The organism is Rhizobium sp. L51/94 (assembly GCF_019355555.1).
In the GTDB taxonomy this organism is placed as follows: Bacteria; Pseudomonadota; Alphaproteobacteria; order Rhizobiales; family Rhizobiaceae; genus Rhizobium; species Rhizobium rhododendri.
On record NZ_CP072141.1, the window covers coordinates 2,265,600 to 2,320,854 of the forward strand.

Annotated in this window: 58 protein-coding genes, 1 tRNA gene and 1 pseudogene (1 of these 60 running past the window's edge); 35 read left to right on the forward strand and 25 right to left on the reverse strand. The window is 60.9% G+C overall.

Features of this window, described 5'->3' with window-relative positions; all coding sequences use genetic code 11:
- Nucleotides 1-2,079, reverse strand: the 5' portion of a protein-coding gene (gene topA / locus J5274_RS11105) for a type I DNA topoisomerase (protein WP_142829014.1). 615 nt of this gene lie to the left of the window's left edge; only the first 2,079 of its 2,694 coding nucleotides appear in the window; its start codon is at nt 2,077-2,079; its stop codon lies beyond the left edge, outside the window.
- Between the two features lie 256 nt (nt 2,080-2,335).
- Between topA and J5274_RS11110 the strand changes: the two genes are divergently transcribed.
- The gene (locus J5274_RS11110; protein WP_111220607.1) at nt 2,336-2,548 is read left to right on the forward strand and encodes a hypothetical protein; all 213 of its coding nucleotides are present in this window, start codon (nt 2,336-2,338) and stop codon (nt 2,546-2,548) included.
- Here J5274_RS11110 and dprA read toward each other — a convergent pair.
- From dprA to J5274_RS11135, 5 genes are all read right to left on the reverse strand, one after another.
- Complete coding sequence (dprA, locus tag J5274_RS11115; RefSeq protein WP_142829012.1) at nt 2,522-3,673, reverse strand: DNA-processing protein DprA; 1,152 nt, start codon at nt 3,671-3,673, stop codon at nt 2,522-2,524. The genes J5274_RS11110 and dprA overlap by 27 nt on opposite strands.
- A 4-nt stretch (nt 3,674-3,677) precedes the next feature.
- On the reverse strand, nt 3,678-4,283 hold the full coding sequence (plsY, locus tag J5274_RS11120; RefSeq protein WP_142829064.1) for a glycerol-3-phosphate 1-O-acyltransferase PlsY: 606 nt from the start codon (nt 4,281-4,283) through the stop codon (nt 3,678-3,680).
- 47 nt (nt 4,284-4,330) lie between these two features.
- Nucleotides 4,331-5,620, reverse strand: coding sequence for a dihydroorotase (locus tag J5274_RS11125; protein WP_142829010.1), 1,290 nt, complete (start codon nt 5,618-5,620; stop codon nt 4,331-4,333).
- Nucleotides 5,617-6,558 carry an aspartate carbamoyltransferase catalytic subunit gene (locus J5274_RS11130; RefSeq protein ID WP_142829008.1) on the reverse strand — a complete coding sequence of 314 codons (942 nt, stop codon included), beginning with the start codon at nt 6,556-6,558 and terminating at the stop codon, nt 5,617-5,619. The genes J5274_RS11125 and J5274_RS11130 overlap by 4 nt, the downstream gene beginning before the upstream one ends.
- 221 nt (nt 6,559-6,779) lie before the next feature.
- Nucleotides 6,780-7,910: a hypothetical protein gene (locus tag J5274_RS11135; protein ID WP_142829007.1), complete on the reverse strand. Its 1,131-nt coding sequence runs from the start codon at nt 7,908-7,910 to the stop codon at nt 6,780-6,782.
- Between the two features lie 270 nt (nt 7,911-8,180).
- On the opposite strand from J5274_RS11135, the gene J5274_RS11140 reads away from it, so the two are divergent.
- The 6 genes from J5274_RS11140 (at nt 8,181) to J5274_RS11165 (ending at nt 13,676) form a co-directional block, all read left to right on the forward strand.
- Nucleotides 8,181-9,260, forward strand: coding sequence for an IS630 family transposase (locus tag J5274_RS11140; protein ID WP_111223089.1), 1,080 nt, complete (start codon nt 8,181-8,183; stop codon nt 9,258-9,260).
- A gap of 253 nt (nt 9,261-9,513) precedes the next feature.
- A complete protein-coding gene (locus J5274_RS11145) occupies nt 9,514-11,172 on the forward strand; it encodes an acyl-CoA dehydrogenase family protein (RefSeq protein WP_142829005.1) in 1,659 nt (552 codons plus the stop codon).
- Between the two features lie 39 nt (nt 11,173-11,211).
- A complete protein-coding gene (locus J5274_RS11150; RefSeq protein WP_143123314.1) occupies nt 11,212-11,829 on the forward strand; it encodes a GNAT family N-acetyltransferase in 618 nt (205 codons plus the stop codon).
- A gap of 580 nt (nt 11,830-12,409) precedes the next feature.
- Entirely contained in the window at nt 12,410-13,072 is a 663-nt protein-coding gene (locus J5274_RS11155; RefSeq protein WP_142829003.1) for a TetR/AcrR family transcriptional regulator, read from the forward strand.
- A gap of 104 nt (nt 13,073-13,176) precedes the next feature.
- Entirely contained in the window at nt 13,177-13,347 is a 171-nt protein-coding gene (locus J5274_RS11160; protein ID WP_202617107.1) for a hypothetical protein, read from the forward strand.
- Nucleotides 13,344-13,676, forward strand: a complete 333-nt coding sequence (locus J5274_RS11165) for a DUF6105 family protein (protein WP_142829001.1) — start codon at nt 13,344-13,346, stop codon at nt 13,674-13,676. The genes J5274_RS11160 and J5274_RS11165 overlap by 4 nt, the downstream gene beginning before the upstream one ends.
- On the opposite strand, the gene ruvX is transcribed toward J5274_RS11165, so the two are convergent.
- Nucleotides 13,613-14,107, reverse strand: a complete 495-nt coding sequence (gene ruvX, locus J5274_RS11170) for a Holliday junction resolvase RuvX (protein WP_142828999.1) — start codon at nt 14,105-14,107, stop codon at nt 13,613-13,615. The two genes, J5274_RS11165 and ruvX, sit on opposite strands and share 64 nt — an antisense overlap.
- A 127-nt stretch (nt 14,108-14,234) precedes the next feature.
- Between ruvX and J5274_RS11175 the strand changes: the two genes are divergently transcribed.
- From J5274_RS11175 to J5274_RS11200, 6 genes are all read left to right on the forward strand, one after another.
- Nucleotides 14,235-14,945: a metal-dependent hydrolase gene (locus J5274_RS11175; protein WP_142828997.1), complete on the forward strand. Its 711-nt coding sequence runs from the start codon at nt 14,235-14,237 to the stop codon at nt 14,943-14,945.
- Nucleotides 14,946-15,013: 68 nt separating this feature from the next.
- Complete coding sequence (locus J5274_RS11180) at nt 15,014-15,538, forward strand: hypothetical protein (protein ID WP_143123315.1); 525 nt, start codon at nt 15,014-15,016, stop codon at nt 15,536-15,538.
- Between the two features lie 142 nt (nt 15,539-15,680).
- Nucleotides 15,681-15,968 carry an Asp-tRNA(Asn)/Glu-tRNA(Gln) amidotransferase subunit GatC gene (gene gatC / locus J5274_RS11185; RefSeq protein WP_142828993.1) on the forward strand — a complete coding sequence of 96 codons (288 nt, stop codon included), beginning with the start codon at nt 15,681-15,683 and terminating at the stop codon, nt 15,966-15,968.
- 61 nt (nt 15,969-16,029) lie between these two features.
- Nucleotides 16,030-17,511: an Asp-tRNA(Asn)/Glu-tRNA(Gln) amidotransferase subunit GatA gene (gene gatA / locus J5274_RS11190; RefSeq protein WP_219274592.1), complete on the forward strand. Its 1,482-nt coding sequence runs from the start codon at nt 16,030-16,032 to the stop codon at nt 17,509-17,511.
- Between the two features lie 227 nt (nt 17,512-17,738).
- The gene (locus tag J5274_RS11195; protein ID WP_142828990.1) at nt 17,739-17,972 is read left to right on the forward strand and encodes a hypothetical protein; all 234 of its coding nucleotides are present in this window, start codon (nt 17,739-17,741) and stop codon (nt 17,970-17,972) included.
- A gap of 206 nt (nt 17,973-18,178) precedes the next feature.
- Nucleotides 18,179-18,688, forward strand: a complete 510-nt coding sequence (locus tag J5274_RS11200) for an N-acetyltransferase (protein ID WP_142828989.1) — start codon at nt 18,179-18,181, stop codon at nt 18,686-18,688.
- 14 nt (nt 18,689-18,702) lie between these two features.
- Here J5274_RS11200 and J5274_RS11205 read toward each other — a convergent pair whose 3' ends face one another.
- Entirely contained in the window at nt 18,703-19,152 is a 450-nt protein-coding gene (locus tag J5274_RS11205; protein WP_219274593.1) for a DUF1810 domain-containing protein, read from the reverse strand.
- Between the two features lie 180 nt (nt 19,153-19,332).
- Between J5274_RS11205 and gatB the strand changes: the two genes are divergently transcribed.
- The 5 genes from gatB (at nt 19,333) to J5274_RS11230 (ending at nt 23,190) form a co-directional block, all read left to right on the forward strand.
- Nucleotides 19,333-20,838, forward strand: a complete 1,506-nt coding sequence (gatB, locus tag J5274_RS11210; RefSeq protein ID WP_142828987.1) for an Asp-tRNA(Asn)/Glu-tRNA(Gln) amidotransferase subunit GatB — start codon at nt 19,333-19,335, stop codon at nt 20,836-20,838.
- 2 nt (nt 20,839-20,840) lie between these two features.
- Nucleotides 20,841-21,344, forward strand: coding sequence for a GNAT family N-acetyltransferase (locus tag J5274_RS11215; RefSeq protein WP_142828985.1), 504 nt, complete (start codon nt 20,841-20,843; stop codon nt 21,342-21,344).
- A gap of 330 nt (nt 21,345-21,674) precedes the next feature.
- Nucleotides 21,675-22,136: a GNAT family N-acetyltransferase gene (locus tag J5274_RS11220; RefSeq protein ID WP_142828983.1), complete on the forward strand. Its 462-nt coding sequence runs from the start codon at nt 21,675-21,677 to the stop codon at nt 22,134-22,136.
- 109 nt (nt 22,137-22,245) lie between these two features.
- Nucleotides 22,246-22,644 (forward strand): NADH:ubiquinone oxidoreductase subunit NDUFA12, encoded by a 399-nt coding sequence (locus tag J5274_RS11225; RefSeq protein WP_142828981.1) that lies wholly within the window; start codon nt 22,246-22,248, stop codon nt 22,642-22,644.
- A gap of 108 nt (nt 22,645-22,752) precedes the next feature.
- On the forward strand, nt 22,753-23,190 hold the full coding sequence (locus J5274_RS11230) for a DUF2155 domain-containing protein (RefSeq protein WP_142828979.1): 438 nt from the start codon (nt 22,753-22,755) through the stop codon (nt 23,188-23,190).
- 321 nt (nt 23,191-23,511) lie between these two features.
- On the opposite strand, the gene aat is transcribed toward J5274_RS11230, so the two are convergent.
- The 4 genes from aat to J5274_RS11250 form a co-directional block, all read right to left on the reverse strand.
- Nucleotides 23,512-24,126: a leucyl/phenylalanyl-tRNA--protein transferase gene (gene aat, locus J5274_RS11235; RefSeq protein WP_143123317.1), complete on the reverse strand. Its 615-nt coding sequence runs from the start codon at nt 24,124-24,126 to the stop codon at nt 23,512-23,514.
- Nucleotides 24,127-24,129: 3 nt separating this feature from the next.
- Entirely contained in the window at nt 24,130-25,482 is a 1,353-nt protein-coding gene (gene accC, locus J5274_RS11240; RefSeq protein WP_202617106.1) for an acetyl-CoA carboxylase biotin carboxylase subunit, read from the reverse strand.
- 7 nt (nt 25,483-25,489) lie between these two features.
- The gene (gene accB / locus J5274_RS11245; protein ID WP_142828932.1) at nt 25,490-25,957 is read right to left on the reverse strand and encodes an acetyl-CoA carboxylase biotin carboxyl carrier protein; all 468 of its coding nucleotides are present in this window, start codon (nt 25,955-25,957) and stop codon (nt 25,490-25,492) included.
- A 374-nt stretch (nt 25,958-26,331) separates the two neighbouring features.
- Complete coding sequence (locus J5274_RS11250; protein WP_142828930.1) at nt 26,332-27,099, reverse strand: DsbA family protein; 768 nt, start codon at nt 27,097-27,099, stop codon at nt 26,332-26,334.
- 209 nt (nt 27,100-27,308) lie between these two features.
- Between J5274_RS11250 and J5274_RS11255 the strand changes: the two genes are divergently transcribed.
- A complete protein-coding gene (locus J5274_RS11255) occupies nt 27,309-28,466 on the forward strand; it encodes a pyridoxal phosphate-dependent aminotransferase (RefSeq protein WP_142828928.1) in 1,158 nt (385 codons plus the stop codon).
- Nucleotides 28,467-28,933: 467 nt separating this feature from the next.
- A pseudogene (locus J5274_RS11260) lies at nt 28,934-29,706 on the forward strand (phosphotransferase enzyme family protein).
- 135 nt (nt 29,707-29,841) lie between these two features.
- Here J5274_RS11260 and J5274_RS11265 read toward each other — a convergent pair.
- Nucleotides 29,842-32,802 carry an Rne/Rng family ribonuclease gene (locus J5274_RS11265; protein ID WP_219274594.1) on the reverse strand — a complete coding sequence of 987 codons (2,961 nt, stop codon included), beginning with the start codon at nt 32,800-32,802 and terminating at the stop codon, nt 29,842-29,844.
- A 708-nt stretch (nt 32,803-33,510) separates the two neighbouring features.
- On the opposite strand from J5274_RS11265, the gene J5274_RS11270 reads away from it, so the two are divergent.
- Nucleotides 33,511-34,722 (forward strand): N-acetylmuramoyl-L-alanine amidase, encoded by a 1,212-nt coding sequence (locus J5274_RS11270; RefSeq protein WP_142829062.1) that lies wholly within the window; start codon nt 33,511-33,513, stop codon nt 34,720-34,722.
- Nucleotides 34,723-34,968: 246 nt separating this feature from the next.
- Nucleotides 34,969-37,437, forward strand: a complete 2,469-nt coding sequence (locus tag J5274_RS11275; protein ID WP_219274595.1) for a penicillin-binding protein 1A — start codon at nt 34,969-34,971, stop codon at nt 37,435-37,437.
- Nucleotides 37,438-37,495: 58 nt separating this feature from the next.
- On the opposite strand, the gene J5274_RS11280 is transcribed toward J5274_RS11275, so the two are convergent.
- The 3 genes from J5274_RS11280 to J5274_RS11290 all read right to left on the reverse strand — a co-directional run bounded on the left by J5274_RS11280 (nt 37,496) and on the right by J5274_RS11290 (nt 39,711).
- Nucleotides 37,496-38,068, reverse strand: a complete 573-nt coding sequence (locus J5274_RS11280) for a pyridoxamine 5'-phosphate oxidase family protein (protein ID WP_142828922.1) — start codon at nt 38,066-38,068, stop codon at nt 37,496-37,498.
- Nucleotides 38,069-38,163: 95 nt separating this feature from the next.
- Nucleotides 38,164-38,646, reverse strand: coding sequence for a transcription elongation factor GreA (greA, locus tag J5274_RS11285; RefSeq protein ID WP_142828920.1), 483 nt, complete (start codon nt 38,644-38,646; stop codon nt 38,164-38,166).
- A 108-nt stretch (nt 38,647-38,754) separates the two neighbouring features.
- On the reverse strand, nt 38,755-39,711 hold the full coding sequence (locus tag J5274_RS11290; RefSeq protein WP_142828918.1) for an MYG1 family protein: 957 nt from the start codon (nt 39,709-39,711) through the stop codon (nt 38,755-38,757).
- Between the two features lie 186 nt (nt 39,712-39,897).
- Between J5274_RS11290 and J5274_RS11295 the strand changes: the two genes are divergently transcribed.
- The 7 genes from J5274_RS11295 (at nt 39,898) to J5274_RS11325 (ending at nt 44,984) form a co-directional block, all read left to right on the forward strand.
- Nucleotides 39,898-40,248: a helix-turn-helix transcriptional regulator gene (locus J5274_RS11295; RefSeq protein WP_142828916.1), complete on the forward strand. Its 351-nt coding sequence runs from the start codon at nt 39,898-39,900 to the stop codon at nt 40,246-40,248.
- An 88-nt stretch (nt 40,249-40,336) separates the two neighbouring features.
- Nucleotides 40,337-41,395, forward strand: coding sequence for an ACR3 family arsenite efflux transporter (gene arsB, locus J5274_RS11300; RefSeq protein ID WP_142829061.1), 1,059 nt, complete (start codon nt 40,337-40,339; stop codon nt 41,393-41,395).
- The gene (arsC, locus tag J5274_RS11305; protein WP_142822248.1) at nt 41,392-41,820 is read left to right on the forward strand and encodes an arsenate reductase (glutaredoxin); all 429 of its coding nucleotides are present in this window, start codon (nt 41,392-41,394) and stop codon (nt 41,818-41,820) included. The genes arsB and arsC overlap by 4 nt, the downstream gene beginning before the upstream one ends.
- Nucleotides 41,813-42,520, forward strand: coding sequence for an arsenical resistance protein ArsH (arsH, locus tag J5274_RS11310; protein ID WP_142822249.1), 708 nt, complete (start codon nt 41,813-41,815; stop codon nt 42,518-42,520). Before arsC ends, arsH begins: the two co-directional genes overlap by 8 nt.
- Nucleotides 42,517-43,731, forward strand: coding sequence for an arsenite efflux MFS transporter ArsK (gene arsK / locus J5274_RS11315; protein WP_142822250.1), 1,215 nt, complete (start codon nt 42,517-42,519; stop codon nt 43,729-43,731). The genes arsH and arsK overlap by 4 nt, the downstream gene beginning before the upstream one ends.
- Before the next feature lie 138 nt (nt 43,732-43,869).
- The gene (locus J5274_RS11320) at nt 43,870-44,382 is read left to right on the forward strand and encodes a hypothetical protein (RefSeq protein WP_142828912.1); all 513 of its coding nucleotides are present in this window, start codon (nt 43,870-43,872) and stop codon (nt 44,380-44,382) included.
- Nucleotides 44,383-44,465: 83 nt separating this feature from the next.
- Nucleotides 44,466-44,984 carry a hypothetical protein gene (locus J5274_RS11325; protein ID WP_142822252.1) on the forward strand — a complete coding sequence of 173 codons (519 nt, stop codon included), beginning with the start codon at nt 44,466-44,468 and terminating at the stop codon, nt 44,982-44,984.
- A gap of 37 nt (nt 44,985-45,021) precedes the next feature.
- On the opposite strand, the gene J5274_RS11330 is transcribed toward J5274_RS11325, so the two are convergent.
- On the reverse strand, nt 45,022-45,747 hold the full coding sequence (locus J5274_RS11330) for an SDR family NAD(P)-dependent oxidoreductase (protein WP_142822253.1): 726 nt from the start codon (nt 45,745-45,747) through the stop codon (nt 45,022-45,024).
- A gap of 185 nt (nt 45,748-45,932) precedes the next feature.
- Here J5274_RS11330 and J5274_RS11335 point away from each other — a divergent pair, with 185 nt between their 5' ends.
- The 3 genes from J5274_RS11335 (at nt 45,933) to prfB (ending at nt 49,051) form a co-directional block, all read left to right on the forward strand.
- Nucleotides 45,933-46,889: a LysR family transcriptional regulator gene (locus J5274_RS11335; RefSeq protein ID WP_142822254.1), complete on the forward strand. Its 957-nt coding sequence runs from the start codon at nt 45,933-45,935 to the stop codon at nt 46,887-46,889.
- Nucleotides 46,890-47,004: 115 nt separating this feature from the next.
- The gene (locus J5274_RS11340) at nt 47,005-47,787 is read left to right on the forward strand and encodes a TIM barrel protein (RefSeq protein ID WP_219274596.1); all 783 of its coding nucleotides are present in this window, start codon (nt 47,005-47,007) and stop codon (nt 47,785-47,787) included.
- A 132-nt stretch (nt 47,788-47,919) separates the two neighbouring features.
- Nucleotides 47,920-49,051 (forward strand): peptide chain release factor 2 gene (prfB, locus tag J5274_RS11345; RefSeq protein ID WP_142822256.1). Its coding sequence is split into 2 segments (ribosomal slippage): nt 47,920-47,988 and nt 47,990-49,051, totalling 1,131 coding nucleotides; the frame shifts between segments, so codons are not numbered across the junction.
- A 78-nt stretch (nt 49,052-49,129) separates the two neighbouring features.
- On the opposite strand, the gene J5274_RS11350 is transcribed toward prfB, so the two are convergent.
- Both J5274_RS11350 and J5274_RS11355 read right to left on the reverse strand, forming a co-directional pair.
- Nucleotides 49,130-49,642, reverse strand: coding sequence for a hypothetical protein (locus tag J5274_RS11350; protein WP_224128255.1), 513 nt, complete (start codon nt 49,640-49,642; stop codon nt 49,130-49,132).
- A 41-nt stretch (nt 49,643-49,683) separates the two neighbouring features.
- Complete coding sequence (locus tag J5274_RS11355) at nt 49,684-50,457, reverse strand: NAD kinase (protein WP_142822257.1); 774 nt, start codon at nt 50,455-50,457, stop codon at nt 49,684-49,686.
- A 211-nt stretch (nt 50,458-50,668) separates the two neighbouring features.
- On the opposite strand from J5274_RS11355, the gene J5274_RS11360 reads away from it, so the two are divergent.
- A complete protein-coding gene (locus tag J5274_RS11360) occupies nt 50,669-51,292 on the forward strand; it encodes a YigZ family protein (protein WP_142823565.1) in 624 nt (207 codons plus the stop codon).
- Between the two features lie 131 nt (nt 51,293-51,423).
- Entirely contained in the window at nt 51,424-52,473 is a 1,050-nt protein-coding gene (locus J5274_RS11365) for a 3-deoxy-7-phosphoheptulonate synthase (RefSeq protein ID WP_142822258.1), read from the forward strand.
- 53 nt (nt 52,474-52,526) lie between these two features.
- Here the strand turns inward: J5274_RS11365 and J5274_RS11370 are convergent, their stop codons facing one another.
- The 4 genes from J5274_RS11370 to J5274_RS11385 form a co-directional block, all read right to left on the reverse strand.
- Complete coding sequence (locus tag J5274_RS11370; protein ID WP_153816477.1) at nt 52,527-52,694, reverse strand: hypothetical protein; 168 nt, start codon at nt 52,692-52,694, stop codon at nt 52,527-52,529.
- A gap of 93 nt (nt 52,695-52,787) precedes the next feature.
- A complete protein-coding gene (locus tag J5274_RS11375; protein WP_162556542.1) occupies nt 52,788-53,000 on the reverse strand; it encodes a hypothetical protein in 213 nt (70 codons plus the stop codon).
- A 221-nt stretch (nt 53,001-53,221) separates the two neighbouring features.
- Nucleotides 53,222-53,476, reverse strand: coding sequence for a hypothetical protein (locus tag J5274_RS11380; RefSeq protein WP_142822260.1), 255 nt, complete (start codon nt 53,474-53,476; stop codon nt 53,222-53,224).
- A 110-nt stretch (nt 53,477-53,586) separates the two neighbouring features.
- The gene (locus J5274_RS11385; protein ID WP_142822261.1) at nt 53,587-53,838 is read right to left on the reverse strand and encodes a hypothetical protein; all 252 of its coding nucleotides are present in this window, start codon (nt 53,836-53,838) and stop codon (nt 53,587-53,589) included.
- Between the two features lie 150 nt (nt 53,839-53,988).
- Between J5274_RS11385 and J5274_RS11390 the strand changes: the two genes are divergently transcribed.
- A complete protein-coding gene (locus J5274_RS11390; protein ID WP_153816508.1) occupies nt 53,989-54,141 on the forward strand; it encodes a hypothetical protein in 153 nt (50 codons plus the stop codon).
- 79 nt (nt 54,142-54,220) lie between these two features.
- On the opposite strand, the gene J5274_RS11395 is transcribed toward J5274_RS11390, so the two are convergent.
- Nucleotides 54,221-54,296: transfer RNA gene (locus J5274_RS11395), tRNA-Thr, on the reverse strand.
- Between the two features lie 246 nt (nt 54,297-54,542).
- A complete protein-coding gene (locus J5274_RS11400) occupies nt 54,543-55,235 on the reverse strand; it encodes an AprI/Inh family metalloprotease inhibitor (RefSeq protein ID WP_224128253.1) in 693 nt (230 codons plus the stop codon).
- Nucleotides 55,236-55,255 lie beyond the last annotated feature (20 nt).

Sequence of the window (55,255 nt, forward strand, 5' to 3'; positions counted from 1 at the left end):
CGACGAGCGCTTGGCTTCCTTGCCCTCTCCACGCTGGATGTAGGGGCCGAAGCGACCGGAGCGCAGTGTCAGCTCTTCCTCGGTCACCGGATCCTTGCCGAGCGCCTTCGGCTCGCTGAGGCCGGTCGATTCCGCATCCGTGCCGCCTTCCGACGAGAGCTGGCGGGTGAAATTGCAGTCCGGATAGTTCGAGCAGCCAACAAAGGCGCCGTACTTGCCGAGCTTCAGCGACAGGTTGCCGGTGCCGCAGACCTGGCAGATGCGCGGATCGCTGCCGTCTTCGCGGGTCGGAAACACCAGCGGCGCCAGCGCCTCGTTCAGCGCATCGAGGACGTTGGTGACGCGCAGTTCCTTGGTGTCGTTGATCTGGGCGAAGAAAGCCGTCCAGAATTCGCGCAACACGTCCTTCCAGTTCAGTTCGCCGGCCGAGATTCGGTCGAGCTTTTCCTCGAGGTCGGCGGTGAAGTCGTATTCGACGTAGCGGGTGAAGAAGTTTTCGAGAAAGGCGGTGACCAGCCGGCCCTTGGCCTGCGGCACCAGCTTGCGCTTGTCGATCGTCACATAGTCGCGGTCGCGCAAGGTTGCCAGCGTTGCGGCATAGGTGGAAGGCCGGCCGATGCCGAGCTCTTCCATCTTCTTGATAAGTGTTGCTTCCGAATAGCGCGGTGGCGGTTCGGTGAAATGCTGCGTCGAGTTGATCTTCTGCTTGGCGAGGTTCTCGCGGGCGTTGATCTCCGGCAGGCGGCCGTCCTCTTCGCCATCATCGCTCTGCTCGCCGTCTTCCTTCTGGTCGGTATAGGCGGCGATGAAGCCATCGAAGCGGATGACGGAGCCAACGGCCCGCAGGCCGGCTTTGTCGCCACCATTGGTCGCCAGGATCTCGACGGTCGTCCGCTCGATCTCGGCAGACGCCATCTGGCTGGCAATCGCCCGTTTCCAAATCAGGTCGTAGAGACGAAGCTGGTCGGCATCGAGGGCGCTGCGCAGGTGATCGGGAATGCGTTCGAAGTCAGTAGGACGCACGGCCTCGTGCGCTTCCTGTGCATTCTTCGCCTTGCTCGAATAGAAACGGGCCTTTTCCGGCAGGTAGCGATTGCCGAACTGGCTGCCGATGGCGCTGCGCGCCGCATCGATCGCCTCCGGCGCCATCTGCACGCCATCGGTACGCATATAAGTAATAAGACCCACGGTCTCGCCACCGATGTCGATACCTTCATACAGCCGCTGCGCGACCTGCATGGTACGCGATGCGGAGAAGCCGAGCTTGGAAGAAGCCGCCTGCTGCAGCGTCGAGGTGGTGAACGGCGGCGAAGGATTGCGCTTGACGGGCTTCGCCTCGACGGTGTCGACGACGTAGCTGGCGCCTTCGAGCAATGTCTTGAGATTGCCGGCCTGTTCGCCGTTGGCAATCGAGCGGGCCTGCAGCCGCTTGCCGTCGGCGACCGTCAGGCGGGCTTCGAATTCATCGCCGCGCGGCGTCTTCAGCAGCGCCGAGAGGTTCCAGTATTCTTCGGAGACAAAGCGCTCGATTTCGGATTCGCGGTCGCAAACCAGACGCAGGGAAACAGACTGCACGCGGCCGGCAGAGCGGGCGCCGGGCAGCTTGCGCCATAGCACCGGCGACAGGTTGAAGCCGACGAGATAGTCGAGGGCCCGGCGCGCCAGATAGGCATCGACCAGCGGTCCGTCGATATCGCGCGGGTTGGCCATGGCGTCGAGAACGGATTTCTTGGTGATGGCGTTGAAGACGACGCGCTGCACCTTCTTGGTGCCGATCACCTTCTTCTTGTTGAGAAGGTCGAGCACATGCCAGGAGATCGCTTCACCTTCGCGATCAGGGTCGGTCGCGAGGATCAGGCCATCGGCCGTCTTCATGGCGTCCGTGATATCCTTCATGCGCTTGGCCGAGGCCGCGTCGACTTCCCAGAGCATCTCGAAGTCCTGGTCGGGCAAAACCGAACCATCCTTGGCGGGCAGATCGCGCACGTGACCGAAAGACGCCAGGACCTTGTAGTTGGGTCCCAGATATTTGTTGATCGTCTTGGCCTTGGCAGGCGATTCTACCACTACAACATTCATGATCATTCTCTAATTAGGAGGTCGCGCTGAGGAGAAACAGGCGGGTGTCCGGGCAATCTTCACTTCCCGGCCCCTCGACATGGACAGTGAAATCGCTGCGGTCAAGAGGGACGGTGCATTTTTGCCGCCTGCAACGTGACGCAACTTTTACGAGATATTAAACGTATTGCAATTATAGATAAATGCTTTATCGTCTTTGATATGCAGAGATAACGACAGTCCATGCAGTGATACACCCTTGCGACGGGAAGACGAAATGACGTCCAAACCTGTGAAAAATAAGGGAGGGCAGACCTCCATGGAAAGCTTTGCATTCATCCGCCAGATGTTGGGCGAGTTGCGGCAGGTGGCAGAAAGGGAACGTGCCGATCTTCTGTGCTACCTTCTGGAGATGGCCTACGTCGAGGCCGGCGACCTCCAGGCCGGCCATCGACCCCTCGCATCAATCCAGCATGGCGAGCGACACTAGCCCGCCGGGGTGTCGATGCAACCGTCCGGCGAGATCGAGTTCGATCAGGACCAGGTAGACCGATGCCGCCGCCAGCACCGTGTGGCGGATGATGTCGTCGATCTCGACCGGCGTGGGCCCGAGCGAATCGACGATGCGGGCGCGGTCGTTGTCATCGGGCGGCAGGAGCATCGGCTTGCCGGGATCTTCGCCAGGCTCCTCCGCCATCGGCGTCGAGAACAGGTCGATCTCCGACAGCGGCGCCAGCGCCTCGATGATATCGCCGGGGCTGGTCGCGATCATTGCGCCATCCTTCAGCAAGCCGTTCGTTCCCTGACAGCGCGGATCGAGCGGCGAGCCGGGCACGGCAAACACCAGCCGCCCGAATTCCCCGGCAAGCCGCGCCGTGATCAACGAGCCGGAGCGTGTCGCCGCCTCGACGACCACCAGACCCAGCGCGGCCCCAGCGATAAGTCGATTGCGACGGGGGAAGTCGCGGGCCCTCGGCTCCCAGCCGAATGGCATCTCGCTCAGCGCCATGCCATCGCCGTTCCAGATTTCATTGAGCAATCCGACGTTTTCGGGCGGGTAGGGCTGGTCCAGTCCTCCGGCCAGTGCCGCGATGGTGCCGGTCTCGATACTGGCCCGATGGGCTGCCGTATCGATGCCGCGCGCCAGCCCAGAGATCACCGCATAGCCGGCACGACCGCAGTCCCGCGCGATCATTGCCGCGAACTTGGCGCCGCTGATCGAGGCATTGCGCGAGCCGACGACACCGACCACGGGCTTCGTGCCCGTGGCAAGATTGCCCTTGGCCGCCAGCAGCGGCGGAGCACCGTCGATCTGCCGCAGCGCCGGAGGATAGTCGGGTTCGCCGATGCCGATGAAGCGCGCTCCGAAGCGCTCGGCAATCTCCAGTTCGCGCAGGGCATCGCTTTCGCTGCAGATGCGGATAGCCCGCGTTGCGCCGCCGCGCTGCGACAATTCCGGCAGCATCGCGAGCGCGGTTTCGGCCGAGCCGAAGTGGTTGATGAGGTCGCGGAAGGTGGCAGGCCCGACATTGTCGGAGCGGATCAGCCTGAGCCAGGCAATCCGTTGTTTTTCCGTCAGCGCAATCCCAGACCGTCTTGCGCTGTCCGTGGCCATGAACCTACCCCTTGGATCCGATCTTGCTTTCCGTCCCTGCAGTCAGCCTGGCGATGTTGGCCTTGTGTTTCCACCAGCAGATGAGGCTCATCAGCGTCATCGCCGCAGCAATCTTGTCGGGTCCCACTATCCACAGCGCAACCGGAATAACAAGTGTTGCAACCAGTGCGGACAGCGACGAGTACCGGCTGAGGAAGGCGCAAGTGAGCCAGACGACCGCAAACAGCAGCACCATAACCGGCGCCAGCGCCAGCAGGATACCGATATAGGTTGCCACACCCTTGCCGCCCCTGAAGCCGATCCAGACCGGAAAGATATGGCCGATGAACGCAGCAAAGCCCGCCAGCAGACCGGCCTCTGCGCCAAAAAGCCGCGTGCAGACAAATGCGGCGAGGGTGCCTTTGAGGGCATCGAGCAGCATCGTTGCGACTGCGAGCTTTTTGCTGCCGGTGCGCAGCACATTGGTTGCCCCGATGCTGCCGGAGCCGATTGACCTGACATCGCCGAGCCCGGCCATGCGGGTCAACACCAGTCCAAAGGGGATGGAGCCCAGCAGATAGCCGATAGCAAGGGCTGCCAGCGCTAGCGGCACGGTGATCTGCCAGTTCATGATGTCGTTCAAATCGTCCCCCTATAGTCCGGCATTTCCATCCGTTTTCAGTTCAGCGAATAGACCAATGCGCCCCCCACATAGGTCGCTACCGCCCGGCCGCTGAACCGGGCATCCTCGAACGGTGTATTCTTCGAGCGCGACAGAAGCATGTCCTTGGCGACAAGCCAAGGCTCGTCGATATCGATCAGCGTGATATCGGCTTTCGCGCCCGGCTGGAGCGTGCCGGCATCGAGCCCGAAGATCTGGGCCGGTCGCGTCGAGAGAGCATCGATCAGCCGCATCAGGCTGACCTGGCCGCTGTGGTGGAGGCGCAGGGCCGCGGCCAGCATGGTTTCCAGCCCGATGGCGCCGTCCGCCGCCTCAGCGAAAGGCAGCCGCTTGGTGTCGACATCCTGCGGATCGTGCGAGGAGACGATGATGTCGATCGTGCCATCGGCGAGCGCTTCGATCATAGCCATCCGGTCGTCTTCGGGTCTGAGCGGCGGATAGAGCTTGAAGAACGTACGGTATTCGCCGATGTCGTTCTCGTTCAGCGCCAGATTGTTGATTGAGATGCCGCAGGTGACCTTGGCGCCGCGTTTCCGGGCGCTCCTGATCGCCTCGGCCGACTCAGGCACCGAAATCATCGCGGCGTGGTAGTTGCTGCGGGTCAGTGCCGCGATCCGGAGGTCGCGCTCGAGCGGGATGATCTCTGCTTCCTTCGGAATACCCGACAGGCCGAGCCAGCTGGCGAACAGGCCTTCGTTCATGACGCCCTCTGCGCCGAGATGTTCGTCGCGCGGCACGGAAGCAATGACGGCGCCGAACTCGCGGCCGTAGGTCATAACCCGGCGCAGCACCTGCGCGTCGTGGATGCTGGCATGGCCATCTGTAAAGGCCACGGCGCCGGCTTCCCTCAACAGGCCGATCTCGGTCATTTCAGTGCCGGCCAGCCCCTTGGTAAGGGCAGCGGCGGGATAGACATTCACGACCGCCTTGTCGCGCGCCGTTTTCTTGACGAATTCGACCAGCGCGATGTCGTCTATGACGGGATCGGTATCCGGCATCATGATAAAGGAGGTTATGCCGCCGGCTGCTGCAGCGCGGCTGGCCGAGGCAATCGTCTCGCGGTACTCGCTGCCGGGTTCGCCGACATGCACGCGGGCATCCACGAGGCCGGGCACCGCTATCAGCCCGGCGCAATCGCGCACGGTGGCGCCCGCCGGAAACGGCAGGCCATCGGCTTGCTTGCCGGATGCAACGATGACGCCGTTCTCGACGATAACGGTGCCGGTCTCGTCGAGCTGGCGTGAGGGGTCGATGATGCGGACGTTGGTGAGGACGATGGTGTTCATGCGCGCGGCCCCTGGTTCTGCGAGACAAGCAGCGTTTCCATCACGGCCATCCTGACGGCGACCCCCATTTCCACCTGTTCGGCAATGACGCTCTGCGGGCCGTCGGCCACCTCGGAGGCGATTTCGACGCCACGGTTCATCGGCCCCGGATGCATCACAAGCGCATCCTCCTTGGCGGCTTTCAGCGTCTCGGCATCGAGCCCGTAGAAATGGAAATACTCGCGCACCGAAGGCACGAAGGCGCCGGACATGCGCTCGCGCTGCAAGCGCAGCATCATCACCACGTCTGCATCCTTCAAGCCTTCCTTCATCGAGTGGCAGATTTCCACGCCCATCTCGGCCATCCCGGTCGGCAGCAGCGTCGCCGGCGCCACGACGCGCACCCGGGCGCCCATGGCGTTGAGCAGCAATATGTTGGAGCGGGCGACGCGCGAATGCAGGACGTCGCCGCAGATAGCAACGATGATCCGCGACAGCTTGCCCTTGGCACGGCGGATGGTCAGCGCGTCCAGCAGCGCCTGGGTCGGATGCTCGTGCTGGCCATCGCCGGCATTGACGACGGCGCAGGAGACTTTTTGAGCCAACAATGCGGCAGCGCCGGCGCTCGAATGGCGGATGATCAGCACGTCCGGCCGCATGGCATTCAGCGTCATCGCCGTGTCGATGAGGGTTTCGCCCTTCTTCACCGAGGAATTGCCGACCGACATGTTCATGACGTCGGCGCCAAGCCGCTTGCCGGCGAGTTCGAACGACGCCTGCGTCCGCGTCGAGGCTTCAAAGAAAAGGTTGATCTGCGTCAGCCCGCGCAGCGTCGACGTCTTCTTCTCGCGCTGCCGGCTGATCTTCACCGCCTCGTCCGCCTTGTCGAGCAGATAGGTGATATCCTGCTCTTTGAGACCTTTGATGCCGATAAGGTGGCGGTGGGGAAAAAAGACCATGCGGGCGCCCTCGGATGTCGTCAGGGGCTCTATAATGAGCGCGCGGCGAGGGGGCAAGGCGGTTCGGAGAGTTCAGGCCGGGCGGGGCGACTTCGGCAACATGTTTATGGTGTTCCTTGGCAACTCGGGATCTATGCGTACCCGCTTGGGTCGGGCGGAAGAGAATGGCTTGCGCAATATCCCCGTCCGCCAATGTCCAATGGCCGACGTATTGCTTCAGGCTAGATGAGTTTGGGAATGACTCGATAGGTCGGAGCGCGCTCAATCCGATTACAGATAGCGGCCATGCGCGGATTTGCACGTTTGGCCTGTCGAAAACTCTCAAATGTCCGTTTGTCGACCATTGTAACGTCGGCATAGGGCGCAAGGCACGCCAGATAGCCATCGTTGAGTTCGCTGCCTTTGCGTTCGTTAAGCGTGGCGGCATGTTTGCGCAAGTTTGACGAGATGATCCACGATGGCAACCGATCCATCTTGACCGAGCGTTTCAGTTCAGGGAACGGAATGCCCATCCCCTCAGTGCAAATCTTCATCTGTTTTAGAAACTGCCCATGGTCGAGCACCTCGCCAAGGGTAGCGGTAACGTCGACGTCTGAAGGCTCTATTTCAAAGTATGCGAGAGATTGCCACACAAGATCCGCAGCCTTCAATGGCAAATGCTCGATCTCATCCGCGACTTTTTCCATGAACCCGCCAGCAATATCGTTGGGATCGGAGATCCTTCCGTCACCATATTTTCTGATATCCATCGCCAGACTGCCTCGAATCACATCCAATTGGCGACTCATGGACACCTTCGAACGGATCCGGCCGCCCAGTAATTCCGACATGGGTTTTGATCTTAGATCGACCGCCGTCGAGTGTGTGATAGCGACGTGGCTGCGGGCCTTGTGAGAACGAGCAAGAAAAAGCTTCCGCAATGCGAGCCAAACGTCTGGGTCAGAGCCGAGCATGTCTTCGCCGGTGCCTACGCGAATGATGGAACTGGTGACACGCGAACGCAATGTGGCGAGGTCATCGCCTGGATTGTGGTAGGCGGACAGGGCCTCTGCACCTAATATCGAGGTTATGCCGCCAATATCACCCTGCACGGATGACGTCGCAATCCAGGCAACGAGAGGCAGTGCATGAAGGAAGCGCAGGCGCGATCGCACCAAAACTTCATCATCGATAGCGCAAAGCTCTTCTAGATGATGGAGCGTCACCATAGGGATCGTGCCGGAATCCTCTAGCCACGACGAAAATTCCTCCGAATGGCGGCGTGCTACTGCATCGGTCGAAGACTTGTCACGCTGCCATTGCGTTAAATGTGACGTGTCGAGCGCCAAGTAGGTTGGCTTCAGTAGGATCACCCGGCATCCCTTCATTAGTCAAAAAATTACATCTGGTTGTCGTCCCAACGCTGCGCACAAAACGGTGAGGGCTTGGCTGACTGTTGTCGATCCAAAGTAAAGTCGTATTTCAGAAACGGCTTCAGGAGGTGGTAGCACACGAAACTGGTTCAAATCCTCCAGCATATTGAACAAAGTATCATTAGAGCGTTTCGGGGCCTAGTGGTTACCGCCTGACATAAGAGTCCTGTATGGGATTCCATTTGCTGGGTTGGCATGCGAGTCTGGCGCATGCGCACAGGAATATCGTTCACCGTTTCGCCAACAGATCACCAACGCCTGATGGCCTTGACCAGGGATCGCAATGCGCCCCAAAAGCACGTCTGGCGGGCCGAGATCATCCTGCTGAGTGCCGATGGCGTCGGAACTGTCGAGATTATGCGCCAGACCGGCAAATCGAAGACCTGCGTATGGCGCTGGCAAGAGCGCTTCGCCACAGAAGGCGTCGAGGGTCTCCTGCGCGACAAGACGCGGCCGTCGCGTATTGTGCGGCTCGGACCCGATGTCGCCGAGCGTGTGGTGGCCCTGACGCTGGCTGATCCGCCGGGCGAGACGACGCACTGGACGGCCGACATGATGGCGACGGCCGCCGGCATCAGCGCCAGCGCAGTCAGGCGTATCTGGAAAGCGCATGGCCTCGCACCTCATCGGTGGCGGCAGTTCAAATTGTCCAACGACCCGAAATTCGTCGACAAGCTGCGAGACGTTGTCGGCCTCTATGTTGATCCGCCAGCCCACGCCGTCGTGTTGTCGGTCGATGAGAAAAGCCAAATCCAGGCGCTCGACCGCACCCAGCCGGGCCTGCCGATGAAGAAGGGTCGGCTCGGCACCATGACCCACGACTACAAGCGGCACGGCACAACCACGCTGTTTGCCGCCCTCAACGTGCTCGACGGCACCGTCATCGGCCGCAACATGCAGCGTCATCGTCATCAGGAGTTCATCCGCTTCCTCAACGCCATTAACGCCCAGGTGCCGGACGACAAGGCCGTCCACGTCATCCTCGACAACTATGCTGCCCACAAGCATCCCAAGGTGAGAGCCTGGCTCGACCGTCACGAGCGTTTCACCTTCCACTTCACTCCGACTTCAAGCTCATGGCTCAACGCGGTGGAGGGTTTCTTCGCCAGGCTGTCGAAGCGGCGTCTGAAACGCGGCGTTTTCCATTCCGTCGTCGATCTCCAGGCCGCCATCAACCGTTTCCTCGTTGAGCACAACAAAAAGCCAAAGCCCTTCACTTGGACCGCCGATCCCGACAAAATCATCGCCGCCGTTAAACGCGGGCACCAAGCGTTAGATTCCATCCACTAGTATGGGATACGATGGCACTACAGCTACCCAGAAGTACTTGGCGGTCGCCTCCAGTTTCACGGGCATACGCAGACATGGCGGTTGCCATCCCGCTGGCGGAGGCCAAGACCAACTGCTCCGTGTGGGAATGCGACGACCTTTCGTCTGAAGCTTCGCAGCATCCAGCGCGAATAAGCCAGCCCCACTGTGTACATCGCCATGAATCTTTTGCCTGGACGTTTCCACCATAGGTGACTTCGGCTAGAAGCGAATCATGACCCAAGCGCCCCGGAACGAAGACCCGTTGACCGATCTGAACCAGCCGAGCCTTTGGTCCGGCATCAATGCCTACCGTTCCGATCCGCTGATCGTTGACCTGACGGCCAATCTGCCGCGCAGCATTCGCGAAGACCTCGAGCAGATGGGGCGTTTCGTGACGTCGCATGAAGCGCAGGAATTGGCACGGATGGCAAACCAGGGCGTGCCGCAGCTGAAGACGCACGGGCCGCGCGGCGAACGGCTGGATATCGTCGAGTTCCATCCGGCCTGGCATGCGCTGATGCGCCGCTCGATGTCGGCGGGGCTTCATTCCTCGATCTGGGATCCGCAGGCGGATGTCGAGGCCAAGGACCAGGCGCACAAGGTACGAGCCGCGCGCTTCTACCTGACAGCGCAGCTCGAATGCGGCCATCTCTGCCCGCTGACGATGACCAGCGCCTCGGTGGCGGCGATGATGGCAGCCCCTGCGGTCCAGAAGGACTGGGCGCCAAAAATCCTGTCGCGGAAATATGATTCCACCAACAAGCCGGCCATGCAGAAATCCGCCGTCACCATCGGCATGGGTATGACGGAAAAGCAGGGCGGCACGGATGTGCGCGCCAATGTCACGTCGGCCGAGCGGGTGGGGGAGGGCATCTATCGGCTCTCCGGCCACAAATGGTTCCTGTCGGCGCCGATGAGCGATGCCTTCGTCATGCTCGCCCAGACGGGCGACGGGCTGGGCTGCTTCCTGGTGCCACGGCTGCTCGAGGACGGCTCGGCCAACGGGCTGCATTTCCAGCGCCTGAAGGACAAGATCGGCAACCGCTCGAATGCGTCCGCCGAAGTTGAATTCACCGATACGTTCGGCTTCCTGCTCGGCACTCCCGATGGCGGCGTCCGGACGATTCTCGACATGGTGACCCTGACGCGGCTCGATTGTGCGCTGGCGTCGTCGGGCATCATGCGCGCGTCGCTCGCCGAAGCGGTGCACCACGCGCGCGGTCGCAGCGTGTTCGGCAAGCCGCTGGTGAGCCAACCGATCATGACGCGCGTGCTCGCAGACATGGCGCTCGACGTCGCCGGTGCGACTGCCCTTTCGTTCCGTCTGGCCGAAGCCTTCGACAAGGCCCGCGACAGCGCTGACGACGCAGCCTACGCCCGGGTGATGACGCCGGTTGCCAAATACTGGTGCTGCAAGATCGCCCCGGCGCTGATCTACGAGGCGATGGAATGCATCGGCGGCAGCGGCTATATCGAGGAACGCCCCATTGCTCGCCACTACCGCGAGGCGCCGGTCAACGCCATCTGGGAAGGCTCCGGCAATGTCATGGCGCTCGATCTTCTGCGCGTTCTCAACCGTGGTCGAGACCTGTTTGAAACGGTATTCGCCGGACTTGCCCGCGATCTCGGTCCGGCCGGCAAGAAGACCATCGCCGTGCTGCGTGCCGCCATGGCGCTCTGCGAGCGCGACGAGGGCGCTGCCCGGCTGCTGATCGAGCAGCTCGCCTTGGCTGCCGCCGCCGCCGAACTCTACCGGCTCGGTGCCGGCAAAGTCGCCGATGCCTTCATCGAAACGCGTCTGGCCGGCGGCTGGCGCTCGACCTACGGCATGCTCGACAGCCGTTTCGACGCCAGCTACATCGTCGACCTGCTCTATCCACCCGCGACCTGACGGAGAGTTCGGCGCGCATCGAAACGCAAGGGGGGACATGTGGTAACGCTTCGCAGCTTTCGTCCCTCCGATATCGACAGCCTCTACGCCATCTCGCTCGCGACAGGCCATGCCGGCGGCGATGCCTGGCACCTCTACATCGATGGTCGGTTGATGGGGCATATCTACGTTGGCCCCTATGCGAAGTTCAGTCCGGAAACCGTGCTCGTCGCCGAGGACGAGGAGGGTGTCGGCGGCTATATCCTCGGCGTGTTCGACACGGCCGCCTTCGAGGACAGGCTTGAAGAGGACTGGTGGCCTGGTCTTCGCGCGATCTATCCGGAGCCGAGCGGCCCATCGTCGCAATGGAACGCCGACGAGCGCCGCTGCTTCATGATCCACCACCTCCGCCATACGCCCGAAAGCCTCATCGAACCTTATCCGGCGCATGTGCACATGAACCTTCTGCCGCGCCTGCAGCAACAGGGAATAGGCACAGCGCTCCTCGACCGCTGGATCACAATGGCCCGACAGGCCGGCGTCGGCGGCATCCACTTGGGAACCAATACTGCCAACCACGGCGCCTCGCGCTTCTGGCCGAAGCGCGGATTTGCGCAATTATCCCCACCCGTAGCGCCGCTCTCCGAAACCACGGTGTGGTTCGGGCGTAGGCTTTGATTACAATGAAAATCAGTGCGTCACGACTTTCAGGCCGAGATGGTCCCGCATGGGATCGAAATCGCGATCACGATGCAGAAGGCTATCCCGCAGACTACTGACAACCCTGAAGAAATGTGTTTGACGAGATCGATACCATACTCTCCCTCATACTCGCTCTTGTTGCCGGGCCAGCGACACGACGTCTGTCGGGTCAAACGACTCTTTCAGCTCACAGGGACTTGAGCTGACTGGATCCCCGCCACAAGGGCGAGGAGGAGGGAGGGCGAGGATGAGGGGAGTTTGGCAACCGGCTCAAATTCCCGAGTGACCTGCAGAGTTGTCGGATAATACCTTTGTCAGCAGTCTGAGGCTATGGCCCTCTTCTACGCAGGCCCTCTTCTACGCAGAACGTGCCATGATGAGATCGATTGACTTGCGGATAGTGATGCTCTTTTCGCGCAGCAGCCTTTAGTTCATCCAACGCTTTACTCTGGCGGTGTTACTTGGTGCAGCGCTATCCACAACCTTTGAAAAGCCCTGCGTTGTCGGCGAAATGACCGGCTGATAGTCACTGGCGATGACCACAGACAAAAACGATATGGCAGATTCGGTCCTTTTTCTGGAGAAGAACTCCGTTGCGCTTCTCTCCGAGCCGGTAAAGCCGCTGCGCAACCGACTTGCAACCGAACGCAATATCCTCGAATCCGCCAAGGCACTCCTGGCCGAACACGGCTTCCAGGCGTTCGGCATCAATGCCGTGGCCCGTCGCGCCGGCTGCGACAAGCAACTGATCTACCGCTATTATGGCGGGCTCGACGGTCTGGTCGAGGCTATCGGTGCTGATCTTGGCAGCTGGGTGAGGGATCGCATTCCCGACGACAGCGGTGGCATGTTCATGCTGACCTACGGCGACTTGATGGAGCGGCTGGCGCTGCTTTTCCTGGCTGCACTGCGCGCCGATCCGCTGATGCGTCGCATCGTCGCCTGGGAGGTGTCGGAGCAGACGGAACAAGTGCGAAAATTGTCCGAGGCGCGATCCAAGGCGCTGGCCGCCTGGATCGACCGGATGCGCGGATCGCTTGTGCCTCCCAAAGGTGTCGATGCGGTTGCCGTCAACGCCATCATTCTCGCGGCCATCCAGCATCTGGTGCTCTCGGCAGCCATCGGCGGCCAATGCGCGGGATTGTCGCTGAGGAGCGAGAAGGACTGGGACAAGGCAGCCACCGGCCTGAAGCGCATCGTCCGCGCCGTCTACGGCTGAGACAAGTTCTCCACAGGCCGTTAACCTTAACGAATGGTTTACGTTGCGGGAGGCCGGCTGACGGCACAAGGTGGCGCGGTCATCAATTGTTAACCAGTGTGGCCATGACAGCAAAACCGGCTAAAGCCGCTCTATTCCTGATTTCAATGATGTTTTTCGCCGTCCTGGCTCTCAATATTGCAGTGCCTGCGGTGATTCTGGGCTCATTGGCGCTGGTGAGCGGGCTGGTCCTTTGCAGCGGAGATGGCGTCGGATATCGGGGAGAGGCCGCATGAAGTGGTTTCTGCTGTTCTGGGGCGGGCCGATCTTCTTCCTCGGCAGCTGGTACTGGCTGTCCTACTACGACATCAGTTTCGGCATATTCATGTACACCCGCGAGGTTCACGACCTGACATTTCAGGTCTACGGTAAAGTCCTCGGACTACCCCCGGAATCGATCCCACCGCTGGTGCTGCGCGCTATTATCGTCGATAGTCTCGTGGTCTTCGCGCTGATCGGCTTTCGCAAGCGCAAGCTGATTGCAGCCTGGTGGCAGGCGCGTCAGGCCTCGAGATCCGGCGATCGATTGCGGGACAGCGAAGACAGCCTGTCGAGCGCGCCCTGAAGAATGAAGCTGGCCGCTGCCGAATCGATGCGCTCGGCACGTTTTGCCCTTGAAACATCCATGGCGATCAGCTGACGTTCTGCTGCGACCGTCGACAGGCGCTCGTCCCAGAAGACGAAGGGCAGGGCGGTCTTGTCCGACATGGCCCGCACGAAAGACCGGGTCGCCTGGACCCGCGGCCCCTGCGAGCCGTCCATGTTGACTGGCAGGCCGATGATGAACGCTGCTACTTTTTCCTTCTCCGCAAACGCCAGCAGTGCTGCAGCATCGGGCGTAAACTTCACCCGCCGCAGCACCGGACGTGGCGTCGCCAGTCTTCGCCCGATATCCGACATCGACAGCCCAATGGTCTTCGTGCCGAGGTCGAGGCCTGCAATCGCCTGATTCGGCAGCAGGGTTTCCGCCAGTTCTTCGATGGTGAGGACTGTCATCGGGATATTGTCTCGTCAAAAGAAATTGAGCGGCGGATCACTGTCATTTTTTGCCTTTTGGGCTATGTCGCTAGTGTCCTTAGCATCAAGGTTCGAATTTGCATCCCTCAATTCACGGAGTTATCCCATGAAAGTCACCTGGCTCGGCCATGCCGCATTCCGCATCGAGACTTCCAAGGCAACGATCCTGATCGACCCGTTCCTGAGCTATAACCAGTCCTTCTCCGCAGCTGGCCTGACGGTTGCCGACGTGTCCAAGGGTGTCACCCATATCCTGTTGACACACGGCCACGCCGATCACGTGGGCGACACGGCAGCGATTGCCAAGGAGACCGGCGCGACCGTTCTCGCCAATGCCGATCTCGCAGCCTGGCTCAGCGGCAAAGGCGTCGAGAAGATCGAATCCGGCAACACCGGCGGCACGATCCACTTCGACGGCTTCACCGTGACCTTCACCAACGCCCTGCATTCGTCGGCCCAGCAAACGGAAGACGGCGTTTCGCACGCGCTCGGCAATCCGAACGGCCTCGTCCTGCATTTCGATGACGCGCCGACCCTCTACCACATGGGCGATACCGATATCTTCGGTGACATGGCGCTGATCAACGAATTGCACCAGCCTGAAATCGGTCTGGTGCCGATCGGCGACCGCTACACGATGGGCGGTGCCGTGGCTGCGCTTGCCTGCCAGCGATTCTTCAACTTCAAGTCGGTGATCCCCTGCCACTACGGCACCTTCCCGATCATCGATGCGACAGCCGAAAAGTTCGTCACCGCCATGGAAGGCGCATCCGCAAAGGTCGTCGTGCCGAAGGTCGGTGAGGAAATTACGTTCTGATTTACTTGCAGTTGTTAAACTGTATGCTCCGATAGGTTGAAAATAGTTCAGCCTATCGGAGACAGGTAATGGCAATAAAAGACAAGCACTCTATCCATTCCACATTGCGGGAGAACATTATTGAGCATCTCTTTGCGGGAGAGATTTTGAGGTCTCTTTGGCAAAAAGAGATAGTCGATGCCGAAATTCTTAAAAGTGAATTTGATGCCGGCGGCTACGACTTGGTCCTGACATGTAGACATGTAACTCGGCACATCCAGCTTAAGGTCAGCATCGAGAATGGTGCTCGTGCGGAGGTAGGAGTGAACCTTCGACTGGCCGAAAAGCCGAGTGGCTGTGTCATTTGGATCGTAGTAGACGACGCCTTAAACTTCAGGGAGTTTCGTTGGTTTGGCGATGTACCCGGCCAACCGCTGCCCGATGTAAGCGAAATGAATGTCGTCAAGCATACCAAAGGTAATGCGCAGGGAGTCAAGGCTGAGCGCTCTGGGCATAGATCAATTAAACGTAACAAATTTACGTCATTAAAAAATTTCGACAATTTACTTCATCATTTACTTGGTAATGAAATTTTCCAGCAGGAAAGCGTATAATATAGTCTGTCACTAGGGTAACATTAGCGCCCAAGACAAAGGGACTCTCTCTGTAGAAATAACCCTGTCGAAACATACTGCAGTTGCACCCGACGGACATGGCCTTTATAGCGTGGGAAACACATCCCAGCCGGAGAATTTCATGTCCGTCGATCTTGCCATCGTCAAGCGCGTTGCGCGCCTTGCCCGTATCGCCGTCACCGAGGATGAAGCCAACCGAATGGTCGGCGAGCTGAACGGCATCCTCGGCTTTGTCGAGCAACTCTCCGAGGTTGATGTGACGGGCATCGAGCCGATGACCTCGGTCACGCCGATGGCCATGAAGAAGCGCGAAGACGCCGTAACTGACGGCAGCAAGGCTGACGACGTCGTCGCCAATGCGCCGCTCACCGACCGCAATTTCTTCCTCGTTCCGAAGGTCGTCGAATAGGCCATCCGCGCCGTTCCGATCCATCCGACCGCAGCCTTTCCAGACCTGAAGTGAACCGATCATGAGCGAACTGACCAGCCTGACCATTGCCGAAGCCCGCGACAAGCTGCGTGGCAAGGAGATCACCGCGACCGAGCTTGCGACCGCCTACGTCGCGGCCATCGACGCGGCCAATGGCGCGCTGAATGCCTATGTCAAGGTGACGCCCGACAAGGCGCTCGACATGGCCAAGGCCTCCGACGCTCGCATCGCCGCCGGTTCGGCCGGTGCGCTGGAAGGCATTCCGCTCGGCATCAAGGATCTGTTCGGCACGGAAGGCGTCCACACCCAGGCGTGCAGCCACATCCTCGACGGCTTCGAGTCGCGTTACGAATCGACCGTTATCCAGAACCTCTGGAACGACGGCGCCGTCATGCTCGGCAAATTGAACATGGACGAATTCGCCATGGGCTCGTCGAACGAAAGCTCCTATTACGGCCCTGTCATCAACCCCTGGCGCGCTGCGGGCTCCAACCAGCAGCTCGTGCCCGGCGGCTCCTCCGGCGGGTCTGCTGCCGCGGTTGCGGCGCATCTCTGCGCCGGCGCCACTGCCACAGACACCGGCGGCTCGATCCGCCAGCCAGCCGCCTTCACCGGTACCGTTGGTATAAAGCCGACCTACGGCCGCTGCTCGCGCTGGGGTATCGTCGCCTTCGCCTCGTCGCTCGACCAGGCCGGCCCGATTGCCCGGGACGTGCGCGATGCCGCCATCCTCCTGAAGTCGATGGCATCTGTCGACGCCAAGGACACCACATCGGTTGATCTTCCCGTCCCAGACTATGAGGCAGCGCTCGGCCAGTCGCTGAAGGGCATGACGATCGGCATTCCGCGCGAATACCGCGTCGAGGGTATGCCCGGCGAAATCGAGACCCTTTGGCAGAAGGGCATTTCCTGGCTGAAGGATGCCGGCGCCGATATCGTCGATATCTCGCTGCCGCATACCAAATACGCGCTACCGGCCTACTACATCGTCGCTCCGGCCGAAGCCTCGTCGAACCTTGCCCGCTATGACGGCGTCCGCTACGGCTTGCGCGTCGACGGCAAGGACATCCTCGACATGTACGAGAAGACCCGCGCTGCGGGCTTCGGCACCGAGGTCAAGCGCCGCATCATGATCGGCACCTATGTGTTGTCGGCCGGCTATTACGATGCCTATTACCTGCAGGCGCAAAAAGTCCGCACGCTGATCAAGCGCGACTTCGAACTTGCCTTCCATGCCGGTGTCGATGCCATCCTGACGCCCGCCACGCCGTCCTCCGCCTTCGGCATTGCCGATGAGGAACTGGCCGCCGATCCTGTCAAGATGTACCTCAACGACATCTTCACGGTGACGGTCAATATGGCTGGCCTGCCAGGCATCGCCGTCCCCGCCGGTCTTGACGCGAAGGGCCTGCCGCTCGGCCTGCAGCTCATCGGCAAGCCGTTCGACGAGGAAACTCTGTTCAAGACCGCTCATGTCATCGAGCAGGCAGCCGGCAAGTTCACGCCTGCCAAGTGGTGGTAGGAGCCTGAATGCGGGTTCGCGGTCGGAGATCGCGGGCTCGATGTGACATTCGTCCGCAACAGATGAATTGAAACCCCGTCGGTATGGTGCGCTACGCACATGCCGGAGCTTACGGACGCCCTCGAGCATCCTGGCAAAGTGCCTTCATGTACACGCGCGCCATGACCTGTCTGACTTCCTCGGAGATCGGCATGGGCGTCGATCAATAGCCAGGAAATATTCAAGCCATGGATTGGGTCCCTATATTATTCATTACGTTCAAAGTTCTGGCGTTGGGAACGGGTATGTTCTTCGCCATAAAGTGGCATCACGACCAACGGACCTCGTCCAAGCCGACCGATATGATCAAAGTCGCGCTGGAGGTTGCATGCTATCTGCTGATGGTGGTGATCGTGTTCGCGCTGGTTTACGTCCTGTTGGGCTATCTCGATTTACTTCCTGCCGGTTTGGGTTCTGATTGAGCGGACGTAGAAGCCCGGAACCAAAGTCATCAATCCGGGCCTTGCCTCGTTGGCGGCACCAAAGGCTCTCCCGCTCAATAAGGTCTCGCTGACCAGCGGTTGTGTACAGCCACGGAAACCGTGACTGTCTCTTAGCCAGCTTCGCTGAGCATCTGGCAAAAGCTGTCATCAAATGTTTTACTGGGTCAGTAACGCGTGGGGTGCTCATGATTCACATTCGCAATGCCCATGAAGGCGAGACGGAGATCCTGACCAACATCGGGCTTCGCGCCTGGCAGAAGGCCATGGCGGCGATTGGGGACAGCGACGTCATGATGGACGGCGCGAGGGACTCCTTCTCGAATTTTACCCGCGACTCCTGGCTGACGATCACCGTTGTCGAAAATCACGGGGTTGCCTGCGGCTGGGCGGCGCGTGAAAAGCTGGACGAGAACATCACGGATTTCTGGATCGACCCTGACGAACTCAGGCAGGGACTGGGTTCGGCCCTGCTGGCGCAGATCGAGAGCGATATTGCCGCTCAGGGCTTCGACACCGCAGCGCTGCAGACCCACTCCGGCAATGCCGAGGCTATCGGCTTCTTCAAGACGCATGGTTATACCGTCCACTGGCTGTCTGTCGTCTATTCGCCCTCCCTCGACCGGGATCTGCCGACCGTCGGCCTGTCTAAATCGCTGCTTCCGCCGGACGGCGACCTTTACGGCACCAGCTTCTGAAAGGGGTCGAGGTCTCAGCTTCCTATGAGGGCCAGCGTCCGGTCGTCGGGGATCCCGTCGAAGAAGCGATCGAGTGCCCGCTGGAAAAGCGAATCGCGCCCGCTGACAGCTGCGAAGAGCGTCATGCTCGGTCGGAATTTCAGATCGTCGGGAGAACCGAGAATGGCGTGGGCGGAGCGCCCGCCGTCGGACGTACCTCCGGCAGAGAGCATTGCCTGCACGCAGGCCGTCAACCGTTTCCCGAGCAGCGGGTGGGAGATATAAGCCGAGGCTTCCTCCTTGGAGCGGATCGCATATCGCTGCGCCATTGAAGATGCACCAAGCCCGGCTATCTGCGGAAAGACGAACCACCTCCAGTGCGAGCGCTTGGAACCGGCCAGGAGTTCCGCCAGCGCCTGTTCGTATATGCCAGCCTGCGCCTCGACAAACCTGTCGAGGTCATAGGGGTCGGTCGAAGCGGCCATCGTCATTCTCCCGCGTGCGCGTCACCTATATTTTGGGCGCTCCGGCGTTCCGGCAAGGCAATGGTCGGCCAAGGGGCGCTGGCGTCGATCAATTGCCGTCTGCAGCGCCCGAAAGCCTTGCACGCCAAAGCCATTTCCTTTACCTCACAGACAAGAAATCCAGCCTTTGAAGAGCATCCCATGACCCTTGTCGACGTCCGCACGCCTGATCCGAAACGCTTCATTCCCGGCGCCACAGGCGACTGGGAAGTGGTCATCGGCATGGAGGTGCATGCGCAGGTCCTCTCCAAGTCCAAGCTGTTCTCCGGCGCCTCCACCGAGTTCGGCAAACCGGCCAATTCCAACGTATCGCTGGTCGATGCCGCCATGCCCGGGATGCTCCCCGTGATCAACGAGGAATGCGTCAAGCAGGCGGTGCGCACCGGCCTCGGCCTGAAGGCGCAGATCAACAAGCGCTCGCTGTTCGACCGCAAGAACTATTTCTATCCCGACCTGCCGCAGGGCTACCAGATCTCGCAGTTCAAGGACCCGATCGTCGGCGAAGGCCAGATCGTCATCTCGCTCGGCCCCGATCGCCAGGGCCAGTTCGAGGATATCGAGATCGGAATCGAGCGCCTTCACCTCGAGCAGGACGCCGGCAAGTCGATGCACGACCAGCACGCCACCATGTCCTATGTCGACCTCAACCGCTCCGGCGTGGCGCTGATGGAGATCGTCTCCAAGCCCGACATGCGCTCGTCCGACGAAGCCAAGGCCTACATGACCAAGCTGCGCTCGATCGTACGCTATCTCGGTACCTGCGACGGCAACATGGACGAGGGCTCGATGCGCGCCGACGTGAACGTTTCCGTGCGCAAGCCCGGCGGCGATTTCGGCACGCGCTGCGAGATCAAGAACGTCAACTCCATCCGCTTCATCGGCCAGGCCATCGAATACGAAGCCCGCCGCCAGATCGCCATTCTGGAAGATGGCGGCTCCATCGACCAAGAAACCCGGCTGTTCGATCCCGCCAAGGGTGAGACCCGCTCGATGCGCTCCAAGGAAGACGCGCACGACTACCGCTATTTCCCCGATCCGGACCTTTTGCCGCTGGAATTCGACGATGCCTTCATCGCCGCACTCGCCAAGGATCTGCCGGAGTTGCCGGATGCCAAGAAGGAGCGCTTCGTGCGCGAACTCGGCCTCTCCGTCTATGACGCGTCTGTGCTGGTCTCCGAGAAGGCGATTGCCGATTATTACGAGGCACTGGCCGCCGGCCGCGATGGCAAGATGGCCGCAAACTGGGTCATCAACGACTTGTTAGGCGCCTTGAACAGAACCGGTAAAAGCATTGAAGAGACTCCGGTTTCCGCAATCCAGCTCGGCGGCATCCTCGACCTGATCAAGTCCGAGGCCATCTCCGGCAAGATTGCCAAGGATGTCTTCGAGATCATCCTCAACGAGGGTGGCGATCCGGCCGAGATCGTCGAAAGCCGCGGCATGCGCCAGGTGACGGATACCGGCGCCATCGAAAAGGCGGTCGATGAGATCATCGCTGCCAACCCGGATCAGGTCGCCAAAGTTCTGGCCAAGCCGACACTCGCCGGCTGGTTCGTCGGCCAGGTGATGAAGTCGACCGGCGGCAAGGCGAACCCGCAGGCCGTGCAGGCTTTGGTCAAGGCCAAGCTCGGCATCGTTGAGGAGTAGGCATGTACTTCGTGCGCACCGCCAGCGCCCGCGACCTCGACAAAGTCCGCGCGCTGCTGAACGAGACCTGGCACGCGACCTACGACAATCTCTACGGCGCAGCCAAGGTCGAGGAGATCCATGCGTCGTGGCATTCGGCTGCAGCGCTGAAAACGCGCCTGGAGAAGAAGGATTCCGAGTTTGTCGTCGCCGATGACGGCAAGGAGCTCGGCGGCATGGGTTACGCGGCCCTGTCCGAGGAGACGGCCAAGGTCGCCGTGCTGCACATGCTCTACGTCAGGCCTTCGGCGCAGCGGCAGGGTGTCGGTCGCGATCTCTTCGCAGAGCTCGAGACCTGTTTTCCCGATGCCGATCGGATGCGTGTCGAGGTAGAGCCGGAAAATGCACCGGCCATCGCCTTCTACCAGAGCCTCGGCTTCGATGAAGTTGGTCGGAACAAGAATGATGGCCCGAAGCAATCCGGCTTGCCGACACTGGTGTTAGAGCGCGCCTTGACGAACCACTGATCGACAGAATGTCTCTCCGCTTTCCATCGCGTTGCTGGCTGACTCGGCATCATTTCATCCGGCGCAAGCTCGCCCCCCTCTGTCACTTCGTGACATCTCCCCCACAAGGGGGGGAGATTGGCTGGAGATGCATCGCCTGTCCCAAAGGCAGTGACGTTTCTTTGCCCTTTGGTCAGGCGACCCGGCGGTTGCGGCTGATCTCCCCCTTGTGGGGGAGATGTCGGCGTAGCCGACAGAGGGGGTTACTCGCTGCAGTCTCGGCGAGATGAATACGATGCAGACGGTGCCATGAACCAGCCACCAGATGGCCAGCCACGAAGGTAGAACTCCATGACCAGCCTGACCATCCGCGAAGCCCGCGAGGCAGACCTGCCCGCCCTGATCGCGCTGTTTGCGGCCGACCCGCTCGGCGGCCATGGCGACACGCTGGATGCGGAAGCGTTCCCCGCTTATCTCGAAGCCTTCCGGACAATCGCAGCCTCGCCCGACCAGACCCTTTATGTCGCGGAGCGCAACGGCGAAGTCGTCGGCACCTTCCAGACCATGTTCACCACCTCGCTCACGGGCCGGGGCGGGTCGGCAATGATCATCGAGGCGGTGCAGACGCGCGACGACATGCGCGGGCAGGGGATCGGTGCTGCGATGATCCACCACTGTATCGCGGACGCAAAGCGTCGTGGCGCAAGGCTGGTGCAGCTGACATCCAACGCGACCCGCAAGGATGCCCATCGCTTCTACGAGCGGCTGGGCTTCAAGCCGAGCCATCTCGGCTTCAAGATGGCGCTTAAATGACAGCCTGATCGGCTGGAATCGCTGGACAATATTTTCTTCCGGCGGCATAAGCTTTGGATCGAATTCTGCTCCCGCCCGCGCCGGTTCGCCGGGCCTCGAGGAAAAGACAATGATGAAATTCCTGCTGCTGACCTTCACCTGGTGGAACGGTGCGACTGTCGGCACCCGGCTGGCGATCTGGCGCTTCGGCAAGCGCGTCGGCGAGGATGAAGCCGGCAACGTCTACTATGAAGGCGGCATGTCGTCCTACGGCCTGCGCAAGCGCTACGTCGTCTATAACGGCTATGCCGAGGCCTCGGCTATCCCGCCGGGCTGGCACGGCTGGATGCACCATCGCACAGACGTTCCGCCGTCGGAGGAGACCTACGTCCCCAAGGAATGGCAGAAGGCTCACAAGCAGAACCTGACGGGCACGCCGCAGGCCTATCGTCCGCCGGGCTCGCTTGCCGTTGCCGGCGAGCGCCCGCGCGTCACCGGCGACTACGACGCATGGACGCCCGGCAACTGATCGGATCGTTCAACCCGCGCTTTGGCCACATTTGGCGTTTACGCGCTGTAAACCGGCTGCTCGTCGCATGAGCTCTGCCGACCGATACCACGCTGGAGACTGGCGGATATGACGTTTTTCACGCGAGGCGCTTCTTTGCGTGCGGCGACCGCAGCGATGTTTGCCCTTGGCGCCATTGCAGTATCCGCCCCGGCCGAAGCCGCCCGTATCTCCAATCCTGTCGCAGTGTTTTCAGGCCTCGACAAGATCACCGGCCGTATCACCACATTTGACGTATACTTGAACGAAACCGTCCAATTCGGTGCCCTTCAGGTGACGCCAAAAGCCTGCTATTCGCGCGACGATGCCGAGCAGCAAAAGGTCGACGGATTCGTCGAGGTCGACGAAATCACGCTCGACCGCCGCATCCGCCGCATCTTCACCGGCTGGATGTTCGCAGACAGCCCCGGCCTCAACGCCGTCGAGCACCCGATCTACGACGTCTGGCTGAAAGAGTGTAAACAAAAGTCCGACGTCCCACCACCGGATGCGGCGAAGACGAATTAGGGTGGTGTTGATGGGTCAATGGATACGTCACCACTGGATCCAGTACCCAATGAGCAAGAACGCGGTTTACTCATCTTACTTGGTCGCCGCCCCGCCTCCCTCATTCCTGTGCTCGTCACAGGAATCCAGGCACGTCGCGTCTGCGACGTAGTATGACTTTCACAGATAGAAAAGATGTAGGACACGCCCAAGGACTTGGGCTTACTGGATCCCTGTGACGAGCACAGGGAAGAGGGAGGGTGGGATTGCGCTCTCCGGCCTTGCGATTGCCTTTGCCTTCCCGATTCTTCGCTAACTTGGGCAGCAAATTCTGCTCACGCCTCAGAATTCCAGATTGCGGCTTTCCATCGCCGCCTTCAACAGCACCGCATACTCGTCCTTCGGCACATCGATGGCGCCGAAGCTCTTGAGATGCTCGGTCGTGAACTGGGTGTCCAGCAGCGTAAACCCCTTGGCCCGCAGGCGCTCCACGAGATGCACCAGGCAGATCTTCGAGGCATCCGTTCTGCGCGAAAACATGCTTTCGCCAAAAAACGCTGAGCCGAGCGAGACGCCGTACAGGCCGCCGACGAGCTGGTTGCCGTCCCAGGCTTCGACCGAATGGGTGTGGCCGACGCGGTGGAGGGCGGAGTAGAGGTTGCGGATTGTGGAATTGATCCAGGTGGATGGCCGGCCGGTCGTGGCCTCGCCGCAGGCTGATATGACGGCGTCGAAATCGTAATCGAAGCGGATGTCGAAGGGGGATTTGCGGACGGTCTTGGCGAGACTTTTGGAGACGTGGAACCCATCGAGCGGCAGGATACCACGCATCTCAGGCTCGACCCAGAAAATCTCCGGATCGTCTGCCGATTCGGCCATCGGAAAAAGGCCGATGGAATAGGCCCGCAGAAGGATCTCGGGGGTAAGCCCTTGCGATCTTCTGCGGGAGCCTGCCATTGCTTACTCTACCGGCTTTTCGAGGTAGTGCTCCAGCCAGTGGATATCGTAATCGCCATTGGCGATATCCTGGTTGGAGACCAGATCCTGGAACAGCGGCAGGGTGGTTTTGATGCCGTCGACGACGAATTCGTCGAGTGCACGACGAAGCCGCATCATGCATTCGACACGGGTGCGGCCGTGAACGATCAGCTTGCCGATCAGGCTGTCGTAGTAGGGCGGGATCTTGTAGCCCTGATACACCCCGGAATCGATGCGCACGCCAAGACCGCCGGGCGCATGGAAATGCGTGATCGTGCCGGGCGAGGGCACGAAGGTGCGCGCGTCCTCGGCGTTGATCCGGCATTCGATGGCGTGGCCCTGGAAATGTACCTCGTCCTGCGTCACCGAAAGACCGCCACCGGAGGCAACGCGGATCTGCTCGTGCACGAGATCGATGCCGGTGATGGCTTCCGTGACGGGATGCTCGACCTGCAGGCGGGTGTTCATTTCGATGAAATAGAACTCGCCGTTTTCATAGAGAAACTCGATGGTGCCGGCGCCGCGATATTTCAGCTTCTTCATGGCATCGGCGCAGATCTGGCCGATCTTCATCCGCTGCTCGACATTGAGCGCCGGCGAATTGGCTTCTTCCCAGACCTTCTGATGGCGCCGCTGCAGCGAGCAGTCGCGCTCACCGAGATGGATGGCGTTGCCTTCGCCGTCGCCGAACACCTGAACTTCGATATGGCGCGGCGTCGTCAGGTATTTTTCCATGTAGACGGCGTCGTTGCCAAAGGCAGCAAGCGATTCCGAGCGCGCCGTCGACCAGGCCTCGAGCACATCATCCGGCGAGTGTGCCAGCTTCATGCCGCGTCCGCCACCGCCGGCCGTTGCCTTGATCAGCACGGGGTAGCCGATTTCGGCAGCCGTCTTGATGGCGTCGGCTTCTGTCTTGACCTCGCCGTCGGAGCCGGGAACGACCGGAATGCCGAGTTCGACAGCCGTCAGCTTGGCGGTGATCTTGTCGCCCATCAGCCGGATATGTTCGGCCGTCGGCCCGATGAAGGTGATGCCGTGGGCCTCGAGTATATCGGCGAACTTGGCGTTCTCTGACAAGAAGCCGTAGCCGGGATGCACGGCATCTGCGCCGGTGATCTCGCAGGCAGCAACGATCTGGTGGATGTTGAGATAGCTATCGCGGGCCTGCGGGGGGCCGATGCAGACGCTCTCGTCGGCAAGCCGCACATGCATCGCATCGGCATCGGCCGTCGAGTGAACGGCAACGCACGGAATGCCGAGCTCCTTGCAGGCGCGCAGCACGCGAAGGGCGATCTCGCCGCGATTGGCTATGAGGATCTTGGAAATCATGGGCATGGGCCTACTACTCGATGATGACGAGAGCTTCGCCATATTCGACCGGCCGCCCGTCTTCGATGAGGATTTCTGTCACCTTGCCGGACTTCGGCGCAGGGATCTGGTTCATCGTCTTCATGGCTTCGATGATCAGCAGCGTCTGGCCTTCCTTGACCATGGCGCCGACTTCGATGAAGGCGCGGGCGCCGGGAGCGGACGCCATGTAGACCGTACCGACCATCGGCGCCAGAACGACGTTGTCGGGGTTGCGCGCAGGGGCTGCCGGAGCGGTGGCAACGGCTGCGGCAGGTGCTGCCATCTGCTGCTGCGGCGCTGTCATCATCGGTGCCTGGACATACTGCGTCGTGCCGGCGCGGGAAACGCGGATGCGCAGATCGTCCTGTTCGACCTCGATCTCGGTCAGATCGGTCTCGTTGAGGATGTTTGCGAGATTGCGGATCAGTGCCTCGTCGATACCCGGTTTGTTGTCAGCCATGGAATTTGCCCTGTGTCATTCTTGTTATTGCGTCAATTTGGTTTGGCGCGATGCGCCTCTGTCGTCTGCTAGGCGGGCCGCCGCCGCGCACCGCTTCCTTCGTGAGCCGCTTCCCGTAGCATCGGGATCCCGCTGTCGCCAGCGTCTGGCTCAGGCACGACTGACGCTGGGAGCGCCGGGCCGTTGAGGAGAAGAATGGTGTGCGTCATCATCGGTTCCGTCAAAGTCCAGGGCAACCTATAGACTCCCGCGCCTCCGGAGGAAAGCCCCCAAGGCACGGGACGCACGCGCTGCTGCGGCAGCCAGCCCTTGTCCACATCTAACAGGGGGCGATTGCGGCAATATGATGGGGGATGGGTACGTAGACCAGCCGATCAGCAGCTGGTCTTGCCGCAGGCCCGCACGCTGGCGACCTTTTCCTTCAGTGCATCGAGGCCGATGGCGCCGGAGACAGCCTCGTTGCCGATGACATAGGCCGGCGTACCGGTAACGCCGAGGTCCGTCGCCAGCTGGTATGTGGCCTTGACGCTGTCGGTGTTCGGGTTGGCGGCCATCTCCTTGCGCAGCGCATCTTCCTTGACGCCCAGCGTGCCGGCGACCTCGATGGCGCTGTCCTCGGTGGCGCGACCCTCGCTGGAGAGCAGCGTATGGCTGAATTCGGCATATTTTGCCGGTGCCAGACGGCGGAAAGCATCGGAAACGCGCGAGGCTGCCACCGAATCCGGCCCGAGAATCGGGAATTCCTTGAGGACATAGCGAATGTTCTTGTCGGCCTTTAGCAGCGCGTCGGTGTCGGCAAGCGCGTGGCGGCAGTAGCCGCAATTATAGTCGAAGAACTCGACGATGGTGACATCGCCCTTGTCATTGCCGATGTTGACATCGGACTTGCTGTTGAAGATTTCGTCCTTGTTATCGGAAATCGCCTTGTTCGACTGGCTGAGGCGCTGCTCTTCCTGCTTCTTTTCGAGCGCCGCCTGCACATCCAGCATGACTTCCGGATGGCTGACGAGGTATTCCTTGATGAAGTCGCCCATCTCCTTCTTCTGCGCCTCGTCCATCGCCAGCGCCGGCTGGGAGAAGGCAAGCGACGAGAACAGGGCAACCGCCGAAAGGCTCATCAGGGTTTTCGAAAGCAGGGCCATAAAATCCTCGTCATCTGGTAACTGGGCAGGGTGTTCGGGTTCAGCTATCACCGCGTGGTTAACATCTGCTGACACAAAGCGGCAAGGTAAGATGCTGCGGTAAAAGGTCAAACAGCTAATTTCATCAGTGCCGCACAATCGCGCCATTGTGAACACGCAAGCTTTGCGGCAATTGTCTGGCCACGCAAACAGTCGAGAAGGTGCCGAATTTGTTTTCCCTATCCAAGCGCAGCGACGTCGAGCCGTTTCACGCCATGGACGTCCTGGCCGAGGCGACGCGGCGTCGTCAGGCCGGCCATCCCGTCATTTCCATGGCCGTCGGCCAGCCATCGCACCCGACGCCGAAGGCAGCGCTGGAGGCCGCCCGCAGCGCGCTGGAGCACGGCCGCATCGGCTATACCGACGCGCTCGGCATGGCTGCCCTGAAGCAGGCGATATCCGGCCACTACAAGTCCCACCACGACCTTTCCATCGACCCCGCGCGCATCGCCATCACCACAGGTTCGTCGGCCGGCTTCAATCTGGCCTTCCTCGCTCTGTTCGATCCCGGCGATTACGTCGCCATCGCACGGCCCGGCTATCCCGCCTATCGCAACATCCTGTCTGCCCTCGGCCTTCAGGTCATCGAGGTACCGGTCAGCGCCGAGACAGCGTTTACGCTGACGCCCGAGAGCCTCAAGGCGGCACAGGTCGAAAGCGGCAAGCGGCTGAAGGGCGTGCTGCTTGCCAGCCCCGCCAACCCGACAGGAACCGTCACCAGCCGGGAAGGGCTGGAGGCGCTGGCCGCTTACTGTGCTGACAACGCCATCGCCTTCATTTCTGATGAGATCTACCACGGTCTGACATTCGTCGGAGAAGAGACCAGCGCACTCGAAATCACCAATGACGCCATCGTCATCAACTCGTTCTCGAAATATTACTGCATGACCGGCTGGCGGGTTGGCTGGATGGTGCTGCCGGAGCGCCTGGTGCGGCCGATCGAGCGTGTCGCCCAAAGCCTCTACATCTCGGCGCCGGAACTGTCGCAGATCGCAGCCACCGCAGCACTGGGTGCGGGCGCCGAACTAGACGTCTACAAGGCGAGCTACGCCCGAAACCGCGACCTGCTCGCCAGCCGCCTGCCAGAGATCGGCTTTTCCATAGCCTCGCCCATGGACGGCGCCTTCTACGCCTATGTTGACGTCAGCCGCTTCACCAACGACAGCATGGGCTTTGCGCGCAAGATGCTCGCCGAGATCAACGTCGCCGCCACCCCCGGCCTGGATTTCGATCCGCTGGAAGGTTTTCGGGCGCTGCGGTTTTCCTATGCGGGCTCGAACAGAGAGATCGAGGAAGCCGTCGAACGGCTCGCAGATTGGTTGAAATAGGATTATTTTTCAGAGGCTTGGCAGCATCCGCGGAATCTATCAGGCAAGCGGTTGATTCGAAGTATGAGGCAAGAACCATGTCAGCCCCGGCGTGATCTCCCCCTTGTGGGGGAGATGTCGGCTCGGCCGACAGAGGGGGCTGGATACCAACACCCCCAGATTTGTCGCGCCACCCCCCTCTGTCACCTCCGGTGACATCTCCCCCACAAGGGGGGAGATCAGACTGCAGCGCTAAAAATCGATACCGTGTCTTTGCCATCGGCGTTTGCTCGAGCGATGCAAGCCATCGTGACAAAGCAAAAACAAGCGACCGGGGTCGTCCAGGGCAACCCATGGGTCTAAGCTTCCGAATACTTATGTGGCAACTCGCGATGTAGCTTTCAAATTTCCTCGAGAAGTTTGTCGGGCGTGCGTTACTTGTGTGTGAGCAACTGTCAGCACGAACAGTCACGGTAAAGGAGTGAAAGTTGGAGGCTTTACATGGTGGGAGAGCCGGGAAGATCTGGCGGGAGGGAAAGACGGTCCGCCGGCCGGCTGGATCATGGACCCCGACTGTTCATAGGTTTTTGCGGCATCTGCAATCCAAAGGCTTCATGAGCGCACCAACGCCCTTAGCAATCGATGGGACGTATGAGGTGGTGAGTTACGTGGACGGGCGCGTATGTGAGCATCTTGGTGATCAGGATGTCGGTTCAGAGCAGATGTTGGCTTCGGCAGGGAAGCTTCTCCGGTACTTCCATCGCGCATCAGAGGGTTTCTTGAAACGGATCGCGCGGTGCAGACGTGGTTTCTGCAGGCGCAAGAGCCGGAGGAGATCGTGTGTCACGGTGACTTCGCGCCCTACAACGTGACTGCCATCGACGGAATTGCGACAGGAATCATAGATTTTGATACTGCACATCCGGGACCCGCTCTATGGGACTTGGCGTATGCAGTTTACCGATGGGCGCCACTGTCCGATCCATCCAATCACGGCGTGGTATTTGAACTCGAAGAACAGTTTCAGCGAGCGACAATTTTCTGCGATGCTTATGGTGCGACACATGAAGAGAGAGTTCAGCTTCCGGAAGTCATATGCAGACGCCTGACGGCGCTGGTAAACTTCATTCGCGCAAGCGCTGAGGCTGGCGACGAGATATTTGTGCAGAACGTTGAAGCTGGACATACAGATGTATATCTGCGGGATATTGTTCACATCCAGAGGCAGGCGGATCCATTGATCTCAGCCTTGACCCGTTAAGCGCGCTGGCCAGTTAGCAGAAGTAGAAATAGTCCGTCTGCCGCTACTTCGGTCCAAATCCCAACCAAACACACCATAAAAAAATCCGGCTGCATCGCTGCAGCCGGATTTTATTCATTGGCCTCCGAAAATCTTTCAGAAGAAGCCGCGGCGTTGCCACCAGCCGGCTTTTTTCGGCTTGCCGTCGCCGTCGGTTGCCTTGTCCGTGGCCTGGGTCGATTTGACCGCAGGCTCGGAGGAGGCGAGGTTGGACTGGCGGTTGGCGCGGGCCGGCTTCTCGGCTTCTGTCGCCGGGGATTCTGCAGGCTGGGCGCTGGAAGCTGTGGCAACCGGAGCCTCTGGCTCGATAGCCACGGGCTGAGACACCACAGGTTCGGCGGCAACTGCAGGCTCGGCAACGGCTTCAGTTGCAGGTGCCTCGGCAGCTTCGGCCTTCGGTTTGCGACGGCTGCGGCCCTTCGGCTTGACTTGTTCCTCTGTTGCAACTTCGGCCTCGATCGAGGCAGGCTGCTCGAGAGCAGGGGCTTCGGTCGGCGCGCTGGTTGCGGCGGTCTCGTCGCCTTCGTCGGCAGACGTTGCTTCTTCGCTGTCCGTGCCTTCGCCGTCGGCGATCAGGTTGCCGTTCTCGTCGCGATTGCGGCGACCGCCACGCTTGCCACGACGGCGACGCTTGCGCTTGCCCTGCTCGTCGCTCGACAGTGCCGAGACTTCGCCTTCACCCTCAACTGCGGCCTTGCCGTCGTCGCTGTCGTCCTCGTCGTCGCCATCTGCGTCGTCACTGTCGTCGCCAACAATGTCATTGCCGTCGGCATCCTGCATGACCTGGCCGTCGGCTCCGCCGTTCTTGCCCCGACGTCTGCGGCGACGCTTGCGCTTGCGGTTCGGGTCGCCCTCGGAGCGGGCCACGGCCTGTTCGACAGGAGCGGCCTTTTCCTCGATCTCTTCTTCTTCGTCCTCGTCGATCTCGACGGGAACGTCGTCGTCCTCATCTTCCTCGACGGCCGCGAAGTTGAACAGCGTTTCGATCTTTACCGGGTTCTCGACGGCTTCGCCGCGATCGATGGCAAAGTGCTGCGCACCGACGCTCGGGTCGCTGTCGATAATGATCGACACCCCGAACCGGTTTTCATAATCGATGATCGTCGCCCGCTTGTGGTTAAGCAGGTAAAGCGCCGTTTCCGGCGTGCAGCGCACGGTGATGTCGTGCGTCGTGTTCTTCAGCAGGTATTCCTCGATGCCTCGCAGCACATGCAGGGCAACCGACGACTGCGAGCGCACCAATCCGGTGCCGCCGCAATGCGAGCAGACCTGCGTGGTCGATTCCAGCACGGAAGCGCGAATACGCTGGCGCGACATTTCGAGAAGGCCGAAATGCGAGATGCGACCGACCTGGATGCGGGCGCGGTCGTCCTTCAGGCATTCCTTCAGCTTCTTCTCGACAGCGCGGTTGTTGCGCTTTTCTTCCATGTCGATGAAGTCGATGACGATCAGGCCGGCAAGGTCGCGCAGGCGCAACTGGCGGGCGACTTCCTCGGCCGCTTCCAGGTTTGTCTGCAGCGCAGTTTCTTCGATCGAGTGCTCGCGGGTAGAGCGGCCCGAGTTGACGTCGATCGCTACCAGCGCTTCGGTCTGGTTGAGGATCAGGTAGCCGCCGGACTTCAGCGTCACCTGCGGCTGCAACATGCGGTCAAGCTGCGCCTCGATTCCGGAGCGCGAGAAGATCGGGTGGATATCACGGTAAGGCTGAACCACCTTTGCGTGGCTCGGCATCAGCATCTTCATGAAGTCTTTGGCTTCACGATAGCCTTCTTCACCGGCGACGATGACTTCCGAAATGTCCTTGTTGTAGAGATCGCGGATCGAGCGCTTGATCAACGAGCCTTCTTCATAGACCAGCGTCGGCGCAGTGGAGGCGAGGGTGAGCGTCCGGACGTTCTCCCAAAGGCGCATCAGATATTCGAAGTCGCGCTTGACTTCGACCTTGGTACGGTTGGCACCAGCCGTGCGCAGGATGACGCCCATGCCCAAAGGCACTTCGAGCATCCGGGCGATTTCCTTCAGGCGCTTGCGATCCTGCGGGTTGGTGATCTTGCGCGAGATGCCGCCACCGCGTGCGGTGTTTGGCATGAGCACCGAGTAACGGCCGGCGAGCGACAGATAGGTGGTGAGTGCTGCACCCTTGTTGCCACGTTCTTCCTTGGCCACCTGCACCAGCAGGATCTGCCGGCGCTTGATGACTTCCTGGATGCGGTACTGCTTGCGCGGACGGCGCGCGGCGCGCTCGGGAACCTCTTCCATGGCATCTTCGGCGCCAACGGATTCGATGATCTCTTCTTCGTGGTCGTCATCATCGTCGTCGTCGTTGTTGCGACGGCTGGACGGACGAACGTCTTCCGAAACCTCGTCGGTTTCGACCATGGCAGCCATCGAGCCGGACGAACCTTCGTCGCTCTCGGAGGATGCGGCCTCGACGTCGGATGGCGTCGCATCTTCGGCGACGACCTTCTTGGCGCGGCTGCGGCGTGGCTTTGCCACCTTCTTCACAGGCGTTTCGGCTTCAGCTTCTGCAGCTGGCGCTTCAGCGCTTACAGGCTCGGCATCGGCAACCGGCTCGGCGGAAACCTCGACAGGTGCCGGCTCAGCAGCAGCGGCGCCGGCTTCTGCAGCGACGGGTTCCTGTGCAACCACGGCATCTTCGGCAACGGGAGCGACAGGCTCCGGCGCAGCGACGATGCCGACATCTGGCTGCTCCTGCTCGGCCAGATCGAAGGCGGTCTCGACGTGTTCGACGTCGTTGTCGCGGCGATGCTCTTCAGCCTCGGCGCGCAGCAGCGCTTGGCGGTCGGCAAGCGGGATCTGGTAGTAATCGGGGTGGATTTCGGCAAAGGCCAGGAAGCCGTGCCGGTTGCCGCCGTAATCGACGAATGCAGCCTGCAGGGACGGCTCGACGCGGGTGACTTTGGCCAGGTAGATGTTGCCGCGAATTTGCTTCTTGTGCTCTGACTCGAAGTCGAATTCTTCTATGCGGTTCCCTCGAACCACGACAACGCGCGTCTCTTCCTCGTGAGACGCGTCGATAAGCATTTTGTCTGCCATGAAAGCTGTGCTCCTCGGCGCAGCCCCTGGGGATATGACCGGACTGTCGTTAAGACAGGCTGGATGCACTCCGCCACTGCGGCGCCGGATAATGATAGTCGCGATGGGTCTCTGCGATTGCGCAACAGCCAGACAACAGCCGGGAGAACCCGGGGCCTGTACACTTTAGAAAAAAGCTGCTGCGACAACATCCGTAACCAAGCGAGATCGACAATGCCCTAGACCCAGTTGGGTCCGATGAATTTGCCCTTCTTGAAGGGCGTTTGGTGGCTTTTCCACCGATGAAATTCCTGCACGAAGCCGGAAATTCGGGATCCAGTATCAGGATGGAAGCACTCAGACGGCGGACGATGGCCGGTTGTGGCGCCATAGATTTGGGCGGCTGCCTTTGCGGCGACTCTATCCCGTCAACACTTCTACCCTATTGTTCGTTGTATGATCTAACCGTCACAATAGCAAGGACAAAGCCAAGTGTGCCATAATAATGATGGATTCCTCGGATGAACCCATAGCTGGCGATCATTGTACGATTCGGAGCCCGGTTTGACGCTGGACGAGGGCTGCAATCAGCTGTTTTCGGCGTCTTCTCCCGCGTGGTTCATAGTGCTGCCGGATGGGCGTGTCGATCGATTTAAGGAACTGAAGCATGGCGGGGTGTATCTGGTGAGCGCAAGGCAAGGCGGCAGAATTCTGGCGGCGCTCGGCGTCATGCTGCTTACAACGATCGCGACAGCTCGGGCCGCTCCGGCTACTGTGCCATCAGCCGCATCGCCGGTCACCGCTGCCTCCGCCGATCCCATCCTCGCCTATGGTGCCCGCATTGCTGGCGACGACGCCCGCACACGCGTGGTCATCGAACTCGACCGCGAGCCGTCCGTTGCCGTGCATTACCTTGCCGATCCGCCACGCGTCGTTGTCGACCTGCCTGCAACAGCCTTCGGTTTTCCGGCCAAGGATCTCGATGCCCGCGGGCTTTTTAAGGATATCCGATACGGGACGATGGACAAGGACAGTGCCCGCATCGTTCTGACTGCCATCAAACCGGTTAAACTGGTGGTCGCGCGGGTGCAGTCGAACGAAACCGGCAGGGGATACCGTCTGGTGCTCGACGCCGAGATGGTGCCGCCGGAACAGTACGCCGAACTCGTGCGCAAGCAGACATGGACCGACGAGGATACCGCCGCCGATGTCGGCCCGGTGGTCCCCGTCGAAAACGTCAAGCCGAACGATTTCCTGATTGCGGTGGATGCCGGCCACGGTGGCATCGATGCCGGTGCCATGGCGAGCGACGGCCTGACACCCGAAAAGCAGATTACGCTCGCCTTCGCCAAGGCGCTGACGGAAAAGTTGAACGCCCAACCCGGCATCAAGGCCTTCCTCACCCGGGACAGCGATTCCTACCTCTCGCTGTCGCAGCGCGTGACGATCGCCCGCCAGAACCACGCCGCCCTGTTCATATCGCTGCACGCCGACACGTTGAAGCAGAAGGATATTCGCGGTTCGACAGTCTACACCATATCCGACAAGGCGTCGGATCGGCTGGCCGCAGACGTCGCGGACCGTGAAAATTCTTCCGACAAGCTGGCTGGCAGCGAGGTCAAGGCGCCGCCGCCGGGCGTGGCCGACATCCTGACTGACCTTACCCGACGCGAGACGCAGGCCTTCTCCGTATCGCTCGCGCAGGATGTCCTGAATTCATTCAAGGGCCAGATCGCGATGATCAACAATCCCCACCGGTATGCCGGCTTCCAGGTGCTGACGGCGCCCGACGTGCCCTCCATCCTGGTCGAACTCGGCTTCCTGTCCAACAAGGAAGACGAAAAGCTGCTGCTCGACGAAGAGTGGAGGGGCAAGCTGGTGGACCGGCTGACCGAGGCAGTTCGGCAATACAGGGCAGTGACGGTCGCAAACGGCGGTTGACTGGGATATAGTGGCTTGTCTGCCACAGGCCGGCCAGAAGGTCCGCCGTCGACTGGAGAATGAGGCGACAGAGCCCTATTTCGCTCACATTGCCGCCGTCGAACGGAACTATGGTGGAGGAGGCGGAGCAAAGGGCTTTTGTCGCCTCTGATCTCTTGCTAATAGGCTTCGCGCGTGCAAGACGCCCGGGTATGCGGATATTTTGCCCGTGCGCCGAATTTTTCTACACACACTGGTAGCGACGATATGGTCAGACTTATTGGATATTTCTTTGGCTTGGCCTGCATCGTCTTCGTCGGCGCTGCTGCGGCTGCCGCCGTCTATCTGGGCGTCGTCTCCAAGGATCTGCCGAATTACGAAGTGCTGGCCAACTATGCGCCGCCGGTGACCACCCGCATCCATGCCGGCAACGGCGCGCTGATGGCCGAATATGCCCGCGAACGCCGGCTCTTCCTGCCTATTCAGGCTATTCCCGATCGCGTTAAAGCCGCCTTCCTCTCCGCGGAAGACAAGAATTTCTACAACCACGCTGGCGTCGACATCACCGGTCTTGGCCGCGCCGTACTCGTAAACCTGCAGAATTTCGGTTCCGGTCGTCGTCCGGTGGGCGCCTCGACGATTACCCAGCAGGTGGCCAAGAACTTCCTGCTGTCGGCCGACCAGACCTTCGACCGCAAGCTGAAGGAAGCGATCCTGTCCTTCCGCATCGAGCAGGCCTACAGCAAAGACAAGATCCTCGAACTCTATCTCAACGAGATCTACTTCGGCCTCAACGCCTATGGCATCGCCTCTGCGTCGCTGACCTATTTCGACAAGCCGGTAACGGACCTGACGATTGCCGAGACCGCTTATATGGCGTCGCTGCCGAAAGGTCCTGCCAACTACAATCCTTTCCGTCATGCCGACGCCGCCATCGCCCGCCGCAACTGGGTCATCGACCGCATGGTCGAGAATGGCTATGTCAGCCAGGCCGACGGCGAGGATGCGAAGAAGCAGCCGCTCGGCGTCGTAACCCGCAGATCCGGCGGCACGGTCGTCGCCGCCGACTTCTTCTCCGAAGAAGTACGCCGGCAGATCATCGATAAGTATGGCGACAAGCAGCTCTATGAAGGCGGTCTTTCAGTCCGCACCTCGCTCGATCCGCAGTTGCAGATCGAGGCACGCAAGGCGCTGCAGGACGGTCTGGTCGGTTATGACGAGCGTCGCGGTTATCACGGTCCGCTGAAGCAGATCTCGACAGCGACAGACTGGGGCATCGAGCTCTCAAAAATACCTGCCTTGTCGGATGTTCCCGAATGGAAGATTGCCGTCGTGTTGGCGGTCTCGAGCGATGGTGTCGATATCGGCCTGCAGCCGGATGTCGATCCATCCGGCAAGCTGTCGACAGAGCGCAAGCGCGCCTCGATTGCAGCCGCCGATATGCGCTGGGCGTATCGTTCCGCCGAAGCCAATGGCAAGACGGCGAAAACACCGGCCGGCGTCCTCTCGCCCGGCGACGTCATCTATGTCGAGAAACTGGCTGATTCCGCCGGCTACCGCCTTCGCCAGCCGCCGAAGGTACAGGGCGGCCTGGTGGCGATGGACCCGCATACCGGTCGCGTTCTCGCCATGGTCGGCGGCTTCTCCTACGGTCAGTCGCAGTTCAACCGCGCCACCCAGGCCATGCGCCAGCCCGGCTCGTCCTTCAAGCCGTTCGTCTACGCTGCTGCCATGGACAACGGCTATACGCCGGCCTCGGTCGCGCTCGACGATCCAATTGAAATCCAGCTGTCGAACGGTACGGTCTGGCGGCCGGAAAACTATGAAGGCGAGGGCGGCGGCGCCCACACGCTCCGCTTCGGCATCGAGCACTCGCGCAACCTGATGACAGTGCGACTGGCAAACGACATGGGCATGAACCTCGTTGCCGAATATGCCGAACGGTTCGGCATCTATGACAAGATGGCGCCTGTGCTTGCCATGTCGCTCGGCGCTGGCGAAACGACTGTGCTGCGCATGGTCTCGGCCTATTCGGTCATTGCCAACGGCGGCAAGCAGATCAAGCCGACGCTGATCGACCGCATCCAGGATCGTTACGGCAAGACCATCTTCAAGCATGAGGAGCGCGTCTGCGACGGCTGCAATGCCACGGACTGGCAGAACCAGCAGGAGCCGACGGTTGTCGATAACCGCGAACAGGTTCTCGACCCGATGACCGCCTATCAGGTGACGTCGATGCTGCAGGGCGTCATCATCCGCGGCACCGCTGCTGGCAAGATCAAGCTCAACACCGAAGTTGCCGGAAAGACTGGGACGACCAACGACCAGAAGGATGCTTGGTTCGTCGGCTACACCCCGAACCTCGTGGCTGGTCTGTATGTCGGCTACGACACGCCGACCGATCTCGGTCGCGGCGTGCAGGGCGCCTCTTTGGCGGCCCCGATCTTCAACGACTTCATGCAGGCTGCCACCAAGGGCGAGCCGCCTGAGAAATTCGTCATGCCGACCGGAATGACCATGGCATCCGTCGATCGAAAGACCGGCATGGCCGCCCAGCCCGGCGATCCCGATTCGATCGTCGAGGCATTCAAGCCCGGCACCGGACCTGCGACCTCCTACACCGTCATCGGCGCCGGCAATGCCGGTGGCGAGGTGCAACTGGCGCCGGAAGAAATCCTGAAGACATCACCGCAGGCCAACCAGGCCGTGACATCAGGCAGCGGCGGACTTTATTAAGCGGAAATTGCTGGATTAAGCGGAAATGGCTGGCGAGGCCGGCTCCGATATATCGCCACTACGACTTGGCGGCTGCCGGCGTGTCGAACAGACCGGTCGGAAAACCGTCGAGACTGACCTGGTTCTTTTCACGCCAGTAGTCCTCGATCCCATCCACGCCCTTGGCTTTTGCCCAGGCGTCCATCTGGGTGCGCTCTTCCCGGTATTCAAACAGTGGAACGCCGTAGCCGCAGGATGTCTGAACGATATCGAAATCGAGCCACACCATCTGGCGAGCCCCAAGCGGCGCCGTGTTTTCGTATTTTTCCTGCAGAAGCTTGGCAAATTCGTCGCTATTGCGGTGAATGACGCGTCCCTTGCCGTAGAGCCTGAGGATGAGCGGCGGTCCCTCGACGGAGCAGAACATCATCGTCAGTCGGTCGTTTATTCTCAGATGGGCGGCAGTCTCGTTGCCGCTGCCGCTGCGATCGAGATACATCGCGGCATTGTTGCCGAGAATGCGGAACAGGTCTGTGCTGCGCGGCGACATGTTGACGTGGCCCGTTGGAGCGGCCGTCGCCGTGAAAAACATGTGCTGCGCTTCAATGAAGCGATGGTGATGGGGTTCTAGCGTTTCGAAAAATTTGGCCATGCCGAACTTTAGGGTTCTAATTCCAGCATGCCAAGACGATGTTTTGCGAAGAATTCATGACCATGGCCGGTTTCACGCCCGAGGTCTGGCTCAGTCTATGAAATCGCCTTGATCTCGAGTTCGCCATCTCCAATGACGACGACGTCGCCGACAGCCTTGCCGAGCAGAAGGCGCGCGACAGGAGAGACGAAGGATATCGACCCGGCCTTTGGGTCCGCCTCGTCCTCGCCAACGATTCGGTATGTCTGCACCCGGCCATCGTCGCGGCTGAAAGTGACGGTATTGCCAAAACCGACGGTATCGGCGTTTTCCGGGGCAGGGATCACCTGTGCCGTCCGAAGCCTGGCCGCAAGATAGCGCGTATCGCGCAGCGGGATGGCTGTCTGCCGACGCCGCTCGTTGACCTCGTCGATCTTGCTTGCCACCTCATAGGCGGCGCGCGCCTGCTGCATCTGCAGTTCGAGCGCCTTGAGGCCAGCTTCAGTCACAAGGTTCGGGTGCGTGGAAATCGGACGATCCGGCAACAGGGTTTCGGATGCCGTCTCGAAACTCTCTTCCTTGGTGAAGGCAACGGCCAATCTCGAACTCCATTTCAGACTTTGCGCGGACAAGGTTGTGCGCGGAAGACAACGACCTCCACGATACGCTGTTCCACGCAAAGGCGCCAATCTTCGTGTATTGCGGCGTTAGGCGGTGGCGGTTTCCGTGTCGATTGCCGGTTTCAGGCCGATGGCGACGGCCTCATCGACGGCGAGTGCCGCCATGGCAAGGGCAGCCTCCCGCGTCCTCGCTGCAGCGATAAAGCGGCCATTGTGGCAGAAGCTGGCGCCTTCGACACCGGACGCCGCCTCCAGTTCGCCATTGGTGAGCCCCGCCCATGCAGCGGGCAGGTCGGCTCTCAGTTCGAAGCCTTCTGCAGCGCGGCGAATGCCGGTCACGCACCAGTCCTTGTCGCGCGGGTGAACCACGAACAGCAGCTGATCGGCCCCGGCCTTGACGATAGCCGGGCGGAACGGCATGCCCATCGGCAGTTCGAGAATACGTCCATCCCCGGCATCGACGATAGCCTTGTGGACCAATGCCTCCGCACGCAATTTTGCGGCGCTGCGGGCAATCCGTGCCTCGACGAAGCTGCGGGCGATTGCTAGAGCGGCGTGAAAACAACGATCGTCGGCTTCAGGGTCTGTCTCGTCGAACACCGGTTTCAACGTTTCCAGCAGCGCCGGCAGAGTCAGCCCGGCCAGCGGCCCCGTTGGACTAAGAGCGCCATTGTCCATGAGGTCGATCGGCAGGACGAAGCTGCTGTCGAAGGAAGCATGGATAGGGTCGATGTCCGCGTCTGCAATAGCCGACGCGGCGAGGTAGTCGCGACCGTAATGCTTCCAGACCAGCCCGAACGAGCTATACGGCTGCCCATCGTCGCGCAGGGGCGCGCCGCGCTGGTGGTGATCGAAGATCTGCTGGTCCGCGTCATAGCTGCCGCCGACATCGTAAATGATCCGATCCGGATTCGGCTTGATCCACTCTGGTGACCGGCTGCGGACGATTCGCGCGGCGGGGTACAATTTGGTGAGGATGACGCTCGACAGAAGCTCGTCGGCATGAAAGCCACCGGAATGGGTGACGAGAAAATCTGGATTCATGCCGTATGTGCCCCGTGCCTGGCGGAATGCCAGCCTGTTGAACGCACCAGATAACCAATGCCGCCGGCGATCTCAACCCCGTGAAATTGCGAATAGGGCGCGATCGGTTGCGAGGAACGGCATCGCCTCCGATCCCGGGGAGCGGCTTCGACTTGACGACATCGACATATCCGTTATTCTGGATATATGGAAAATGACAATGCGATTCTGGCTTTTGCAGCCTTGGCCCAGTCGACGCGGCTCGCGACATTCCGCCTGCTCGTAAGCCACGAGCCGCACGGAGTGCCTGCTGGCGAACTGGCGCGGATGCTGGACATCCCGCAGAACACCATGTCGGCGCATTTGGCGACGCTGTCTCGCGCAGGCCTGGTGAGGAGCGAGCGCCGCAGCCGATCGATCATTTACCGCGCGGATCTGGAAGGCTTCGAGCGCCTGACCCTTTTCATGATCAAGGACTGCTGCGGCGGAGATCCCGCCCTTTGCGCGCCCCTGGTGTCCAGACTGATTCCGCGCTGTGGACAGGAAAACCCGACATGAGCGACGTTATAGTGAAGCTGCTCGATGCAATAGAGTTTTCGCTGCCGGCTGCAAAACGATCCATTCCTTCCCGTGAAATCGCCCGATGATGTCAAATTTCGAGCGCTACCTCACTGTTTGGGTTTTCCTATGCATCATCGTTGGCATCGCCCTCGGCCATCTGATGCCCGGCATCTTCCATGCCGTCGGCGCGGCTGAGATTGCAAAGGTTAATATCCCCGTCGCCATCCTCATCTGGCTGATGATTATTCCCATGCTTCTCAAGATCGACTTCGGCTCGCTGTCCAAGGTCGGCAGGTACTGGCGTGGGATCGGGGTCACCCTGTTCATCAACTGGGCTGTGAAGCCGTTTTCGATGGCGCTGCTGGGATGGCTTTTCATCGGCTGGCTTTTCCGCCCGTTTTTGCCTGCAACCCAGATCGATTCCTACATCGCAGGCCTCATCATACTGGCGGCTGCCCCATGCACTGCAATGGTCTTCGTCTGGTCCAATCTGACCAAGGGCGAACCTCACTTCACGCTGTCTCAGGTCGCTCTCAACGATGCCATCATGATCGTCGCCTTCGCGCCTATCGTCGGACTGCTCCTCGGATTATCGGCGATTACGGTACCGTGGGACACGCTGATGATATCGGTGGCGCTCTATATCCTCATCCCTGTTGCAATCGCCCAGATACTGCGCCGCAGTTTCCTTTCCAGCGGCCGGACGGCTGTCTTTGAAACCTTGATGGCGAAGCTCCAGCCGCTGTCGCTGGTCGCTCTTCTGGCGACGCTCGTGTTGCTCTTCGGCTTTCAGGGCGAGCAGATCATCGCCCAGCCTACGATCATAGCCCTGCTGGCGGTGCCGATCCTGATCCAGGTCTATTTCAATTCCGGCCTGGCTTATATCCTGAACCGCATCTCGGGAGAGCAGCATTGCGTGGCCGGCCCGTCGGCGCTGATCGGCGCCAGCAATTTCTTCGAACTTGCGGTGGCCGCTGCGATCAGCCTGTTCGGGTTCCAGTCGGGCGCGGCGCTTGCCACCGTCGTCGGCGTGCTGATCGAAGTGCCCGTGATGTTGTCCGTCGTCTGGATCGTGAACCACTCGAAGGCCTGGTACGAGCGCGGCCCTTCGGTCTCCCGCAACACCTCCACAGAGGAGCCATGACCATGGATGTCACTATCTATCATAATCCTGCCTGCGGGACCTCCCGCAATACTCTGGCGCTGATCAGGAACGCGGGTATCGAACCGACGGTGATCGAGTACCTGCAGACGCCTCCCTCGCGGACTGAACTCGTGGGGCTGCTGACCGGCGCAGGCCTGTCGCCGCGCAACGCACTGAGGGAAAAGGGCACGCCTTACGATGAACGCGGCCTCGGCAATCTGTCGCTGACGGACGAGCAGATCATCGACGCCATGTTGCAGCACCCGATCCTGATCAACCGTCCATTCGTTGTCACGCCGCTCGGAACGCGCCTCTGCCGCCCCTCGGAAGCGGTGCTGGATATCCTTCCCCATAGGCAGGTCGGCGCCTTTTCGAAGGAAGATGGTCAGCAGGTCATAGACGAAAAGGGCAATCGTCTTGTCTGAATTGCCCGCCGCAGATCTGCGCCACATCCGGATGCCCGACCTCGATGCGCTGCGGACAGACATCTCGCATCACAAGCCCCGTATTCTGTTTCTCTATGGCTCGCTTCGTGAGGTTTCCTATAGTCGGCTCCTCGCGGACGAGGCCCGTCGCCTGCTCGAGCATTTCGATTGCGAAGTCCGTATGTTCGATCCGCGCGGTCTGCCGCTTCCCGATGCGGAGCCGGCCGACCACCCGAAGGTCGTAGAACTCCGCGAACTTTCCGAATGGTCCGAGGGCCAGGTCTGGGTAAGCCCGGAGCGCCACGGCGCGATGACCGGCATCATGAAGGCTCAGATCGACTGGATCCCGATGTCCATCGGTTCGGTTCGCCCGACGCAGGGCAAGACGCTCGCCGTCATGGAAGTCTCCGGTGGCAGCCAGTCGTTCAACGCTGTCAACCAGATGCGAATCCTCGGCAGGTGGATGCGGATGATCACCATTCCGAACCAGTCCTCCGTACCGCAAGCGTTCCAGCAGTTCGACGCCGATGGCAGGATGAAGCCGTCTCCGCTTTACGATCGCGTGGTCGATGTCTGCGAGGAACTGGTCAAATTCACGCTGCTGACACGCGACGCGTCTTCCTACCTGACGGACCGCTACAGCGAGAGGCGCGAGGATGCCGGTCGACTGGAGGCGCGGACCACGTTGAAGTCGATATGAAGCGCTTCGACCTGCCGGTGGCTGCCATTCTCGGCCTGGGGGTCACGCAGATTGTCGGCTACGGCACGCTCTATTACTCGTTCGGCATTCTGGCGCCTGACATGGCACGGGATCTCGGCGCCTCGGTGGAATGGATGTTTGGTGCCCTGTCGGCAGCGCTGCTGATCGGCGGGTTCGTCGCACCCTGGCTCGGACGATGGATAGACCGCTTCGGAGCAGGCAGGATCATGGCGATCGGTTCGTTGATAGCAGCCCTGGCGCTCGCCGCCTGCGCTCTGGCTCCCAACCGTTTCGCCTTCGCGGTGATACTGGTGTTCATCGAGGCGGCCGCTAATTTCGTCCAGTACGGAGCGGCCTTCGCGCTGCTGGTGCAGATCAACCCCAAAGTTGCACAGCGGAGCATTACTACCCTGACGCTGATCGCCGGCTTTGCCTCGACGATCTTCTGGCCCATCACCACGGCCCTGCATGCCCATCTGCCGTGGCGGGAGGTCTACGTCGTCTTTTCGCTTCTCAATCTGGCCATCTGCCTGCCGATCCACGCATGGCTTGCACTGTCTACTGCCAAGGTGCGCCGAAACGGCGCCGCCACCGCGCCAGCCCCTGTCGAAGGCGCACTCGCCGAGGGGCAGAGACGCGTCGGTTTCGCGCTGATGGTCGTTGGCTTTGCATTTCTGTCGCTGGTGAGCTCGGCCATTCTTGTGCATATGGTGCCGCTCATGGCGTCGCTGGGGCTCGGAACCATGGCCGCTCTCGTCGGCACCGTGTTCGGTCCGGCGCAGGTCGCCAGCCGCGTGATCAACATGGTCTTCGGTCGCAACCTTCATCCTTTGCGACTGGCGGCGTTGTCCGGGCTTCTCGTCTCTGTCGCCATCGTGGTGCTCGATGCGACTGCGCCTTCGACATCAGGCGCAATCGCATTTGCTGTGCTGTTTGGTTTCGGCAATGGCATATTCAGCATCGCGGCTGGGACGCTGCCGCTGTACCTGTTTGGCAGCGAAGGTTATGGCAGGCTGCAGGGAAAACTTATGTCCGCACGGCTGATTGTCGGAGCGACGGCGCCGTTCGCCTTTGCCGTATCGCTGGCATCTGCAGGGGCGGCGATCTCGCTCGGTGTTGTCGCAGCCTTTGGTGCCATTGCCACCTTCAGCTTTCTCCGGATCGGCCGGATTGCCGCAACGCCACATCGCGTTTCCGGAAAAATCGGGTGATCGTGCGCGAGCAGGTCGAACCATGAGATCGCCAAAGAGCGCTCCGGATGCAGATACCTTTCGACGGGGAAAGCAAAGTCGGCTAGAGTTCGCGAAGCACGAACTGCGTGGCGGACGCAAACTTCACGGACTATTGCGATGACGATGACTGGTATTCTTCTGATCGTGGTGATGCTGGTCGCCGCTGTTCTCGTGTGGCTGAAGCGCGGCAAGGGGGCACAGCGCTCCGCCATGTTCGAAACCTCGGGACTTTCCTATTTCAAGGTGTTGCTGCGGCAGCGCGGCGTCGACGTATCGCGCATCCCGGATGCGGCGCTCGCCGACATCATTCGTGCCAAGATCGCCGCAGCCAAGACCCAGGCGACCGTCGCCGGCATGACCGACGCGACGCGGTCCCGCAAGAACTGGCGGATCAATCTGGTCAAGTCGCTGGAGGCGGAAGCCACCCTGATGGTCTCGCTGATGGCTTCAGGCGCCGAGGTCGATCCCACATCCGATGCCGCCATCGCGCTGACGCGACACGGCGTGTTCAAGCCAAGAAAGCCGACCGGTCTCACCGGAATGACGCCCGAGCAGTTCCTGGAGGCCACAAGGCGCGGCACGCTTTACTCGGAGCTCGGCGAGCGCCGCGCCAAGCGCGAGACTTCCTGAGGCGCCTAATATCGTCGAGCGCCCAATACCCGTTTGCCGTTGCCGCAGCATCACTCTTAAAAAACTGAAAGTTACTTACGCCCATGACGGCTGCCTTTTTTGCGGACTATGCGAAGGACCTGAAAGTCCTGCTCGACGAGATAGACACCGCGCCCAACAACTTCCGCTCGTTCGATCTGCATATCGATATCGCTCACAGGGGCCTGCTGTTCGTCTACGAGACGCGCCGCAAAATGGGGCAGACCGACAGCATCTATTACGCCCGGATGGCGAAGACCGGTTCCAGCAAACAGATCTCGCAGAAGACCGCCTACGATGCAGTCAGCGGCTTCTTTCGCCACGGACAGTTCCTCGCCCTCACAGGAGATTTTGCCGGTGCCGATGGCGCCGAGGGCACGACTGTCGAGGGTGATCACCCCACCTGCGCCGTTGCGTTCACCTATCGCCGCACCGGCATGGAAAAAGCGATGTCGATACGTCTCATCTTCCTCGGTTTTTCCACCGATGACGATGCGCTCGCCTATGCGGCGACGGTAGCGGATACGCCGACGCTCGCAGTCTCCCGCCCGTTCCGATCCGCACGCGTCTGGGAATGGAAGTAGGCACGGTCGCCGTGGTCCGAAGTGCTGCCGATCTTTTTCACCAAGGCACGGTCTGCCCGTCGAAATAGAAGCCAGCATTGGGGCCGGTCGCATCGTGGCTGGCCAGCCAGACGATCCCGGCCGCTGCCTGCTCCACCGTGCGATAGCCGGAGTGGTCGTTGAAATCCGTCGCCGTGTAGCCGGGATCGACGGCGTTGACATGGATGCCGCTGGCCACGAGTTCCTTGGCGAAGGCCACGGTGACCGCGTTGAGCGCCGACTTCGAGCTGTTGTAGCCCATCGGATTGACGGCATAAAAGGGATGGGCCGGATCGGAAACCCAGCCAATCGAGCCAAGACCGCTGCTGACCATGACGATGTTGGCTTCGCCCGCCGCTGTCAGCAAGGGTATGAAGGCTTGCGTCACCCGGATGGCGCCGAACACATTGGTCTCGTAGACGTCGCGGATGGCAGCGAGGGGCTGCTGGCTCGGAGGCACCGGCGGGCCGCCCGAGATGCCGGCATTGTTGATCAGCACGTCGAGCTTGTGATCGGCTGCAGAGACCGTGGCGACAGCGGTAGCCACGCTCTCGTCGCTGGTAACGTCGATCGCGAGCAGCCTGACGTCATCACCCTCCGCCTGCAATTGACGGACAGCCACCCCGCCGCGCTCAGCGTCCCTGCTGCCAAGCCAGATCCGGTAGCCAAGCCGGCCGAGTTGGCGTGCCGTCTCGAAGCCTATGCTCTTGTTGGCGCCGGTGATGAGAACTGTTTTTCCACTCATGGTTCGTTTCTCCTATAACCGAGGCCGGCCTATCGCCTGGGTCGGTATTTCTAAATACTGCGCTGTTCCGAAGCAGCTTCGGCCACCGCAACAGCGTCGAACTGCGGCTCGCAAGCCCTTAGCGAGGTTATAGTTTCGTTCTATGGTGTTTGATAATCCGCCCTAATCCGGATAAGCTGATCGCCATGGCGAACAGTAACGAACAGCTATTTCTTGACGATCTTTCCATCTTTCTCGCGGTCTGCGAGACCGGCGGTTTCCGGGCTGCGGCAAAGCGGCTGGCGATGTCGCCGTCGAGCGTCAGTGAGAAGATCGCCCAGCTCGAGGCTCGCCTGGGTGTGCCGTTGCTGATCCGCACAACCCGAAGCGTGATGCCGACAGAGGCCGGGCGCGGGCTTGCCGCACGGATCACGCCGCTTTTGAGCGAGACACGTGCAGCGCTCAACGATGCAGCCAGTACGCATGGGCAAGTGAGAGGGCTGCTCAGGCTGAATGTCACCGGCGCCGTCATGGTCGATATCCTGCCGCCGCTGATCGACCGGTTTCTCGATCTGCATCCGCATGTGCGGGTCGAGATGGTGGTGGAGGACAGGCTCGTCGACGCGACGGCAGCTGGCTGCGATGCCGGCATTCGCTATGGTGAGCATCTGGCCCAGGATATGATCGCGGTGCCGATTGGCCCGCGCATCCAACGGCTGGCCGCGGCAGCCTCGCCTGACTATCTCGAGGCACGCGGCATTCCCCGGCATCCCCGCGATCTGCTCGATCACGACTGCATCCGCCTCAGGTTTTCCAGCGGGGCGCTCGTCGAGTGGGAGTTTCAGAAGGGCGAGGAAACTGTCACCGTCGATCCGCCGGGCCGGTTGATCGTCGGGGTCGAGGCTGCCGCAACCGCGATCGAATGGGCCTGCCGGGGCCTTGGTGTTATTGCGACATTCGAGAATTTCATCGATCCCTACCTCAGGTCCGGCGCTCTGGTGCCGGTGCTGCCTGAATGGTGGATGCCGTTCGAGGGGCCATGGCTCTATTTTTCCAGCCGTTTCATGCCCGCTCCCTTGCGCGCCTTCGTCGATCTAATCGCTGCGGAACGGGCGTCGCTCAGTGTTGGAGGGTTGGTGCCTCCTGGAGCCGGAAACGCATAAGTCCTGATGACGCAAGCATAACCTCTGTATCGCACGCACAATCCGAGTTGCGGAGATCGCCTCTATCGGTTCTAGTGCGACACCTAATCCGTTCACGCCTCACGAGGTCGTCTTCATGAAGTCTCCGTTCCAGCTTGCCGCCTGTGCCGAAATGCTCTGGCGCGACCGGCCGATCGAGTGGCGGGCGAGCCGGCTGAAGGAGCTCGGCTTTGGCGTCGGTCTGTGGAACTGGCCGGAGCACGATCTTGCAAAGCTGGAGGCGACGGGCGCCACCTTTACCATCATGAATGGTTACCTCGAAGGACGCCTGACCGATGACGAAGGTGCCGCCCAACTGCTGAAGACAGCGCGAGAAACGGCCAGGGTTGGCAAGCGGCTGGGCGTCCAGCGTCTCAATCTGCATGGAACGGGGCTGGGCGAGGGTGGCCTGCCGATCCGGCCTGTCGAGGTCGTCACCGGTGCGATGTGGCTGAAGGCCCGCGCCACGCTATGCCGTGTCGTCGAACTGGCTGAGGAGGAAGACGTCACCTTCAGCCTGGAAAACCTCAACCTGCTCGTCGATCACCCCGGGGTGCCCTTCGGCCGGGCAGGGGATACGTTGGCGCTTGTGGCCAGCATCGACCATCCGCGCCTGACACTCAATCTCGACCTGTATCATGCCCAGATCGGCGAAGGTAACCTGATAGAACTTTGCCGCAAGTGCCTTCCATGGATAGGTGAAATTCAGGTTGCCGATGTCCCCGGGCGTCTGGAGCCTGGAACTGGCGAGGTCAACTGGAAGGGCGTCGCGCGGGCGCTGAAGGCGATGGGTTATACCGGGCCGGTCGCCATGGAAGCCTATGCATCCGGCGATCCCGAGGAAGCACTCGTGGCGTTTCGAGGGGCCTTCACCGTCTGAATGGGCTGTCCATGGGGCGCTGTTCGACGGCGCCTTGCCAGCCTTGTGCCGTAACCGCCGACTGCGGGCTTTACATCGGCGGCATGCCTAACTATGTCACGGGCAACATCAATCGAACCGAGAAGCGAGACCATGCGCGCCGAAATCGAGAATATTGTCGACGAAATCAAGCAGGCCATAAGCCTGCTGAGGAGGCATCTTTGACTGGGATCAGGCCGTAAGGCGACTGGACTGGTTGAATAACAAGGCAGAGGATCCAAACCTCTGGAACGATGCATCCGAGGCACAAAAGCTGATGCGCGAGCGTCAGAACCTCGAAGACAGCATCAATGGCGTCCGGCTGCTCGAACGGCAGGTCGATGACAATATCGAAATGATTGCGCTCGGCGATGAAGAGGGCGATGCCGACATCGTCAAGGAAGCCGAGGAAGGCCTGAAGGTCCTGCGCACCGAAGCGGCCCGCCGCCAGGTCGAGGCGATGCTGTCCGGCGAAGCCGACAGCAACGACACCTTCCTCGAAGTCCATTCGGGTGCCGGCGGCACGGAAAGCCAGGACTGGGCCAACATGCTTCTGCGCATGTACACCCGCTGGGCCGAACGTCAGCGCTTCAAGGTCGAGTTGCTGGAAGTCCATGACGGTGAAGAAGCCGGCATCAAGTCGGCGACGCTGCTGATCAAGGGCCACAATGCCTATGGCTGGCTGAAGACCGAGTCGGGCGTCCATCGCCTGGTGCGCATTTCGCCCTACGACAGCAACGCCCGTCGGCACACCTCGTTTTCGTCGATCTGGGTCTATCCCGTCGTCGACGATTCGATCCAGATCGACATCAACGAAGGCGATTGCCGCATCGACACCTACCGCTCGTCCGGTGCCGGCGGTCAGCACGTCAACACGACGGATTCCGCCGTGCGCATCACGCATATCCCGTCCGGCATCGTGGTGCAGTGCCAGCAGGAGCGCTCGCAGCACAAGAACCGGGCGACAGCATGGGAAATGTTGCGCGCCCGCCTGTACGAAGCGGAACTGAAGAAGCGCGAGGATGCTGCCAACGCGGAGGCCGCGTCGAAATCCGACATCGGCTGGGGTCACCAGATCCGTTCCTACGTGCTGCAGCCCTACCAGCAGGTGAAAGACCTGCGCACCGGCGTTGTCAGCACCGCGCCGGACGATGTGCTCGACGGCGAGATCAGTCCGTTCATGGAAGCAGCTCTGGCGCACCGCATCAGCGGCGCAGCAGATGCCGCAGTGGACGACATCGACTGATCGTCGCGACTGCTTCTGCCAAACAAAGACCCCCTCGCGGCTGTCTGCCTAGAGGGGGTCTTTTTTTATAGCCAGCGCTTACTCCGGCGCCTTCTCAACGACGATTTCCCCGAGTTCGTCGAGCATGACATTCCAGACATCCGCGTCGGCATCGGCATCAGCTTTGATATAGAGCGTGGCAAACAGGCCGGGTTCGCGGATGATGCCCCCGGAGTTTTCGGGCCGGATATCCGTAACGATGGCCTTCAGCGCGGTGATTTCGGGCAGTTCCGTCGTTGAAACGATCTGCGGCCCGTCGTCGGTCGTGGCGACCTGCTGCAGGTAGACCTTCGATGTGCGATCTGCCTGGCGCACCGCATAGAGCTTGTAAAACCCGTGGCGCGACGGTGGCGTGATTGTCGTGGGCGTATCGGTGCTTGGCAAAGTCACGGCGGGTGCCGGCTGCGCCGCTCCGTTATCCTGCCAGAAGCCTGTTGTCGTCGAGGCAATGATGCTGGCCGGCAGCACGCCGTCGTCGGCCCGCGCCTCGGAAGTCGAAACGACGCTTGCCAGCAGTGCGGCCAACAGTGGGGCGTGGAGTGCGTTTCTCAAGAGCTAGCTGCCATCAGATGTCGTCAGGGGGAGTGGGCCGGTCAATCGGAAAATTGCTCGGCGAGGATACGGTCGGACCACGAGCGGTCGGGGTCGGAAAGGATGCGGGCGGTGGTGTCCTGGGTCTGGGCGATACGGACGCTCAGCACCGATTTCACCTCCGTGTTGTCGGCCACCGCATTGACGGGGCGCTTGACCGGCTCAAGGACAGTAATGTCCACCGTCACCTTGTTGGGCAGCAGCGCCCCGCGCCAGCGACGCGGACGGAAGGCGCTGACCGGCGTGATGGCGAGCAACGGCGCTTCCAGCGGCAGGATCGGTCCATGGGCGGAGAGGTTGTAGGCGGTGGAGCCGGCCGGTGTGGTGACCATCAGGCCGTCGCAGATCAGTTCTTCCAGCCGCACATGGCCGTCGATCTCGACGCGCAGCTTGGCCGCCTGGTAGGACTGGCGGAACAGCGAGACCTCGTTGATGGCGAGCGCCACCGATTCGCTGCCGTCCGCATTGACAGTACGCATCTCCAGCGGATGGAACGCATTCTCGACTGCTGCATCGATGCGTTCGTCGAGGTTCTCGACACGGTAGTCGTTCATCAGAAAGCCGACGGAGCCGCGGTTCATTCCGTAGACGCGCTTGCCGGAGTTCATTGTGTTGTGCAGCATCTGCAGCATGAAGCCATCGCCGCCGAGCGCCACCATGACATCGGCGTCCTCCTGGGGCGCCTGGCCATAGATGGCGATCAGTTCTTCGCGCGCCGCCAGCGCCTCCGGTGAAGTCGAGGCCAGAAAGCAGAGGGACTGAAATGAGCGCGGCATGCAATATCCTTCGACAATCTCCGTCTACGTAAAGGATAACACCCCTGTGCGACAAGCCGTATTCGCCCACCGGCGATATCGCGGCATAGTCGCACAGCGGGCGCGGCTCCGGATACAATCTTCCGGCGAGGCTGCTGGAACAGGCTCGCCATGTCGCAGCCAAGCCGTTACAGACGAACGGGCAATTGTCCTTTCAGAGACCAAAGTGCCGATGTTTTCCCTCAGGCAGCCGACCTCGTTCGAGCAATCCATCAAGAAGAGCCGGTTTCTCGCGCTCGCAGCCGCGATTGCCGATGAGGACGAGGCGAGGGCAAAGCTGTCTGCTCTTGCAGATGCCGGCGCGAACCACAATTGCTGGGCCTGGCGTATCGGCCAGACCTATCGCTTCAATGACGATGGCGAGCCGGGCGGTACCGCTGGCAAGCCCATCCTGCAGGCGATAGACGGCCAGTCGTTCGACCGTGTGCTGGTCGTCGTCTCCCGCTGGTTCGGCGGCGTGCTGCTCGGAACAGGCGGCCTGATGCGCGCCTATGGCGGCACGGCCGCAGCCTGCCTCAGGGCTGCCGATCGGGTCGAGGTGGTGCCGATGGTGGCAGCGATCGCATCGATCGGGTTTTCCGATCTGGCTCTGGCAAAGGCGCGGCTTCTATCAATCGCCGGCCTCTCCGTCGTCGCCGAAATGTTTACCGAAGACGGCGCAGTGCTTTCCCTCAGTATTCCGGAAGGTCAGGCAGATCGGGCCGCAGCCCTCGTCGCCGACATTACGAACGGCCGGGTCCAGCTCGATTTCGGCTCTGTGGGCAATCCGGACACTCTAGCGGGAGCGGCGCCGTAGCCACGGATAGCTTGGCCATCGGGAACCTATCTGCGGCAACCGCGCCTGAACGCGGCGAAACGCGTGGCAGCGGCTTCCGTTTGCCGTCCTTATTGACTATCAGTCTGCCATCAATTGTGAGGAGTTCCCCCGTGCCGACCACTGACGATCTGCGCATTCTCGAGATCACCCCCCTGAGCCCGCCGTCCCGTGTCGTTGCGGACGTGCCATGTTCGCCTCATGCGGCCGAAACGGTCTCCGCTGCCCGCGCCGCCGTGCACCGTATCCTCACCGGCGAGGACGACCGGCTGGTGGTGGTCGTCGGCCCATGCTCGATCCACGATCCCGTTGCTGCGCTTGATTATGCACGGCGTCTGGTCGCGGAGCGCAAGCGGCATCAGGGCGAACTCGAAATCGTCATGCGCGTCTATTTCGAAAAGCCGCGCACCACGGTAGGCTGGAAGGGGTTGATCAACGATCCCCGTCTCGACGGTAGCTTCAAGATCGAGGAGGGCCTGCGGCTTGCCCGCCAGCTGCTGGTGGATATCAACGACCTCGGCCTGCCCGCCGGCTGCGAGCTTCTCGATACCATCACGCCGCAATATATCGCCGACCTCGTCAGCTGGGGTGCTATCGGCGCGCGCACCACGGAAAGCCAGGTGCACCGCGAGCTCGCCTCCGGCATGTCCTGCCCGATCGGCTTCAAGAACGGCACCACCGGCGACATCAGGATTGCGCTGGACGCGGTGACCGCCGCCTCGCAGCCGCACCATTTTCCGGCCGTCACCAAGGATGGCCGCGCCGCCATCGCCTCGACATCCGGCAACGAGGATTGCCACCTTATCCTGCGCGGCGGCAAGGCGCCGAATTTCGACGCCGAAAGCGTTGCCGCAGCTGCAGCCGAATCGCTGAAGGCCGGCCTGCCGCCGCGCATCATGATTGATGCCAGCCATGCCAACAGCGGCAAGAACCCCGACAACCAGCCGCACGTCATCGACGCCATCGCCAGCCAGGTTGCAGCCGACGACCGGCGGATCATCGGCACGATGCTGGAAAGCAATCTCGTCGGCGGACGTCAGGAACTGGTGGCCGGGGGAAAGCTGACCTATGGCCAGAGCATCACCGACGGCTGCATAGACTGGGAAACGACGGTCTCGGTGCTTGACGTGCTGGCCAAATCGGTGCTCGCGAGGCGTGGCTAAAGCGCAGTATCGACGCGCTTCCCGTAAAAAGCCGTCCATAGCGAACGAATGCCTTAGCTCGAAGACTTCTTCCTGAAGGTTATCTCGTAGCCGCGCGTCGCGCCGGCATCGCTGGCGATCTTCTCAACCTTGCTGGCAGCGGCCTTCTCCTTGGCGGCTGCCTTTTCCATCATCTGGCCAAGGCCGGCCAGGGACTTCTTTTTCGGCGGTTCGTCGGTCATTCCCTACCTCGCTGTTGCACCCGTTAGTGCTGCCAGTTCGGCGGGCAGCAGGCAATGGAAAAAAGCCATTACAGGCGCGCACAGTCGTAGGTATCAATCCGGGAGCTTTTCCGGCTGATCGACAGCGGCATCGGCAGACGCTGCATTGTCGTCTGTCGAAACCGCACGTTCGAGCTCGGCCGCGCGCAGCCTGGCAGCACTCTGCAGAAGCTGCGCAAACGCTCCCGGTGGCACACCATCGGCCTTCAGGACCTGACCGATCAAAGGATCTGCCGCTGCTTCATGGATCGTCATATCTTCGCCCATAGTCGCGCTCCTGGTTAATATGAACTGAATCGTACCGTCCATCGGTGTCGAGATTGAGTCTGGAATTCGGGTTCTCGGTTTCGTTATACTGAGATCGAACCGGAAGTTTTTTCAAACGCCTTTAGTCCACCCAACGCCTTGGGGATGATACGAGGCTGATCAAACACCATCGGTCGTCTACTCCGGTCCAAAGTCTTGCCCCGGAACTCGGGCTCCTGACCTCACTGGCTGCTCTGCGCGGGTGCAGGTTGTGACACCGCACCGCTGTTGCCGGCACCGCCGTTGGGTGCGGGGTTGGTATGGGAGACCTCTCGGGTCATCGCGAAGGCAGCCAGACCGACAATGAAGACCACTGCAACCGCCAGACCCCAGAACGACAGGCTTTTTCCACGTCCGGACATTGCCCGCTCCCGGCCCTGGTACGCCGTTTCGGGCACGGTAGCGGCATCGTTGTCGTTATCTACCGGCTTGGACATGACGATCGCTCCCCACAAATATTTGCATGACAACCCGTCAAGCGCGAGCTTGTTCCGCCAGCAGCGCCTTTGGGGAGGGATCCGTGGCCGATTGTTATTCCTGCTGGCCGTCAGGCGTTCAGGTCGAGCTGAACGGCAGCTTCCGCGACTGCCGACTTTGTCTTCTGCTTGCGCCCCAAACGCGATTTTGTCGACTTCGCAGATGTGTCGCCGCCAGCATCTTCCAGGTCAGGAATGAGCATTGCGTCGTCGGTTGGCACGAAAGCGCCGCTTCCGGCTTCGTCGGCGGCACGGGCTGTCTTCAGCGCGCGCGCCTGCCGGTCTGGGGAAGTGGCGGCTGTCTGTGGGGCAAATCGAATCATAAACATGGTACTCCGCAATGTTCTCTTTATGTTCACATGCCGGAAAGCCCGAGTCAATGAATACATTCCGAGATCGCGCCGTGATGGCGGTTGTCCGCCCGCGTCCGGCGCGATAGGTATCCACCGACGAGCTCAGGAGACCCGCACCGCATGGACGACAACGTCGTGAAATTCAAACCGAAGCGCCCGGAAAAAGCGCCGCGCAGACTATCCCGCTGGCAGCGAAAGATCGTCATCACCGTCTTCATCTGCGCCGTCTTCGGCATCATCTATCTGAAGAACTGGCTGATGGGGCAGGCGTAAGGGCTGGGCAACCCCAAGACCCGACCGCATGCTGTCGCACGCGGAGAAGTCGGATCTACGGAACATCGAAAAGAAAAAGTGGTGCCCCCGACAAGGTTCGAACTCGTGACCCCCTGATTACAAATCAGGTGCTCTACCAACTGAGCTACAAGGGCGGCAGAGGGGCAAATAGCAGATTCTCAGCGCCTGTAAAGTCAAAATCATTGCGAACGCTCAGCTTTTCGCATCTGTCCCCAATGCTCGGGCCACATTCAACATGGAAAGCGAACATGGACGCGCGGGATTCGAACAGCGCCATGTTTGTCGAGGGTTTTTGAAGAAGACCTAAGCGTCGCATTACTTTAATGGCCGGTCGCAGCGATGCGACCGTTTTCACCTCGCTTCAGCGAGTATCCCAGCGGTCAGGGCTGGCGCACCAGTTTCAGCGGCTTGCCGCCATCCTCAAGCGATTTGTCGAAGCTGCCGTCCGCCTTCATGTCGAAGGAGATCGACGTACCATCGTCGCTCATCAGCACCAGGCCGAAACCCTCCAGCGCCCAGAGCGTCAGCTTCATATCCTTGAACTCTGCAGCGCAGTCACCGTTCGGTGACACCTTGGTCGTGCCGTCGCCGTCCTTGTCGCCCGTCAGCTTGAGCGCGCAGATAGGCTGAGTTCCCTCCGGTTTCTGGATAGCCCAGTTGCCGGCAATGCTTTCGATTGTTGGGACATGGTCGATGGTGCCCAGCGCGGGCAGTAGCCACATCGGTTCGCCGTCCTCGGTTTCCCAGGGCGATCCCTCGTCCTGGATGAAATTGACCAGCGTCTTGTGGGCGGCATCGACGATTGAGAGTGTTCCGTCCTCGGAAAGCGTCCATGCCGTCGCCTTGGAAAGTGCGGGAACCGGCGTTGCGCAGGCTTCCGCGCCGGTAATCGCATAGCCGCCGGCAGCTGGTGTGGTGGCAAATGTCAGCAGGCAGCCCTTGCTGCCGTTCTGCGGCGCCGCCAGCCAGCTGCCGGCCTGCGCCTTCAACTGGTCGGCATCGGCAGCCTCGACTGCGCTGGCAAGTGTCAGCAGTGAAGCGGCACAGACCGCCAGGGCAAGGATAGGGCGCACGGCATTCTCCATCGGCTGCA

Excerpts from the sequence above, each read along its gene's own strand:
- plsY (WP_142829064.1), bottom strand. The coding sequence starts at position 4,283 with ATGAACTGGCAGATCACCGTGCCGCTAGCGCTGGCAGCCCTTGCTATC.
- J5274_RS11270 (WP_142829062.1), top strand. The coding sequence starts at position 33,511 with ATGCTGCTTACAACGATCGCGACAGCTCGGGCCGCTCCGGCTACTGTG.
- J5274_RS11290 (WP_142828918.1), bottom strand. The coding sequence starts at position 39,711 with ATGAATCCAGATTTTCTCGTCACCCATTCCGGTGGCTTTCATGCCGAC.
- J5274_RS11165 (WP_142829001.1), top strand. The coding sequence starts at position 13,344 with ATGAAGTGGTTTCTGCTGTTCTGGGGCGGGCCGATCTTCTTCCTCGGC.
- arsC (WP_142822248.1), top strand. The coding sequence starts at position 41,392 with ATGACCATGGATGTCACTATCTATCATAATCCTGCCTGCGGGACCTCC.
- J5274_RS11160 (WP_202617107.1), top strand. The coding sequence starts at position 13,177 with ATGACAGCAAAACCGGCTAAAGCCGCTCTATTCCTGATTTCAATGATG.
- J5274_RS11325 (WP_142822252.1), top strand. The coding sequence starts at position 44,466 with ATGACGGCTGCCTTTTTTGCGGACTATGCGAAGGACCTGAAAGTCCTG.
- J5274_RS11390 (WP_153816508.1), top strand. The coding sequence starts at position 53,989 with ATGGACGACAACGTCGTGAAATTCAAACCGAAGCGCCCGGAAAAAGCG.
- J5274_RS11340 (WP_219274596.1), top strand. The coding sequence starts at position 47,005 with ATGAAGTCTCCGTTCCAGCTTGCCGCCTGTGCCGAAATGCTCTGGCGC.
- gatA (WP_219274592.1), top strand. The coding sequence starts at position 16,030 with ATGAGCGAACTGACCAGCCTGACCATTGCCGAAGCCCGCGACAAGCTG.
- gatC (WP_142828993.1), top strand. The coding sequence starts at position 15,681 with ATGTCCGTCGATCTTGCCATCGTCAAGCGCGTTGCGCGCCTTGCCCGT.
- J5274_RS11280 (WP_142828922.1), bottom strand. The coding sequence starts at position 38,068 with ATGGCCAAATTTTTCGAAACGCTAGAACCCCATCACCATCGCTTCATT.
- J5274_RS11215 (WP_142828985.1), top strand. The coding sequence starts at position 20,841 with ATGTACTTCGTGCGCACCGCCAGCGCCCGCGACCTCGACAAAGTCCGC.
- J5274_RS11195 (WP_142828990.1), top strand. The coding sequence starts at position 17,739 with ATGGATTGGGTCCCTATATTATTCATTACGTTCAAAGTTCTGGCGTTG.
- J5274_RS11155 (WP_142829003.1), top strand. The coding sequence starts at position 12,410 with ATGGCAGATTCGGTCCTTTTTCTGGAGAAGAACTCCGTTGCGCTTCTC.
- ruvX (WP_142828999.1), bottom strand. The coding sequence starts at position 14,107 with ATGACAGTCCTCACCATCGAAGAACTGGCGGAAACCCTGCTGCCGAAT.
- dprA (WP_142829012.1), bottom strand. The coding sequence starts at position 3,673 with ATGGCCACGGACAGCGCAAGACGGTCTGGGATTGCGCTGACGGAAAAA.
- J5274_RS11380 (WP_142822260.1), bottom strand. The coding sequence starts at position 53,476 with ATGTCCAAGCCGGTAGATAACGACAACGATGCCGCTACCGTGCCCGAA.
- arsB (WP_142829061.1), top strand. The coding sequence starts at position 40,337 with ATGTCAAATTTCGAGCGCTACCTCACTGTTTGGGTTTTCCTATGCATC.
- J5274_RS11265 (WP_219274594.1), bottom strand. The coding sequence starts at position 32,802 with ATGGCAGACAAAATGCTTATCGACGCGTCTCACGAGGAAGAGACGCGC.
- J5274_RS11355 (WP_142822257.1), bottom strand. The coding sequence starts at position 50,457 with ATGCCGCGCTCATTTCAGTCCCTCTGCTTTCTGGCCTCGACTTCACCG.
- J5274_RS11205 (WP_219274593.1), bottom strand. The coding sequence starts at position 19,152 with ATGGCCGCTTCGACCGACCCCTATGACCTCGACAGGTTTGTCGAGGCG.
- accC (WP_202617106.1), bottom strand. The coding sequence starts at position 25,482 with ATGCCCATGATTTCCAAGATCCTCATAGCCAATCGCGGCGAGATCGCC.
- J5274_RS11370 (WP_153816477.1), bottom strand. The coding sequence starts at position 52,694 with ATGACCGACGAACCGCCGAAAAAGAAGTCCCTGGCCGGCCTTGGCCAG.
- J5274_RS11125 (WP_142829010.1), bottom strand. The coding sequence starts at position 5,620 with ATGAACACCATCGTCCTCACCAACGTCCGCATCATCGACCCCTCACGC.
- J5274_RS11180 (WP_143123315.1), top strand. The coding sequence starts at position 15,014 with ATGGCAATAAAAGACAAGCACTCTATCCATTCCACATTGCGGGAGAAC.
- J5274_RS11320 (WP_142828912.1), top strand. The coding sequence starts at position 43,870 with ATGACGATGACTGGTATTCTTCTGATCGTGGTGATGCTGGTCGCCGCT.
- J5274_RS11385 (WP_142822261.1), bottom strand. The coding sequence starts at position 53,838 with ATGATTCGATTTGCCCCACAGACAGCCGCCACTTCCCCAGACCGGCAG.
- J5274_RS11200 (WP_142828989.1), top strand. The coding sequence starts at position 18,179 with ATGATTCACATTCGCAATGCCCATGAAGGCGAGACGGAGATCCTGACC.
- J5274_RS11175 (WP_142828997.1), top strand. The coding sequence starts at position 14,235 with ATGAAAGTCACCTGGCTCGGCCATGCCGCATTCCGCATCGAGACTTCC.
- J5274_RS11110 (WP_111220607.1), top strand. The coding sequence starts at position 2,336 with ATGACGTCCAAACCTGTGAAAAATAAGGGAGGGCAGACCTCCATGGAA.
- accB (WP_142828932.1), bottom strand. The coding sequence starts at position 25,957 with ATGGCTGACAACAAACCGGGTATCGACGAGGCACTGATCCGCAATCTC.
- J5274_RS11130 (WP_142829008.1), bottom strand. The coding sequence starts at position 6,558 with ATGGTCTTTTTTCCCCACCGCCACCTTATCGGCATCAAAGGTCTCAAA.
- J5274_RS11225 (WP_142828981.1), top strand. The coding sequence starts at position 22,246 with ATGATGAAATTCCTGCTGCTGACCTTCACCTGGTGGAACGGTGCGACT.
- arsK (WP_142822250.1), top strand. The coding sequence starts at position 42,517 with ATGAAGCGCTTCGACCTGCCGGTGGCTGCCATTCTCGGCCTGGGGGTC.
- J5274_RS11330 (WP_142822253.1), bottom strand. The coding sequence starts at position 45,747 with ATGAGTGGAAAAACAGTTCTCATCACCGGCGCCAACAAGAGCATAGGC.
- J5274_RS11335 (WP_142822254.1), top strand. The coding sequence starts at position 45,933 with ATGGCGAACAGTAACGAACAGCTATTTCTTGACGATCTTTCCATCTTT.
- J5274_RS11230 (WP_142828979.1), top strand. The coding sequence starts at position 22,753 with ATGACGTTTTTCACGCGAGGCGCTTCTTTGCGTGCGGCGACCGCAGCG.
- J5274_RS11275 (WP_219274595.1), top strand. The coding sequence starts at position 34,969 with ATGGTCAGACTTATTGGATATTTCTTTGGCTTGGCCTGCATCGTCTTC.
- aat (WP_143123317.1), bottom strand. The coding sequence starts at position 24,126 with ATGGCAGGCTCCCGCAGAAGATCGCAAGGGCTTACCCCCGAGATCCTT.
- J5274_RS11145 (WP_142829005.1), top strand. The coding sequence starts at position 9,514 with ATGACCCAAGCGCCCCGGAACGAAGACCCGTTGACCGATCTGAACCAG.
- gatB (WP_142828987.1), top strand. The coding sequence starts at position 19,333 with ATGACCCTTGTCGACGTCCGCACGCCTGATCCGAAACGCTTCATTCCC.
- J5274_RS11140 (WP_111223089.1), top strand. The coding sequence starts at position 8,181 with ATGCGCACAGGAATATCGTTCACCGTTTCGCCAACAGATCACCAACGC.
- J5274_RS11375 (WP_162556542.1), bottom strand. The coding sequence starts at position 53,000 with ATGGGCGAAGATATGACGATCCATGAAGCAGCGGCAGATCCTTTGATC.
- J5274_RS11360 (WP_142823565.1), top strand. The coding sequence starts at position 50,669 with ATGTTTTCCCTCAGGCAGCCGACCTCGTTCGAGCAATCCATCAAGAAG.
- J5274_RS11295 (WP_142828916.1), top strand. The coding sequence starts at position 39,898 with ATGGAAAATGACAATGCGATTCTGGCTTTTGCAGCCTTGGCCCAGTCG.
- J5274_RS11250 (WP_142828930.1), bottom strand. The coding sequence starts at position 27,099 with ATGGCCCTGCTTTCGAAAACCCTGATGAGCCTTTCGGCGGTTGCCCTG.
- J5274_RS11220 (WP_142828983.1), top strand. The coding sequence starts at position 21,675 with ATGACCAGCCTGACCATCCGCGAAGCCCGCGAGGCAGACCTGCCCGCC.